General features: G+C 50.7%; 60 protein-coding genes and 1 pseudogene. 28 read left to right on the top strand and 33 right to left on the bottom strand.

Annotated elements, in window-relative coordinates; genetic code table 11:
* Positions 1 to 502 precede the first annotated feature (502 nt).
* From OOJ59_RS04630 to OOJ59_RS04665, 8 genes are all read right to left on the bottom strand, one after another.
* Positions 503 to 1,000 (bottom strand): hypothetical protein, encoded by a 498-nt coding sequence (locus OOJ59_RS04630; protein ID WP_000423994.1) that lies wholly within the window; start codon positions 998 to 1,000, stop codon positions 503 to 505.
* A gap of 151 nt (positions 1,001 to 1,151) precedes the next feature.
* Positions 1,152 to 1,838, bottom strand: coding sequence for a Rha family transcriptional regulator (locus OOJ59_RS04635; RefSeq protein ID WP_131341238.1), 687 nt, complete (start codon positions 1,836 to 1,838; stop codon positions 1,152 to 1,154).
* Between the two features lie 290 nt (positions 1,839 to 2,128).
* Entirely contained in the window at positions 2,129 to 2,944 is an 816-nt protein-coding gene (locus tag OOJ59_RS04640) for an antitermination protein (RefSeq protein WP_268063343.1), read from the bottom strand.
* Positions 2,941 to 3,264, bottom strand: coding sequence for a hypothetical protein (locus tag OOJ59_RS04645; protein ID WP_268063344.1), 324 nt, complete (start codon positions 3,262 to 3,264; stop codon positions 2,941 to 2,943). Before OOJ59_RS04645 ends, OOJ59_RS04640 begins: the two co-directional genes overlap by 4 nt.
* Positions 3,265 to 3,266: 2 nt before the next feature.
* The gene (locus OOJ59_RS04650; protein WP_048998244.1) at positions 3,267 to 5,138 is read right to left on the bottom strand and encodes a toprim domain-containing protein; all 1,872 of its coding nucleotides are present in this window, start codon (positions 5,136 to 5,138) and stop codon (positions 3,267 to 3,269) included.
* A 106-nt stretch (positions 5,139 to 5,244) separates the two neighbouring features.
* Complete coding sequence (locus OOJ59_RS04655) at positions 5,245 to 6,168, bottom strand: helix-turn-helix domain-containing protein (protein ID WP_268063345.1); 924 nt, start codon at positions 6,166 to 6,168, stop codon at positions 5,245 to 5,247.
* A complete protein-coding gene (locus tag OOJ59_RS28155; RefSeq protein WP_442781391.1) occupies positions 6,165 to 6,476 on the bottom strand; it encodes a DUF4222 domain-containing protein in 312 nt (103 codons plus the stop codon). The genes OOJ59_RS04655 and OOJ59_RS28155 overlap by 4 nt, the downstream gene beginning before the upstream one ends.
* Positions 6,364 to 6,594, bottom strand: coding sequence for a transcriptional regulator (locus OOJ59_RS04665; protein WP_072051414.1), 231 nt, complete (start codon positions 6,592 to 6,594; stop codon positions 6,364 to 6,366). The genes OOJ59_RS28155 and OOJ59_RS04665 overlap by 113 nt, the downstream gene beginning before the upstream one ends.
* A 49-nt stretch (positions 6,595 to 6,643) precedes the next feature.
* On the opposite strand from OOJ59_RS04665, the gene OOJ59_RS04670 reads away from it, so the two are divergent.
* The 20 genes and pseudogenes from OOJ59_RS04670 to cmoB all read left to right on the top strand — a co-directional run bounded on the left by OOJ59_RS04670 (position 6,644) and on the right by cmoB (position 17,281).
* Positions 6,644 to 7,429 (top strand): S24 family peptidase, encoded by a 786-nt coding sequence (locus OOJ59_RS04670; protein ID WP_006811075.1) that lies wholly within the window; start codon positions 6,644 to 6,646, stop codon positions 7,427 to 7,429.
* 175 nt (positions 7,430 to 7,604) lie between these two features.
* Positions 7,605 to 8,036 carry a helix-turn-helix domain-containing protein gene (locus tag OOJ59_RS04675; protein WP_006811077.1) on the top strand — a complete coding sequence of 144 codons (432 nt, stop codon included), beginning with the start codon at positions 7,605 to 7,607 and terminating at the stop codon, positions 8,034 to 8,036.
* Between the two features lie 66 nt (positions 8,037 to 8,102).
* Positions 8,103 to 8,489, top strand: a complete 387-nt coding sequence (locus OOJ59_RS04680; RefSeq protein ID WP_044596880.1) for a S24 family peptidase — start codon at positions 8,103 to 8,105, stop codon at positions 8,487 to 8,489.
* 106 nt (positions 8,490 to 8,595) lie between these two features.
* On the top strand, positions 8,596 to 8,817 hold the full coding sequence (locus OOJ59_RS04685) for a hypothetical protein (RefSeq protein ID WP_044596881.1): 222 nt from the start codon (positions 8,596 to 8,598) through the stop codon (positions 8,815 to 8,817).
* On the top strand, positions 8,810 to 9,217 hold the full coding sequence (locus OOJ59_RS04690; protein ID WP_268063347.1) for a hypothetical protein: 408 nt from the start codon (positions 8,810 to 8,812) through the stop codon (positions 9,215 to 9,217). Before OOJ59_RS04685 ends, OOJ59_RS04690 begins: the two co-directional genes overlap by 8 nt.
* A complete protein-coding gene (locus tag OOJ59_RS28160; RefSeq protein WP_268063348.1) occupies positions 9,189 to 9,407 on the top strand; it encodes a ParE family toxin-like protein in 219 nt (72 codons plus the stop codon). Before OOJ59_RS04690 ends, OOJ59_RS28160 begins: the two co-directional genes overlap by 29 nt.
* On the top strand, positions 9,404 to 9,910 hold the full coding sequence (locus OOJ59_RS04700; RefSeq protein ID WP_268063349.1) for a hypothetical protein: 507 nt from the start codon (positions 9,404 to 9,406) through the stop codon (positions 9,908 to 9,910). The genes OOJ59_RS28160 and OOJ59_RS04700 overlap by 4 nt, the downstream gene beginning before the upstream one ends.
* Positions 9,911 to 9,915: 5 nt before the next feature.
* Positions 9,916 to 10,200, top strand: a complete 285-nt coding sequence (locus OOJ59_RS04705) for a hypothetical protein (RefSeq protein WP_139762559.1) — start codon at positions 9,916 to 9,918, stop codon at positions 10,198 to 10,200.
* Positions 10,193 to 10,951: a BRO-N domain-containing protein gene (locus OOJ59_RS04710; RefSeq protein ID WP_078310261.1), complete on the top strand. Its 759-nt coding sequence runs from the start codon at positions 10,193 to 10,195 to the stop codon at positions 10,949 to 10,951. Before OOJ59_RS04705 ends, OOJ59_RS04710 begins: the two co-directional genes overlap by 8 nt.
* Positions 10,948 to 11,373, top strand: coding sequence for a hypothetical protein (locus OOJ59_RS04715; RefSeq protein ID WP_233901297.1), 426 nt, complete (start codon positions 10,948 to 10,950; stop codon positions 11,371 to 11,373). Before OOJ59_RS04710 ends, OOJ59_RS04715 begins: the two co-directional genes overlap by 4 nt.
* Entirely contained in the window at positions 11,370 to 11,594 is a 225-nt protein-coding gene (locus OOJ59_RS04720; protein ID WP_097724900.1) for a hypothetical protein, read from the top strand. The genes OOJ59_RS04715 and OOJ59_RS04720 overlap by 4 nt, the downstream gene beginning before the upstream one ends.
* Positions 11,591 to 11,803 carry a hypothetical protein gene (locus OOJ59_RS04725; protein WP_059444897.1) on the top strand — a complete coding sequence of 71 codons (213 nt, stop codon included), beginning with the start codon at positions 11,591 to 11,593 and terminating at the stop codon, positions 11,801 to 11,803. The genes OOJ59_RS04720 and OOJ59_RS04725 overlap by 4 nt, the downstream gene beginning before the upstream one ends.
* Positions 11,804 to 12,090: 287 nt before the next feature.
* A pseudogene (locus OOJ59_RS04730) lies at positions 12,091 to 12,261 on the top strand (ATPase); the annotation flags it as partial.
* The gene (locus OOJ59_RS04735; protein ID WP_213165962.1) at positions 12,261 to 12,572 is read left to right on the top strand and encodes a hypothetical protein; all 312 of its coding nucleotides are present in this window, start codon (positions 12,261 to 12,263) and stop codon (positions 12,570 to 12,572) included. The pseudogene OOJ59_RS04730 and the gene OOJ59_RS04735, both read left to right, overlap by 1 nt.
* A gap of 155 nt (positions 12,573 to 12,727) precedes the next feature.
* Positions 12,728 to 12,964, top strand: coding sequence for an excisionase family protein (locus OOJ59_RS04740; protein WP_047500088.1), 237 nt, complete (start codon positions 12,728 to 12,730; stop codon positions 12,962 to 12,964).
* Positions 12,965 to 13,019: 55 nt separating this feature from the next.
* Positions 13,020 to 14,333 (top strand): tyrosine-type recombinase/integrase, encoded by a 1,314-nt coding sequence (locus OOJ59_RS04745; protein WP_268063350.1) that lies wholly within the window; start codon positions 13,020 to 13,022, stop codon positions 14,331 to 14,333.
* On the top strand, positions 14,312 to 15,085 hold the full coding sequence (locus OOJ59_RS04750; RefSeq protein ID WP_181216672.1) for a DUF72 domain-containing protein: 774 nt from the start codon (positions 14,312 to 14,314) through the stop codon (positions 15,083 to 15,085). Before OOJ59_RS04745 ends, OOJ59_RS04750 begins: the two co-directional genes overlap by 22 nt.
* A gap of 51 nt (positions 15,086 to 15,136) precedes the next feature.
* Positions 15,137 to 15,532: an MAPEG family protein gene (locus tag OOJ59_RS04755; protein WP_038641437.1), complete on the top strand. Its 396-nt coding sequence runs from the start codon at positions 15,137 to 15,139 to the stop codon at positions 15,530 to 15,532.
* Between the two features lie 40 nt (positions 15,533 to 15,572).
* Positions 15,573 to 16,316 (top strand): carboxy-S-adenosyl-L-methionine synthase CmoA, encoded by a 744-nt coding sequence (cmoA, locus tag OOJ59_RS04760; protein ID WP_038641439.1) that lies wholly within the window; start codon positions 15,573 to 15,575, stop codon positions 16,314 to 16,316.
* A complete protein-coding gene (gene cmoB / locus OOJ59_RS04765) occupies positions 16,313 to 17,281 on the top strand; it encodes a tRNA 5-methoxyuridine(34)/uridine 5-oxyacetic acid(34) synthase CmoB (protein WP_160956251.1) in 969 nt (322 codons plus the stop codon). The genes cmoA and cmoB overlap by 4 nt, the downstream gene beginning before the upstream one ends.
* A gap of 164 nt (positions 17,282 to 17,445) precedes the next feature.
* On the opposite strand, the gene cutC is transcribed toward cmoB, so the two are convergent.
* On the bottom strand, positions 17,446 to 18,192 hold the full coding sequence (gene cutC, locus OOJ59_RS04770; RefSeq protein ID WP_085048039.1) for a copper homeostasis protein CutC: 747 nt from the start codon (positions 18,190 to 18,192) through the stop codon (positions 17,446 to 17,448).
* 2 nt (positions 18,193 to 18,194) lie between these two features.
* Positions 18,195 to 18,761: a VOC family protein gene (locus OOJ59_RS04775; RefSeq protein ID WP_085048038.1), complete on the bottom strand. Its 567-nt coding sequence runs from the start codon at positions 18,759 to 18,761 to the stop codon at positions 18,195 to 18,197.
* 238 nt (positions 18,762 to 18,999) lie between these two features.
* On the opposite strand from OOJ59_RS04775, the gene argS reads away from it, so the two are divergent.
* Together argS and mrdA are read left to right on the top strand one after the other, a co-directional pair.
* Complete coding sequence (gene argS, locus OOJ59_RS04780; protein WP_085048037.1) at positions 19,000 to 20,733, top strand: arginine--tRNA ligase; 1,734 nt, start codon at positions 19,000 to 19,002, stop codon at positions 20,731 to 20,733.
* A gap of 182 nt (positions 20,734 to 20,915) precedes the next feature.
* Positions 20,916 to 22,853, top strand: coding sequence for a penicillin-binding protein 2 (mrdA, locus tag OOJ59_RS04785; protein ID WP_038641449.1), 1,938 nt, complete (start codon positions 20,916 to 20,918; stop codon positions 22,851 to 22,853).
* Here the strand turns inward: mrdA and bglB are convergent.
* From bglB to flhB, 5 genes are all read right to left on the bottom strand, one after another.
* On the bottom strand, positions 22,825 to 23,964 hold the full coding sequence (gene bglB, locus OOJ59_RS04790; protein ID WP_160956252.1) for a beta-galactosidase BglB: 1,140 nt from the start codon (positions 23,962 to 23,964) through the stop codon (positions 22,825 to 22,827). The two genes, mrdA and bglB, sit on opposite strands and share 29 nt — an antisense overlap.
* On the bottom strand, positions 23,965 to 25,551 hold the full coding sequence (locus tag OOJ59_RS04795) for an MFS transporter (RefSeq protein WP_160956253.1): 1,587 nt from the start codon (positions 25,549 to 25,551) through the stop codon (positions 23,965 to 23,967).
* A gap of 261 nt (positions 25,552 to 25,812) precedes the next feature.
* A complete protein-coding gene (flhE, locus tag OOJ59_RS04800) occupies positions 25,813 to 26,205 on the bottom strand; it encodes a flagellar protein FlhE (RefSeq protein ID WP_085048033.1) in 393 nt (130 codons plus the stop codon).
* Positions 26,205 to 28,283 carry a flagellar biosynthesis protein FlhA gene (gene flhA / locus OOJ59_RS04805; RefSeq protein WP_006684120.1) on the bottom strand — a complete coding sequence of 693 codons (2,079 nt, stop codon included), beginning with the start codon at positions 28,281 to 28,283 and terminating at the stop codon, positions 26,205 to 26,207. The genes flhE and flhA overlap by 1 nt, the downstream gene beginning before the upstream one ends.
* Positions 28,276 to 29,427, bottom strand: a complete 1,152-nt coding sequence (gene flhB, locus OOJ59_RS04810; RefSeq protein WP_038641457.1) for a flagellar biosynthesis protein FlhB — start codon at positions 29,425 to 29,427, stop codon at positions 28,276 to 28,278. Before flhB ends, flhA begins: the two co-directional genes overlap by 8 nt.
* 491 nt (positions 29,428 to 29,918) lie before the next feature.
* Between flhB and OOJ59_RS04815 the strand changes: the two genes are divergently transcribed.
* The 4 genes from OOJ59_RS04815 to OOJ59_RS04830 all read left to right on the top strand — a co-directional run bounded on the left by OOJ59_RS04815 (position 29,919) and on the right by OOJ59_RS04830 (position 34,943).
* Positions 29,919 to 30,494 (top strand): fimbrial protein, encoded by a 576-nt coding sequence (locus OOJ59_RS04815; protein ID WP_038641461.1) that lies wholly within the window; start codon positions 29,919 to 29,921, stop codon positions 30,492 to 30,494.
* Positions 30,495 to 30,573: 79 nt separating this feature from the next.
* Positions 30,574 to 31,269: a fimbrial biogenesis chaperone gene (locus OOJ59_RS04820; protein WP_160956317.1), complete on the top strand. Its 696-nt coding sequence runs from the start codon at positions 30,574 to 30,576 to the stop codon at positions 31,267 to 31,269.
* The gene (locus tag OOJ59_RS04825) at positions 31,269 to 33,797 is read left to right on the top strand and encodes a fimbria/pilus outer membrane usher protein (protein ID WP_160956316.1); all 2,529 of its coding nucleotides are present in this window, start codon (positions 31,269 to 31,271) and stop codon (positions 33,795 to 33,797) included. Before OOJ59_RS04820 ends, OOJ59_RS04825 begins: the two co-directional genes overlap by 1 nt.
* 186 nt (positions 33,798 to 33,983) lie before the next feature.
* Complete coding sequence (locus OOJ59_RS04830) at positions 33,984 to 34,943, top strand: fimbrial protein (RefSeq protein ID WP_223229514.1); 960 nt, start codon at positions 33,984 to 33,986, stop codon at positions 34,941 to 34,943.
* Positions 34,944 to 34,993: 50 nt separating this feature from the next.
* Here OOJ59_RS04830 and cheZ read toward each other — a convergent pair whose 3' ends face one another.
* The 6 genes from cheZ to tar are packed head-to-tail and all read right to left on the bottom strand — an operon-like array spanning position 34,994 to position 41,304.
* Positions 34,994 to 35,638, bottom strand: a complete 645-nt coding sequence (gene cheZ / locus OOJ59_RS04835) for a protein phosphatase CheZ (protein ID WP_038643245.1) — start codon at positions 35,636 to 35,638, stop codon at positions 34,994 to 34,996.
* Between the two features lie 13 nt (positions 35,639 to 35,651).
* Positions 35,652 to 36,041, bottom strand: a complete 390-nt coding sequence (gene cheY, locus OOJ59_RS04840) for a chemotaxis response regulator CheY (protein WP_038641468.1) — start codon at positions 36,039 to 36,041, stop codon at positions 35,652 to 35,654.
* Positions 36,042 to 36,059: 18 nt separating this feature from the next.
* Positions 36,060 to 37,109: a protein-glutamate methylesterase/protein-glutamine glutaminase gene (locus OOJ59_RS04845; RefSeq protein WP_038641470.1), complete on the bottom strand. Its 1,050-nt coding sequence runs from the start codon at positions 37,107 to 37,109 to the stop codon at positions 36,060 to 36,062.
* Positions 37,106 to 37,978, bottom strand: coding sequence for a protein-glutamate O-methyltransferase CheR (gene cheR / locus OOJ59_RS04850; protein ID WP_038641472.1), 873 nt, complete (start codon positions 37,976 to 37,978; stop codon positions 37,106 to 37,108). Before cheR ends, OOJ59_RS04845 begins: the two co-directional genes overlap by 4 nt.
* Before the next feature lie 19 nt (positions 37,979 to 37,997).
* Positions 37,998 to 39,599 (bottom strand): methyl-accepting chemotaxis protein IV, encoded by a 1,602-nt coding sequence (tap, locus tag OOJ59_RS04855; protein ID WP_137350761.1) that lies wholly within the window; start codon positions 39,597 to 39,599, stop codon positions 37,998 to 38,000.
* Between the two features lie 43 nt (positions 39,600 to 39,642).
* Complete coding sequence (gene tar / locus OOJ59_RS04860; protein WP_160956315.1) at positions 39,643 to 41,304, bottom strand: methyl-accepting chemotaxis protein II; 1,662 nt, start codon at positions 41,302 to 41,304, stop codon at positions 39,643 to 39,645.
* 406 nt (positions 41,305 to 41,710) lie between these two features.
* Here tar and OOJ59_RS04865 point away from each other — a divergent pair, with 406 nt between their 5' ends.
* Positions 41,711 to 42,970 carry a dicarboxylate/amino acid:cation symporter gene (locus OOJ59_RS04865; RefSeq protein ID WP_085048027.1) on the top strand — a complete coding sequence of 420 codons (1,260 nt, stop codon included), beginning with the start codon at positions 41,711 to 41,713 and terminating at the stop codon, positions 42,968 to 42,970.
* Between the two features lie 79 nt (positions 42,971 to 43,049).
* Here OOJ59_RS04865 and cheW read toward each other — a convergent pair whose 3' ends face one another.
* The 6 genes from cheW to flhD form a co-directional block, all read right to left on the bottom strand.
* Positions 43,050 to 43,553 carry a chemotaxis protein CheW gene (gene cheW / locus OOJ59_RS04870; RefSeq protein WP_038641481.1) on the bottom strand — a complete coding sequence of 168 codons (504 nt, stop codon included), beginning with the start codon at positions 43,551 to 43,553 and terminating at the stop codon, positions 43,050 to 43,052.
* Positions 43,554 to 43,574: 21 nt separating this feature from the next.
* Positions 43,575 to 45,623 carry a chemotaxis protein CheA gene (cheA, locus tag OOJ59_RS04875; RefSeq protein WP_121529173.1) on the bottom strand — a complete coding sequence of 683 codons (2,049 nt, stop codon included), beginning with the start codon at positions 45,621 to 45,623 and terminating at the stop codon, positions 43,575 to 43,577.
* Between the two features lie 4 nt (positions 45,624 to 45,627).
* Positions 45,628 to 46,557 (bottom strand): flagellar motor protein MotB, encoded by a 930-nt coding sequence (gene motB / locus OOJ59_RS04880; protein ID WP_038641486.1) that lies wholly within the window; start codon positions 46,555 to 46,557, stop codon positions 45,628 to 45,630.
* On the bottom strand, positions 46,554 to 47,441 hold the full coding sequence (motA, locus tag OOJ59_RS04885) for a flagellar motor stator protein MotA (RefSeq protein WP_032939611.1): 888 nt from the start codon (positions 47,439 to 47,441) through the stop codon (positions 46,554 to 46,556). Before motA ends, motB begins: the two co-directional genes overlap by 4 nt.
* A 124-nt stretch (positions 47,442 to 47,565) precedes the next feature.
* The gene (gene flhC / locus OOJ59_RS04890) at positions 47,566 to 48,150 is read right to left on the bottom strand and encodes a flagellar transcriptional regulator FlhC (protein WP_170973258.1); all 585 of its coding nucleotides are present in this window, start codon (positions 48,148 to 48,150) and stop codon (positions 47,566 to 47,568) included.
* The gene (gene flhD, locus OOJ59_RS04895) at positions 48,147 to 48,488 is read right to left on the bottom strand and encodes a flagellar transcriptional regulator FlhD (protein ID WP_003034622.1); all 342 of its coding nucleotides are present in this window, start codon (positions 48,486 to 48,488) and stop codon (positions 48,147 to 48,149) included. The genes flhC and flhD overlap by 4 nt, the downstream gene beginning before the upstream one ends.
* Before the next feature lie 793 nt (positions 48,489 to 49,281).
* Between flhD and uspC the strand changes: the two genes are divergently transcribed.
* Entirely contained in the window at positions 49,282 to 49,710 is a 429-nt protein-coding gene (gene uspC, locus OOJ59_RS04900; RefSeq protein WP_038641488.1) for a universal stress protein UspC, read from the top strand.
* Between the two features lie 16 nt (positions 49,711 to 49,726).
* Here uspC and otsA read toward each other — a convergent pair whose 3' ends face one another.
* The 6 genes from otsA to OOJ59_RS04930 form a co-directional block, all read right to left on the bottom strand.
* Positions 49,727 to 51,148 (bottom strand): alpha,alpha-trehalose-phosphate synthase, encoded by a 1,422-nt coding sequence (otsA, locus tag OOJ59_RS04905; RefSeq protein WP_069323586.1) that lies wholly within the window; start codon positions 51,146 to 51,148, stop codon positions 49,727 to 49,729.
* Positions 51,123 to 51,926, bottom strand: coding sequence for a trehalose-phosphatase (gene otsB / locus OOJ59_RS04910; RefSeq protein WP_087856039.1), 804 nt, complete (start codon positions 51,924 to 51,926; stop codon positions 51,123 to 51,125). Before otsB ends, otsA begins: the two co-directional genes overlap by 26 nt.
* Positions 51,927 to 52,101: 175 nt before the next feature.
* On the bottom strand, positions 52,102 to 53,088 hold the full coding sequence (gene araH / locus OOJ59_RS04915; RefSeq protein WP_042307755.1) for an L-arabinose ABC transporter permease AraH: 987 nt from the start codon (positions 53,086 to 53,088) through the stop codon (positions 52,102 to 52,104).
* 14 nt (positions 53,089 to 53,102) lie between these two features.
* Positions 53,103 to 54,617: an arabinose ABC transporter ATP-binding protein AraG gene (gene araG / locus OOJ59_RS04920; RefSeq protein ID WP_268063352.1), complete on the bottom strand. Its 1,515-nt coding sequence runs from the start codon at positions 54,615 to 54,617 to the stop codon at positions 53,103 to 53,105.
* Between the two features lie 115 nt (positions 54,618 to 54,732).
* Positions 54,733 to 55,722, bottom strand: coding sequence for an arabinose ABC transporter substrate-binding protein (locus OOJ59_RS04925; protein ID WP_038641497.1), 990 nt, complete (start codon positions 55,720 to 55,722; stop codon positions 54,733 to 54,735).
* Positions 55,723 to 56,040: 318 nt separating this feature from the next.
* On the bottom strand, positions 56,041 to 56,598 hold the full coding sequence (locus OOJ59_RS04930; RefSeq protein ID WP_160956345.1) for a DJ-1/PfpI family protein: 558 nt from the start codon (positions 56,596 to 56,598) through the stop codon (positions 56,041 to 56,043).
* Positions 56,599 to 57,148 lie beyond the last annotated feature (550 nt).

The raw sequence follows: 57,148 nt of genomic DNA on the forward strand, positions 1-57,148 counted from the left end.
TCAGCGTGGTACCTGTTCCATATGAAAGTCTGCTGTAAATGGTGCTCATTCTGGTCATAGCCTCACCTCCGATACTTCGGATGGCGCTGTGTGTGATGAAAGGGTCAGGCTTCACGGGCTGGATTTAACAACGAAGCATGTCGATGATGATTCCCGTGAGCCTGAAATAGAAAAGGCCACGCAAATGCGCAGCCTGTAACCAGAAATCAATATTGTCTTTACATCAATTTTTCTTAAGGTTAAATTCTTCTGACAAGTTGATGAAAGACAACTTGAATATTAGCTATTTGTTCTCTGTTATGCCCGCAACCCAATGCGGGCTTTTTTTCGCCCTGCTAAAAGTTCCACCGTTGTGAGCCTTTTTGCTATGCAATAATGGATGCGTGGTGCCGGGTGTCTCCCGGTGATCCTTTGGCTGACAACCCATGCCTCACGAACATTTCACAACGGGATATAGAAAAGGCCGTGCATTTGCATAGCCCTGAAAGATGTTTATGCTTTATTAATTCGCTGGAATATCTGGCATGGCGCGATCCATAGAAGAGCTAATTAACGCCTTAATAGCGTTGCATACCTGATAAAATCCACCCAGCTGAGATGAGACAGAAAAACGGGAGACGTCGTCTCCTGAGCCTACTTCAGCATAAAATGATGAGTTCTCATACCAGAGTGAGATGCTTACGCCCTGCCTGTAGCCACCTGTTAGCGGAGAATCATCAAGAGTGGTTGCAATCACGAAATTCAAGTGGTAACGGCTGTCCATATTGAGTTGGGGGATTAAGACAGGAAAGAACTTCCCCTCCTCCTCCCAAATACCAATGTCCACATAAGGCCATCTTGTTCCGTCAGAACCAGTCCACTCACGAGATGTAAGATCAAGAGAACCTGAATACTCTCGTAGTAGTTCGCTCGCCTTCTCCTGAAGTTTATCCTGTAACTTCCATTGCGCCTCGACCAGTTTAGTGCGTTTTTCTTTCAGATCCTTAAATGTTAATTCCATGCCACTCTCCAGACAACTTTTGAAAGGAATCTGCATAGTAACTCACCCTGAAAGCACATGGTTATATTTCACTTACACTGAGTGCGAAAAGCAAAAACCCCGCCGACTGGCAGGGTTCCGATGATTAGGCTGTGTGTCGAAGTGACGCTCATTACGCTGCTAAACTGTGCTGTTCTTCAATCAGCGGCTGGCGATGATTGCGATCAAATACACCCTTTAGCGCCTCTTTGCGCTGCTCAAAGTCCCAGCCCATGCCAATGAAAACTGTATTGGCCCGCTGCAACTCAGTTACGCAGTGGATCTGCTCCGGCGTCAGGTAGTCACGGATGTTCTCTTTTTTGTCGAGGTCGTGGTAAACACGAAATTTTGCTGCCGTCATACCGAGCGCGATGCGGTTAATCAAATCGGCTTCGTTGCTGAAGTGGTAAGGCTTGATTTCTTTACCCTGCACTTCACGCTCATGCTTAATGGCATCGCTCATCGGGCGATATTCAAGACGGGCGGTGTTGCGATCCATTTTTTTGCCCGCCAGAGCGCCACGCATGCGGAAGAACTCAGCAACCAGTTTCTTTTTGAACTTGCGGACAATATCGTTATTACGCATGTAGGTGATCAGTAGAGTGGTTTGCTGTTCGTTCAGTAGCGCCACTCGACGCTTTTGAAGACCACCGTCAGTTTGAATGGTTCGGATTTCAAATCCGACCCTTCCAAATTCTTCAAGATCAGCCTTGTTACGGTCCACTAACTTAATGACGGTGTCATGATCACGCCCAACCCCGTCAGCAATAGCGACAGTGCTGGTTACAAGGTCGAGTTTTTTAATTTCAACTAATTGCATGGCGTTTACCTTACTTTGAGATGAACCTTTGCCGCACAGGAAATCAGCCCGTCGAGGCTCGCCAGCGCTAACCGACTTCCTCAAAGGCTCATTTCAAATGGATTGGTTCGACGTGATGGATGCGCGGGCGGTGCGCAGGAAATGCGGATACAAAAAAACCCGCAACGTGGCGGGCTTTTCGAGGTTAATTATCTACAGGCGTTATATTCCATAATCAGAAGCATACAGGACAATTTTATGCAAAGTAAACACTAACGTGCAAAAAAGTGTCGCTATTTGCTCCGATCATATTAATAAGTTGTTGCCTTCTCGAATTCTACAGCTGCGTGACGCTCCCCCTGCCGCAGTGTATCCACCAGCATTTCATAGAAGGGTTTCCAGTTGCGTGACCATGAGGATTGATGGAGGTCCGGCAGACGCTTCAGAATGGCACGGTGTACCGTCGCAGAGGAGATAGCAGAGAATCCATTACCAGAGCAACGTTCACACGTTTTGAAAACCGGTGCGCCCCGCTCTTTTGTCGCTTTACGGTCCAGCACCTCACCTTTGCCACCGCAACGACACCTGGCACTTATCGTTCCTTTCCCTTCACAAGTTTCACAGACAGCAGGCACAATCTCTGTAACTTCTGTCCACAGCTCCCAGTCTGACGGACGAACGGCTCGCGAACGGCTCGCCCAGTATGGCGCTTTTCCCCACGGGTACGAAACCTTACGTGTGACCTGTTCGCGGGTTGTTCTTCCGCTACCGCGGCAACAGTGACATATCACACTGGTCGCCGCCGAACGGGAATATTCAGCAAAGGCAAATTGTGCCAACATCTGCATGCACCATCCGAACTGTCCACCAGCTGCTTTGCGAACATTCTTTGGTGCGGCGTCCATCGCATATCGCGCCAGTGCCTGAACTGCGAGCTGTTCATCCGTTTTGCTGATTCCCGCTTTACCGAAGAACGCCGCCAGGCCGAACCGCGCACGGCTGCTGGTGGTACCAATAGCAGCCATTACATCTGTACCGGTGAGACGATCCGGCGAAGTTCCTTTCACGTCGTCGCTGATGTGCATTCCCTGAGGACTGAAATGTTTAAGAGCTGCTTCCAGTTTCATGCTTTCCCCTCAACGTCCACATTACCCAAAAAATCAGTATTGCCGCCTAACCTGGCGACCTCATTTTTAAGAATGATATTTTCTAGTATCAGCGCCCCGATCTCGCTGTTAAGGTGCGACACCTTATCCTTCATCGCAAAATAATCATCGGGGTTAATCAGCTCCTGAAGCTGACTTTTGGCAAACATGAACCGTTCAAATAAATCCGTATCAACCCCACCGAAAGACTCAATACCATCGTCTTCTTCTTCCTGCTGGCGAACCAGTGATTTCAGGTGCTGATAGTTTTCAATAGCTTCTTTTAAAATTTCGTTTGTCATGCTCAGTACCTCGTAACATTGCTTGCTTCCCATTCCAGATCCACCTCGCTCTGAGGCTTACCGACCAGGTAATTAAATGGCTGCTTTTCACCCTCAAGAAACTGGTGTGAACGGGTATCAAAATTTGCGCCTATATCACCAACCCAACCTTCACCTTCGCGTTGTTTGAGCAGGCGAATCATCGAAGCCGGCATCTGGATTGCAGCCTGCTCATCCTTGTCCAGGCTTTCGTATCCCATTTTTTCAGCCTTACGTTGTGCCAGTTCGCGGGGGATGTTGCGCCAGACGGACATAACGTTGTCAGGCATATCGGTTAATGCACCAGTGCCTTTGACGTCCATTTTCCCGGTCGGTGCCGCTTCGTTGGTTTTGCGGGCGTGCGTCACCAGAAGGACGTGACAGTTATGTTCGTTTTTGAAGTCACACAGGGTGTCGATAAATTCTTTCTGTCCGCCGTAGTCCTCCTCATCGAGCCCGCATTTCGCCAGGTTGTCGATAACGAACAGATCGATTCCATACCGACGCCGGGCATAGGCGAAGATTTCCAGCAGACGGCCAGCTTTCGCGGTGCCGGTGAGTTTGAACACCCACAGACGATCGGAGAACCATTCGTTCGTCATAACGATTTCTTCGCGTTTCGGTGATGCGGTACAGATAGTCTGCCGCGTCAGGCGGGCCAACATTTTCCCTGGCTTCAGTTCCAGAGAGGCGATGCACGTCCGAATCCCCTGATTCATAGCAGCAACTGCGATATGGCCAACCAGTTCGGTCTTGCCGTGACCATTCACGCCATTTACCAGCGTCAGTTCTCCGGCGCGAAATTTGAAATTGTAATTCAGCGAGGTCCATGGGCTGGTGAACAAGCCAACATCGCGATGCTCAAACGCTTCAATGGTTTCCTGAAGTAAATCACCTGCCGAGCACAGTTCATCTGGATCGAAAAATTTAGCGCGTTCCATGTGCTCCAGGATGGACTCACTGTCCATGCCGCTCATCAGGCAATCGTTGATATCCTTGTGCGGGAGTTCAACCAGGCGGCAGCGATGCTCGCCAAGTCGTCTGGCAATTTCCTTTGCAGCTTCACGGCCGACATCGTCGTTATCCAGGCAAAGCCAGATCTCCTGAAAGCGATCCAGATTGTGGTACTCATATTCAATCCACTGCTGTTTGGCACCCTTGCCGCCGCCAAAGGGAACAGAAAGCGCGTCGTAACCAAGCTGCGTGAAAGTCATACAGTCAATCTCGCCTTCGCACAGAACAACCAGACGCGTGGATTTGTCCAGGGCCTGCCAACCAAAGAGACATGGCTCGCAATCCGCCTCAGCCATAATTATCTTTTTGCCGTTTGGTCTTTCAGTACCTATGCGTTTTACTTGCAGCAGTTCGCCATTCCGGATGTACGGGAATGCCACGGCGGGTACTTCTCGATTTTCTTCGTGATACCAGACCACCGCATCAGACACACGGAACAGATCCGCCGTCTCGCGGGTGATTCCTCGCGTAGCCAGGTAGTCGTAACAATTGCTCGCTTTTTTGACGCCCTTCTTCGTCGGCCTGGAGAATGTTTTTTTCTTTGCCTCGAAATGGTGATCGTCGTCTTTCAGACCGAGAAATTCTTTTGCCTCACGCATCGCATCATGCAGCTGGCAGTTGCGTACCAACACCCACAAATCAAGCAGATCACCACTGTCGCCGCTGGCGAAGTCTGCCCACGTTTTTTTGCCACCGATGTTAATTTTAAGACTCTTTCCGGCGTCACCGTTGGTATTCCCAACACACCATTCTTTGCCTTCCAGGTGACCTTTTGGCAGCAGGTACTTTGCAACCCTTTCGGCGTTGTCCCATAATTTTTCTGAAAGTTCGGCGGGCGTCATGCTCACTCACTCCGTAAATCAAATTTAACAAAACACCATGTCACGAATCCCTCGCTCAGAACGCCGTGGTTATATCCAGCCACCAGCACGCGTTTGAGGAATGGTTTCATTGGCGATACCCACCGCGCTTCATGCGCTCAATAGCGGCCTGGTTGATAAACACCTCTGCCGAACCATTTCCGGATGGCGTGTACCATGAGCTGGATCCGGACTCGCTGGAAACTGTTGCTCCGGATGTTTCTGGCTCGGTTGCTGGTTTGTTTGGCACACGATCGGGAAATAGCCCCTGCCACCCACCGGCAATTGAACGGCGGATCACTTCATCGGCGTTCTGGTGACCAGCAAGCTGCTTAGCCTGGTAGGTGCATGTTGTTTCCGTCAGAGGTTGACGCTTCTCCCGGCGAAATTTAATCCAGTCAAGCCAGATTTCACTACTGACGTTTTCAGGTTTTAGCCATGCAGGGTCGAACGAGTTTTTTTTCTGGCGCTTTGCGCGCGCTTCTTGTGGTTCATGATCTTTTACTTGTGGATCAGGTTTTAAACCTTGTGGATCATGTCCCCCAGAATCTGACGGGTCAAAACGGTTGTTTTTGCCAGAATCTGACGGGTCAAGTGCACTTGAGGCGCTCATTTCTGACGCGTCAAAATCTGACTTGTCAAAATCCGATGAGTCAGAATCTGACGGGTCAAAACGGTTGTTTTTACATCGTTCCAGACGGATAGATGCTCTCTCTCGAAGTGCGATCTCCTCCAGTTTTTCGACATTCAGAAAGTACATGTTGGACGTGTTTCGGTTGCCGTTTCTGCGATTTTCACGGCGAAGCCATTTCTCTGATTCAAGTTCAGCAATGGCTGTTCGTATGGTGCTCTCACCCGCGCCAAGTTGGCGAGCAATGGTTTTGATGCCAGGATAGCTTTTCCCATCATCACTGGAATAATCAGCCAGGCGTACCATAACCATTAGCCGCGTCCCCTTGACACCAGAAACAGCGCAGGCATCCCAGACATAGCCCTGTAGTTTGCTGCTCATGATGTTAACCTCTTGAAATACTGTTGAAACTTCCAGACCGGTTGCATGCACTCATGCGGGTATCCGGGCCGAGTGAAATAAACCTGCTGCTTTTCCCGGTTCCATCCGGTGACATGCACAACAACACCTCGCGGATCGCGATAATCGATATCCAATGGCTTAACTTGGTTTTCGGTAGTGATTGGATGTGACATGTCACACCTCATTGCCCGGATGTGGGAAAACAAGCATTTCTCGCTTGATGGGTTTTTTACCCACAAAAGTTCTACTTGCTGCTTCAATAGAAGTTGCAAGTTTTGGTGACGCATTTCTGTATCCGTAGGCAATAAGATTCAAATATCCTATTGATGTACCGCTCTTAACTGCCAAAGCGTGCCATTCTTCTTTAGTGGAAGCACGACGCCAGGAAAGAAGTTCGTTTTCCATACCCACACCTCAATTTATCATTTTGGTAAAGTTTATCTTTACGATAACTATGAGGCAAGATAAATTTATCAAATTGGGTATTTATCATATTGCTAAAAAGTGGGAGTATTTGGTCATGGACATAAAAAACATTCGACGTCAGAACCTAAACAGGTTGATTGGTGAGTACATCGTGGAAGGTTATACCAAGGCACAAATTGCTGAAAAAATTGGTATACCCCCTTCTCAACTGAGTCAGTTATCTGGCTCTAACGCCTCTCGTAACATTGGTGACATAATAGCTAGGAGAATTGAGTCAAGTATGGGCCTGCCCCATGGCTGGATGGATTCAAAGAGAGCAGATGTTGATGCATCTGGTACCAAGCCTAACTTTTTCATAAATCCACTGACAAAAAATCAGCAACAATACCGAATTGAGGTGCTGGACACTGAGTTCAGTTGCGGAAGTGGCAGGATGAACATGGACTATCCTGAAATAGTTAAATCGATTGAACTTGATCCAGAGGAGGCTAAAAGGATGTTTGGTGGGCGTAGCCCTACCTCCCTGAAAATCTGCACGGTTGTCGGCGATAGCATGCTCGGGACTATTTTCCCTGGGGATCTTGTCGTTATAGACGTTACGGTAAACCGGTTGATAGGTGATGGGATTTATGCGTTCGTTTATGGTGACAACTTTCATATCAAACGCTTACAGCTGCTTAAGGACAAGCTGGTAGTCATCAGCGATAATTCAACTTACGAAAAATGGTTTGTATCTGAAACTGATCAAAGCGAGTTTCACATTCAGGGCTTAGTTGTCGGTAGATGGCAAATGTCATACAACCGTTTGGGGTGAGACTCATACATATAAAAAACCAGCTTCGGCTGGTTTTTTTATGCCCTGCACAAAATAATTTACTATATATATCAATATCATAACCATTAATTTATCATAATTTATCAAAAAGATATTTACCAAAATTTATCTTTGAGATAAAGTTCATTCATCGGCAAACAACGGAGCCAATGAAATGAATACTCAAATCACCGTAGCCAAAACCATCGGCAAAAGAATATTAAATCAAAGATCTTCGCTTCGACTCTCTCAGGATTTTTTGGCTGATCATCTTGGTTTAACAACCGAAACCATTAACAACTGGGAAACGGAAAAAACTGTTCCGTTTGCTGACCAGTTAATCCAATTGGCTAACATTCTTCATTCTGATGTTCTGTGGCTCATTTCAGGAAACGAGCAGTGCGGTGAATTTACAGAACCAACAAGTATTATAACGTCCAATCAACTTAACTCATGGTCTGCTGATATTGGCAATTGCAGAATGGCTTTATCTAACGCTATGGATTGCATGCCTCCGGAATTGTCGGCTATCGGTACACTAACTATCGTTTATGAAAAATTAGACGACTTGCAAGAAACCATCTGCAAGCAAGCCGACAAAATTTAAAATTAATTAACATTATTTAATTAACACCTTTCTTGGTGGGGAAAAACTCACCCTGAGGAAATGAAAATGCAAAACGCTATCGCGATTAATCAGCCAATAAAAACTCCTCAAATGCTGTTCGGTTCAGACAATATTAATGACTTTGGTAACCGCGTTCAGAGCTGCAGGATGGAAGGTGACTCAATGCAGCCAACCATCGAACCTTGTGAGGTAGTCGCTTTCGTTGATTGCGGTGGCCGTGCGCTTACCCCTGGCATTTATGTTTATACGATGGACGTATTTGGTCGTCCTTGCCTTTTTATTAAGAGAGTAGAGCCATTGGTTTGTGGTTCATTGAAAATTATTTCTGACAACCATCATTACGAAACCTTCACCCTGAACACCGATGAACAGAAAGAAATCAAAATTCACGGTCGGGTGGTCGCTTCTTTGACTGTGAGGCGCTTCGTATGACTTTCATCATTGATAAATCGGCATATAGAACAGCATGCCTTTATGCGGCCTGCGGTTACGAGGTAATCGCTCGTCTTTATCTTAAAAAAGCATATGGACGTTAATTATGGGCGTATTTAAAAGACAGGATATTCAGGAAGTGAATATCAAAGCGGAGAAGTTGTCTGGCTTGTCGCAAACATTATTTGAATATCACGACAAGCTAGACAGATTTCAACTCAAAACGATATGCGCTCTGGTTTATGACCTCGCCGCTGAGATTCATGGATGGACCGAAAAAGAAGAAGAAATAGTAATGAGTTTGGAGGAGGAACAGCGCAATGGATAAATTAATCGAGACATATCGCCGCCGAATTTTAAAAGCTGCGTTATTACGCCACCAGCGTAAAACGGGCAGTAACTGCCTTGTTATTAAGCTCAATAAAGGCGGTATTAACACGGTCGAGTTAACAGAGATTCTTCTCGATGGATTATTACGAAAATTCGAAAGGCTCGCGTTCAGTGAGTACGGGAATGTCGAAGGCGTAAAAGCTATCAAGGGAATTTACAGCAGCGCTGTTGATGTTAATGGCAGCGGTGAATTCCTCACAGATAGCGGAAAGGAATTAATCGACGAGCTCATTTCTGAGCTGGTTGAGTTCGTCAAAAAACAAAAAGTGGAGGCTCCGAAAACGGAGGGTCATGAAATGGGGGGATCTGATGGCTCTTACAGCGATACGAATTCCTGAGTGGGTTCACCTCAAAGCAGCACACGTTTTAAGCCAGTTCAGGGCAAGGCGCATACATCCCTGCCGTATGCACGGCTCCGGGAATTTGAGCCTCAAGGTTAATCCGCGCTGGCGGATGCTATCGAAAGACAATGGCCGCAACTGGGAAGTAATGAGTCATGAAACGTATAACGGAGAATTAAAACGATGAGTACCAACAAAAACGACAACGTAAAGCAGCTAGTTGCCCGACTGAAAGAAATGCAGGAGCAGTCCGGTACGCACATCCCCGCGTGGATGCTCGATGAAAATCGTTACGGCAAAGGTACGCTGACAACTGAAGAACAGCATGAATGGGCTGAAACCGTTTGTCACTCCATGCGCGGAACTGTTGCCCTGCTTTACCTGATTGAATGTGAAAAACGCTGGGGCCTCCGAGACGGTGAGTATCAGTTTAAAACCGGTGAGTGTGTTTTTTGCTTAACGCGGGGGCTTATCGAGAACCTGCTTATTGAACACGTAGAAGGAGCTCTAATCGAGCAAAGACCACAGGAACGATATCTGGCGGTGTTTCAGTTCTACTGCGCCAACGATCAGCGCCTGAAAGAAGACGGTCATTCGTGGTTCAGCGGTTTTCTCGACGAGATGTTTATGGATCTTGCTGTTCGGTTACGTGTCGGCGAAGCAATACCCGTTCAACACATTTTGCACTGAGGTAAATGATGATGAAAAACGAACTTATCACTGCGTGGTACTGCGTCACATTCATGGTGACTGAAAATGCCGAGCGCCGCGAATATTCAATCTTTGTCGGCAGTAGTAGCGAAATGGAGGCGGTGGTTTCTGCGACTGCTGGGCTCTGTAAGGGGCATGCTGAATTCAGCGAACCAGCATTCAAATCTATCCGCATCGCGACCTATGGCGAGGCCGAATCGCTTGATGCAGAACTCGATGCAATTGCCGAACGAGAAGCAAAGGAACTGGAGGAAGAAGACAATGAGTAATCAACTGATGAAATTTAACTCGTCGGATCTCGGCATTTCTCTGAGCGGGATGCTTTACCAGGGAAAACCAGTATTTGATGCCGTTGAGCTGGCAAAATCCCTGGGTTACGCAAATCCGGCTGACGCGCTAAAAACTCACTGCAAGTCATTGATTAAACTTAATTATAGCGAATCGCGAGAATTGGGTTTTAACGACAAAATTCGTGGCATGCAACTTGCGTCTGAATCTGATGCTTACCGGCTCATTCTCCGTAGCCAGCTTGCTTCCGCTGAACGTGTACAAGACTGGGTATGCGAAGATGTTCTGCCATCTATCCGCGAAACTGGCAGCTATAGATACCAACGCCCTAAATCTCAGGCGGAGATCATTGCCGAAATGGCCCTGCTGAATGTTGAGCAGGAGCGTCGCCTTAACCACGTTGAGGACAAGGTCGTTGAGGTTACCGAGCTAGTAGATCATATCGCTCGTGGTGCAACGCCTCCTGGTTGGGCTGGATACTCGGAATTGAAAGCACTGTGCGGACTTTCAGATGCAAAGTGTCGCCAGTTAGTCTCCGCTTATGACATCGACCATAAGCCTATCCCATTTATTGCGCCTGGAGGAACCAAATCCACCATGACCATTGTGCGTGAGCAGCCATTTATGACGGCATTCACCAAAATGATGTTTGAAGCTGAACCTCGAGGCACCCGGTGGTATCACCCTAAGATGGGGCTGTTCCAGGTGATTGGATGGGAGGGTCAACAGTGAACAATAATGAAATTTGGGTACCGGTTGGCTCTGTTGAGCTGGCCCACCAGCAAGCGCTGATATGGGTGTCTGATGCCTACCTGTTCCACTTAGTCAGCATGCACCGTCGCCCGGTGTACCGCCATCAGTACGGGGATATTTCACTAGACCAACCAGCCATTAAGAGCTTTATCGATTCGTATTTGGAAGATAAGGGATGGGATATGGAAAAACGCCGTGCCCATTACATCAACATTCTGGACCTCATTAAATATATGCACCGCAGTAATTCTGACTTCATCGACTGGGGGACTGTACCAACACTAACCCCAAGGGGCATCCGATGGATGAATGCTTGCTTCTCGCGGCTGGGCGAAATGGTTAACAGCTATGGTGGATGGGAAAACTACACAAAAGAAACTGCCGGAGATTCAATTTCATGAAAATCCAATACCAGGACTATGGCGCCGTAGCGAACATCGTGATCACCAGTACTGTGTTTGAGTTCCGTAAACATAACCGCGTGGTAGACGCCACACTGCTCTGCACACCAGGAATAGTTGCAAACCGTAGTGGAATGTTCTTCATGAAGACGGTTTTGTCCGGAAAATCTCGCGATATGTTGCGAGCCTACAAGACAATTCAACGAGAGGCGACACGATGAGCAAAGGCCAGCATTCAGCTTACCCATGCCCGCGCATTGATACTCCCCGTGGCATGACTTACCGCCAGCACCTCGTTGTGCAGATAGCGCCGGTAATGCTCACGAATTTTTTTAGCAATGATGCATGGCAGGATTACGACGACCTAGCCAGAACTCTGGTGATGGCTGTAGATGCCATCATCGAAGCTGAGCGGGAGACGGCGAAATGAACAAAATCACTAACCCTGTCGTGCTTATCTATAAGCGCGAAAACAGTGATACCTACGCTGTCGCGATCACCAATGGCAGCCAGGACTATCACGACGCCGTTCTGATGGCGACGATGGAACCGGATATGGCCGGTGATGATGTAGATACCTGGAGCAAAACCGGTTACTACATGGCGGCGGAGATTCAGCGCTTACGCCAGCAGTTGATCGCCCCTTTAAGTATTGGGGAGTTAATTCAGCGTCTTGAATCGCAGACTGGCGACCACTGGGAGAGAGTGGTTAGCGATGTTACTTCTGGTAAACCGTTGACCATCACCCTGCCAGATATTACGTCAAAAGCGTTCTGGAGCGATACCGGGAAAAGCGAAGTATTCCATCCGGAAACCTATAAGCGCTGGGTGAAAGAAGCTATAGAGCGAGCTTGTGTCATTGCCGGGATCGGCGTGGAGGTGAAGTGATGACCACCACTACACCAATAATGACCGCCTCAGGAAGTGTGCAGTTTCGCCACTACATGGTGACTGTTCACGCTATTGAACGCTATATCGAACGCATTGGTGGCGATGTGGGAAATTTGATCCTCGACCTCAAAAACGCCTGGGTATTTGATGCCAGCAAGAAAGGTATTCCCCGCTCTTTGTGTGCTTCTGTCGCGCGCTGTGAACGTGAAGGTGGATACGGTCTGAGGCATGAAAAGGCTGTTTTCCTGATAAAACCCAATGCGCGCCAGCATGTAATTGTAACGACGTTATCTGCGGAGGTGAAGTAATGCACAAGGCATTCGAAATATGGGTGCGCCAACGGTACGGGAGCCGTTACGACCTTACGCGGGATTGCGACGGTTTCTACTGTCGGGAAGTAGTAAAGCGGATGTTTGATGTGTGGCGCCACTGCCGTGGCCTTGACGTGGTGTGAGGCGGGTATATGAGCAATGTTATTCAGTTAGCTCCTAACGAGTGGGTTTGTGAAAGTGTTCTGATCGCGGTTACTGGGCTCAAGCCCGGCACCATCCTTCGGGCCAGAAAAGAGTGCTGGATGGTTGGTCGGGAATATATCCACGTTTCACCTGACGGTAACCCGAAGCCATCCAGTGAATGCATGTACAACCGGAAGGCGGTCGATGCATGGGTGGCTTCAATGAAAAACAAACAGCCAGGGTGATTTGATGCCATGAAAAAGGTAAGCTCATATCGCTCTTGGGCGTCTGGAGGTATCAATGGATAAAGTCACATATCCAACAGGCGTCGAAAACCACGGTGGCACTTTACGCATCTGGTTTAATTTTAAAGGTAAGCGTGTCAGGGAAAGCCTCGGTGTCCCTGACACCGCTAAGAACAGAAAGATAGCGGGAGAACTGCGGACATCGGTATGTTTTGCCATCCGCACAGGAACATTTGATTATGCAGCACAGTTTCCTGACTCCCCTAACCTCAAGGCTTTTGGTGTAAGTAAAAAAGACATTACAGTGAAAGAACTTGAAGAAAAATGGCTGGATCTGAAACGGATGGAAATCTGCGCGAACGCATTCAATCGCTATGAGTCTGTCGCAAGGAATATGGTGCCGAGGATCGGAGGTAATCGCCTGGTGTCAGCAGTAACCAAAGAGGAATTGCTGTATCTCAGGAAAGATTTGCTAACTGGTTACCAGAATCCGACGAAAAACAAAGCTCCGGCAAAAGGGCGAAGCGTTGTTACTGTGAACTATTATATGACGACAATGGCCGGAATGTTTCAGTTTGCTGCAGATCACGGTTACTTAGAGGTGAACCCATTCGAGGGAATTAAGCCTCTGAAAAAAGCCAGGGCAGAACCAGATCCTCTGTCTCGTGATGAATTTATTCGCCTGATAGATGCATGCCGGCATCAGCAGACGAAAAACCTGTGGTCATTAGCAGTGTACACAGGAATGCGTCACGGGGAACTGGTCTCCCTGGCCTGGGAAGATATCGACCTGAAGGCGGGAACAATTACCGTCAGGCGTAATTATACGAAACTTGGTGAGTTCACTCTACCGAAAACCGAGGCAAGCACAGATCGAGTGGTGCATCTTATCCAGCCCGCAATCAGCATCCTGAAAAATCAGGCTGAGATGACAAGGCTGGGCAGGCAACATCACATTGAAGTTCAGTTACGTGAGTACGGCCGTTCGGTGAACCATGAGTGTACATTCGTCTTTAACCCGCATGTGGTCAGACGCAGTAAGCAGGTCGGATTTATCTACCGGGTCGATTCAGTAGGCGACTCATGGGAAGCGGCACTTAAGCGCGCGGGGATCAGACACAGAAAGGCGTACCAGTCACGACATACCTATGCGTGCTGGTCATTATCTGCTGGTGCAAACCCGAGTTTTATTGCCAGTCAGATGGGACATGCGAGCGCGCAGATGGTGTTCAATGTTTACGGTGCATGGATGGCTGACAGCAGCGCAGAGCAGATCGCAATGCTGAATCAGAAGCTGACAGATTTTGCCCCATTGATGCCCCATAGCCACGAGAACAGTACGGGAGGATTATTAAAATCAGTAAGTTAACCCCTAACGCCCGTCATGTTAACTGCGTGGAAGGCAACACCACGCTGTATGCGTTGCCAAAAGCCGAGATTGTCGCCCGCTGGCATGCTCAAACCACCGATGCGTTTCGATTTTGTTTTAAGTTTCCGGCCACCATTTCACATCAGGCCGCGTTGCGTAACTGTGATGATTTGGTACAGGAATTTTTCACGCGCATGTCACCACTGGAAGCGCGCATCGGGCAATACTGGTTACAATTACCCGCCACCTTCGCCCCACGCGATCTGTCCGCTCTGTGGCCGTTTCTCGACGCGCTCCCCAAATCCTTTACCTACGGTGTCGAAGTTCGACATCCGGACTTCTTTGCCAAAGGCGAAGCCGAGCAGCAACTGAATCGCGGCCTGCATGAGCGAGGTGTAAACCGGGTGATTTTAGACAGTCGCCCGGTGCATGCCGCCATCCCGCATACTGAAGCGGTACGCGAAGCTCAGCGTAAGAAACCAAAGGTTCCGGTTCATGCAGTGGTAACAGCCAATCATCCGATGGTGCGTTTTATCGGTAGCGATGATATGGCACAAAACCGGCAGTTATTTGCAGTTTGGTTAACCAAGCTGTCGCAGTGGCAACAATCCACGACGCCGTATCTTTTTTTACATACGCCGGATATCGCGCAGGCCCCGGAGCTGGTAGACACGTTATGGGCGGATTTACGTAGCGCCCTGCCAGAGATCGGATCAGCACCGTCTATTCCACAGCAATCTTCTCTTTTCTGAAATTGCCACCTATCATAGACAATGCCATCAGCCATTTTAAAGGGAGTTTGTATGGTAAGCGCGCTTTATGCCGTATTGGGTGCGTTATTGTTAATAAAGTTCTCATTTGACGTCGTGCGCCTGCGTATGCTGTACCGCGTTGCCTATGGTGACGGTGGTTTTAGCGAACTGCAAAGCGCTATCCGTATTCATGGTAATGCGGTGGAATATATTCCTGTCGCGTTAGTGCTGCTGTTATTTATGGAAATGAACGGCGCAGAAACGTGGATGGTGCATATTTGCGGACTGATGTTGATTGCCGGACGACTGATGCATTATTACGGATTCCACCACCGGCTTTTCCGCTGGCGGCGTTCAGGCATGAGCGCGACCTGGTGTTCGCTGTTGCTAATGGTGCTGGCGAATCTTTGGTATATGCCCTGGGAGTTGGTTTTCTCCCTGCATTAGCGCACAATACGCCACTTTATTTTTCCCGGATTTTTACGTTATGTCTCACCGCGACACGCTTTTTTCTGCGCCTATCGCCAGTCTGGGTGACTGGACCTTTGATGAACGGGTAGCTGAAGTCTTCCCGGATATGATCCAGCGTTCCGTTCCCGGCTACTCCAATATCATTTCGATGATTGGCATGCTGGCCGAACGTTTCGTACAACCCAACACACAGGTCTACGATCTCGGCTGCTCTTTGGGCGCGGCGACGCTCTCGGTGCGTCGCAATATTCATCACGAGAATTGCAAAATTATTGCCATTGATAATTCCCCGGCGATGGTTGAGCGCTGCCGTCGTCATATTGACGCTTATAAGGCCCCAACCCCGGTTGACGTCATCGAAGGCGATATTCGCGACATTACTATCGAAAACGCCTCGATGGTGGTGCTGAATTTTACCCTGCAGTTCCTTGAGCCACCTGAGCGCCAGGCATTGTTGGATAAGATTTATCAGGGACTGAATCCCGGCGGTGCGCTGGTGCTGTCGGAGAAATTCAGTTTCGAAGACGCTCAAGTTGGCGAGCTGCTGTTCAACATGCACCATGACTTCAAACGCGCAAATGGCTATAGCGAACTGGAAATTAGCCAGAAGCGCAGCATGCTGGAGAACGTGATGCTGACCGACTCCGTAGAAACACACAAAGCGCGACTGCATCAGGCAGGCTTTGAGCACAGCGAATTGTGGTTCCAGTGCTTCAACTTTGGTTCCCTGGTGGCGTTGAAAGCTGAGGTTTGCGCATGATCGATTTTGGTAACTTTTATCAGTTGATTGCCAAAAATCACCTTTCCCACTGGCTGGAAACACTCCCGGCGCAAATCGCTGCCTGGCAGCGCGATCAGCATGGCTTATTTAAGCAGTGGTCGAATGCGGTGGAGTTTTTGCCAGAGTTATCGCCGTATCGTCTGGACTTACTGCATAGCGTCACCGCAGAAAGCGAGCAACCACTTAGCGACGGTCAGCTCAAACGCATCGACACCCTGATGCGGAACCTGATGCCATGGCGTAAAGGGCCATACTCGCTCTACGGCGTCAATATTGATACCGAATGGCACTCAGACTGGAAATGGGATCGCGTCCTGCCGCATTTATCGGATCTTACCGGCCGTACCATTCTCGATGTCGGCTGCGGCAGCGGATATCACATGTGGCGTATGATTGGCGCGGGGGCGCACCTGGCGGTGGGCATCGATCCTACGCAATTGTTCCTGTGCCAGTTTGAAGCGGTGCGTAAACTGCTGGGCAACGATCAGCGCGCGCATCTGCTGCCGCTGGGTATTGAACAGCTTCCGGCGCTCAATGCCTTTGATACCGTATTTTCCATGGGTGTGCTGTATCATCGACGTTCCCCGCTGGAACACCTGTGGCAGTTGAAAGATCAGTTGGTTAAAGAGGGTGAACTGGTACTGGAAACGTTGGTAGTCGAGGGTGATGAAAATACCGTACTGGTGCCGGGTGACCGCTACGCGCAGATGCGTAACGTCTATTTTATCCCCTCTGCGTTGGCGCTAAAAAACTGGCTGGAAAAATGCGGATTTGTTGATGTGCGCATCGCCGATGTCTGCGTCACCACCATCGAAGAGCAGCGCCGCACCGAGTGGATGATAACCGAATCGCTGGCCGATTTTCTCGACCCGAACGACCACAGTAAAACGGTGGAAGGCTACCCCGCCCCATTACGCGCAGTATTGATTGCGCGTAAGCCGTAATAGATTGCCCGGTGGCGCTACGCTTACCGGGCCTACAACTCCCATAGGCCTGATAAGGCATTGCCGCCATCAGGCATAAAAGGATAAAAAAAGGCCCCTGTTGAAATTGCAGGGGCCTGGTACGAGCAAGCATCATATTGGGCGACATGATGCAACGGTAAAAATCAGCTGGCCTGATGGCGTGCCATGATTGCTTTCATTTCAGCAACCGCCGCTCCGTCTACCGCATAGCGAGAATACTCATCCGCCTGCGTATCCGAAGACATCGACAACCCCGAATGGCGATAACGCATTGGGGAAGCCAGCCATACTCCGGCAGAACTATGGACTTCCTGCACTCCAGCATCCAGGAACAGGGACAAATTCGAGGCGCGAACCCCCGCTCCGGCCATAATGATTGGAGCACCCGCCTGCGCAATAAGTTCCATTATTTTTGTTAAACCTTGCACTGCATCTGATTTTTGCCCGGAAGTCAGTACTCTGGCGATGCCCAATTGAGAGAGTTTTTGTAGCGCATTGAGTGGGTTAGCGCACATATCAAACGCCCGATGAAAAGTGACATTCAGCGGACCGGCAGCCGCCATTATTTTTTCCATGCGCGGCATATCGACATTGCCATCCACATCTAAAATACCGGTCACCAGCCCTGGAAATCCCAGTTCTCTGACCATCGCAATATCATCCAGCATTGCCGCGAATTCACCGTCGGTATAACAAAAATCCCCTCCACGCGGGCGGATAATCGGGTTGACGGGAATAGCAACATGCTGACGAACCGAACGCAATACGCCCAGTGACGGCGTTAAGCCCCCTTCTTTGGGCGCCGAGCAAAGCTCAATGCGATCCGCGCCGTTTTGCTGCGCCGTAAGCGCGCATTCCATGCTGTAACAGCAAACTTCCAGTAAGGCCATGTTTACTCCTGTCGCTCACTTGCCACAATGGTTTCAATCGACCACGGGTGAAACTTTATCGTCACACTGCCATCGCTGACCGCCAGCGTAGGATTGGGTAATCGCTCACGCTCTCCTTTCGGTGAGCTGGTTTTCACGAAAATGCCCGGCTGACTCAAGCCTTGATCGGAAAGCAGCGCCAACGCTCGCGCATTCAGCGTTTGTGCATCACCCGGCAGGACAATCTCAATATGCTCCCAACCTTCATGTGGATAACGCTTTTCTCCCGGCCACGGCAGCTCTACGATGGAAAATGTCCAGTGCAGTACGCAAACCGGCTCATGAAGTTTGAACAGGCAAATGGGTCTGCCATTGATGACATTCTCTGACAATAGTTCACCGCACTGCTCAAACCCACGACGCCAGCGCTCTGCGGTAGTATTTTGATGGCAACGCAAAGAAATGTGATCGGCTTCAAGCGGTGTGACATCCAGACCAAGACGGGTGGAAAGTTCTGTTAACGCCTGCGTGAAATGCGGTAAATCTGCGGAAATATCATGCAGTTCTGCAACTGTTTGCCAGTTCGCCATAATAAAAGCTCATATCCATGTTCAAAGCCGCTAATTTACTCTGTTGCACTGCGCCATCCAACCGCTGTTTTTTTCAAACGCGATATGCATAATTATACGTTATTGCGTTGCTTTCATTTCCGACAGCGCACTGTACTCGCAATGCTGACGGCAACGGGCATTTGCAGTATACTCCCGCCCTAAATTCTTAAACTGGCGCGGTGAATTTTATCCCGCTTCATAAATGTAAGGTATTCCGGTGAATATTCAGGCTCTTCTCTCAGAAAAAGTCAGTCAGGCCATGATTGCTGCAGGCGCGCCTGCAGATTGCGAACCGCAGGTTCGTCAGTCAGCAAAAATACAGTTCGGTGACTATCAGGCCAACGGCATGATGGCTGTCGCTAAAAAACTGGGTATGGCGCCGCGACAACTGGCTGAGCAGGTGCTGACTCATCTGGATCTCAACGGGATTGCCAGCAAGGTTGAAATTGCTGGCCCGGGCTTTATCAATATTTTTCTCGATCCGGCATTTCTGGCGCAGCATGTTCAGCAGGCGCTGGCCTCCGATCGTCTGGGCGTAACCCAACCGGCTAAACAAACCGTTGTTGTCGACTACTCCGCGCCTAACGTAGCGAAAGAGATGCACGTGGGTCACCTGCGTTCCACCATCATCGGTGACGCTGCGGTGCGTACGCTGGAGTTCCTCGGCCACAATGTTATTCGTGCTAACCACGTTGGCGACTGGGGTACTCAGTTCGGTATGCTGATCGCATGGCTGGAAAAACAGCAGCAAGAAAACGCCGGAGAGATGGCGCTGGCTGACCTGGAAGGTTTCTACCGTGACGCGAAAAAGCATTACGACGAAGATGAAGCCTTCGCAGAACGCGCCCGTAGCTATGTTGTTAAACTGCAAGGCGGCGACGAATATTTCCGTGAGATGTGGCGCAAACTTGTCGACATTACCATGTCGCAGAACCAGTTAACTTACGACCGCCTGAACGTCACGCTGACCCGTGACGACGTAATGGGGGAAAGCCTGTACAACCCGATGCTGCCAGGTATCGTGGCCGATCTGAAGGCGAAAGGTCTGGCTGTTGAGAGCGAAGGCGCTACCGTCGTATTCCTTGATGAGTATAAGAACAAGGAAGGCGAACCGATGGGCGTTATCATTCAGAAGAAAGATGGCGGCTATCTCTACACCACCACCGACATCGCCTGCGCCAAGTATCGTTACGAAACGCTGCATGCCGACCGCGTTCTCTATTACATCGATTCCCGTCAGCATCAGCACTTGATGCAGGCCTGGACCATCGTCCGTAAAGCTGGCTATGTGCCGGATTCCGTGCCGCTGGAACACCACATGTTCGGTATGATGCTGGGCAAAGACGGTAAACCGTTCAAAACCCGTGCGGGCGGTACGGTTAAACTGGCCGATCTGCTGGATGAAGCGCTGGAACGCGCGCGTCGTCTGGTGGCTGAGAAGAACCCGGATATGCCTACCGATGAGCTGGAAAAGCTGGCGAATGCGGTCGGTATCGGCGCAGTGAAATATGCGGATTTGTCCAAAAACCGTACCACTGACTACATCTTCGACTGGGACAATATGCTGGCGTTCGAAGGCAACACCGCGCCGTACATGCAGTATGCCTACACCCGCGTACTGTCCGTGTTCCGTAAAGCGGAAATCGACGAGAGCACGCTGGCAAATGCGCAGGTCATTATCAATGAAGATCGCGAGGCCCAGTTGGCTGCGCGTCTGCTGCAGTTTGAAGAAACGCTCACCGTCGTGGCCCGTGAAGGTACGCCGCACGTGATGTGTGCCTACCTGTACGACGTAGCGGGTCTGTTCTCCGGCTTCTACGAGCATTGCCCTATCCTCAGCGCGGAGAACGAAGAGATTCGTAACAGCCGTCTGAAGCTGGCGCAACTGACGGCGAAAACCCTGAAGCTGGGTCTGGATACGCTGGGTATCGAAACCGTAGAACGTATGTAAGTACGCAATGATTGAGGCCTGAGTCTGTAACGCGGACTCAGGCCTTTTTTATTTCCGTAACAGGCTATCTGTAACAACTCACAAGGAATGACACATTTCCGTAGAGATATGGAACATTTTTTGCCTGTCATCCCGTTTGAGCCTCCGTATCATTAGGCGGCGAATTAATCGGGTACGGGTCAATGACATTCAGAGATTTTGAGGCGGAAGAAAAACTCTTCCAGCGGCGTGTGATAGTGGCCTTTGGCCTTGTGGTTATCTGTTTTGGCATCCTGATTTACAATCTCTACAATTTACAAATCTGTCAGCACCAGTATTACACCACCCGCTCGAATGCAAACGACATCAAAATGCTGCCCGTCGCTCCAACGCGAGGCATGATTTACGATCGTAACGGCATCCCGCTGGTGCGCAACGTAACCTGGTACGACATTTCCGTTACGCCTTATAAAATCAGCGATATGGATACCCTAATCAGGCAGCTAACGCCGATCGTTGACCTCACCCCGGATGACATTGACCAGTTCCGCCATGAGCTAAAATCCAGCAGCCGTTATCGCCCGGTAGTGCTAAAAAATGCGCTGACCGATGTAGAAATCGCTCGCTTCTCGGTTAACCAGTTTCGTTTCAGTGGCGTCAATATCAATAGCTATGAAGACCGCCAGTACCCCTATGGGGCCGCACTGGCGCATGTACTTGGCTATGTTTCAAAAATCAACGACAACGATCTGAAAGCACTGGATAAAAAAGGTCTGGCAGAAAACTACGCCGCCGATCACAACATCGGCAAGCAGGGTATTGAGCACTATTACGAAAACGAACTGCATGGAAAAACCGGTTATCAGGAGGTGGAAGTCGATAACCACGGACGCATCGTCCGCTTGATCAAGGATGTGCCGCCTGTTGCCGGGAAAGATATCCATCTGACACTGGACTTACATTTACAGCAATACATTGAGAGTCTGTTGGCGGGCCAGCGTGCGGCAGTACTGGTGGAAGATCCGCACGACGGTTCCGTGCTGGCGATGGTCTCCAATCCCAGCTATGACCCCAATCCGTTTGTCAAAGGCATCAGCTATCAGGACTATAACAAGCTGTTGCAGGATAAAGACCTGCCTTTAATCAACCGCGTCACGCAGGGGTTATACCCTCCTGCCTCCACGGTCAAACCCTACATGGCGATGTCAGCGTTACTGAACGGCGTCATCACCCCGCAGACCAGTTTCTTCGGCGCGCCCACCTGGACGCTACCCGGCACCGAGCGACATTATCGTGACTGGAAAAAAACCGGTCACGGTATGCTGGACGTCACCAAAGCGATTGAAGAATCCGCCGATACCTTCTTTTATCAGGTGGCGTATATGATGGGGATCGACCGGATTAACAGCATGCTCAGCCAGTTTGGTTACGGTAAACCGACCGGTATCGATCTTGATGAGGAGTATAACGGCCTGCTCCCGAGTCGCGAATGGAAACAGAAAGTACATAAAAAAGCATGGTATCAAGGGGATACCATTTCTGTTGGTATCGGCCAGGGCTACTGGATTGCCACGCCGATCCAGATGGTAAAGGCTATGGTAGCGCTGATTAACAACGGCAAAGTCATCGCTCCTCACCTGCTACTCGATGAAGAAAGCGGCAAAACCCTCACGCCATACCAGGCTCCTGAACCGCCGTCGCAAATCGCCTCTGCGTCGTCACCCTACTGGGGGCTGGTGCGTCAGGCGATGTTCGGCATGGCAAATGAACCAAACGGTACCGGGTATAAGTTCTTTCACACCGCACCTTACGGCATTGCGGCGAAAAGTGGCACATCGCAGGTCTTCAGCCTGAAAGAAAATCAGACCTACAATGCGAAAATGATTCCTGTCCGTTTGCGCGACCATGTGTTTTATACCGCTTTTGCGCCCTATAAGAACCCGAAAGTCGCCGTGGCGTTAATCCTCGAAAACGGCGGCAGCGACGGTGTTACCGCCGCACCGGTCATGCGGCAAATCATGGATCATCTGTTTGCGCCGCAGGATAATGCCGCGCAAACAGAGGTGAATCAACAATCAGGTCCGTTAGCGGCAGCCCCCTCTGCCAACGAGATCAAAAATACTTACGCAAGTATTCGGTAAGGCACAGTATCGCCATGGCCTGTCCATATGGCATGGAGGTCCGCGGGATATTGCGGTAAAAATCGAGACTGTGCCCCATTCCGGTGCCAAACGAGGTGTGCATCAATTCACCTTCTGGTGAGATATGTTGCACAATGCCTCTGATGGCTTTTTCGGCCACCGCGGCATAATCTTGACCGACATAGCGTTTACGTACCGCTTTGAGGATCCCATACGCAAATCCGGCGGTAGCTGACGCTTCCAGATACGACTGCGGATCGTCCAGCAGCGTGTGCCACAATCCACTTTCATCCTGGCACCTTGCCAGCGCCGCGATTTGCGCGTGCAGGACCTGCACCAGATAGCGGCGAACAGCGCTGTTTTCTGGTAAATCGAGCAGTTCGAGGAAGTCCGGGATCACGATAGTTAACCAGCTGTTACCACGTGCCCAGCGGGCGTTGGCAAAATTATGCCGCCCTTCATAGCTCCAGCCGTGGAACCACAGCCCCGTTTCTTTATCCATCAGGTTCTGCACATGCAGCAGGAACTGATAGGTTGCCTCTTCAATATATTCTGGACGGTTGAGCAACTTGCCGATTTTCGCCAGTGGCAAAACCGTCATCATCAAGGTGTCATCCCACATTTGCTGATGATTCTCTTCCGCCAGCGTAATGTGCTGCATACCACCGAATTCAGTACGCGACATATCATGCATGGCCCACTCAGCCCAGCTGTCGAGCCACGGCAGATACGCGGGGTTACGCGTCTCTTCATAGCGATACGCCAGCGTTAAAAACGGCGCCATAGTGTTGACGTTTTTGGTGGTCGCACCTTCAGCAAAGCGATCGGCAAACCAGCTATCGATGATATCGCGCATCGTTTCATCGCCGGTTTGCTGATAATACTGATACATCCCGTACAGGCCGACGCCGTGCGTCCACTCCCATCCCGCCCAGCCTTTGGTATCAATAACGCGGCCGTCGTCCAGACGCAGCAGGAATTCGCCTGTCTCATCATGAATATTGACCAGGTTATGCGTCACCTTTTTGATCAACGTTTTTAATTCATCCCTGGCAATAAAATGGTCTGGTTGACGCAATAACGGGCTGTGTTTAACCGGGTAAACAATCATTTACTTCACCTCTGTCAATGTCGAATTCAATGCGGCACCCTTTTCCAGTTTCGGTGCTGCTGGCTTATTACGATTCAGGTAACCAATATTGTTGTTGCCCCAAAGTGATTCATATGGCATGCCCGACAGCATCTCTACGGTCGCGCGGCCTTTGGCGGAGAGCCCTTCCGGCACGGGGCGTCCCGATGCCCGCATTTTTGCGGTCTCTTCACGTAGGGTACTGTGGGTTTGCAGGTTCAGTTTGAAGCGCAAGGAAACCAGGAAACCCAGCGCCAGAACAATTAGCGTACCGCAGCTCAGAATTAACAAAATGGTATGGCTGACTGCCGCGGGTTGTACGCTGTGACCGGAGACAAAACCGGACATCTGCATGACAATCCCAACCAGCATCACCGCTCCCGCCTGTGACGCCTTACGCGTTAACGTCATAATGCCGGCGAAGATCCCTTCCCGGCGCTGGCCGGTAATCACTTCGTCAACGTCAGCAATATAGGTGTAGGTATTCCAGGGAACATAATTGATACCGCCGCGTCCCAGACCCGCAATGGCAGAGACCAGCAGCAACAGAGAATAAACATCGCTTAACCCGGCATAGTAAAGCAGCGCATAAGAGAGAGAGCTCGCGCCAAACAGGACAACCACCATCCGGTATGATGGCGCGGGTCCAAAGCGGATACACAATGGGATCATGGCGATAACGGCAATGAACTGGAAGATAGCCATCGTTCCCAGCAGGTTTGACGCCATCGAGGCTTCCTGCATCAGCACAAACACCACATAGTAAGTAAAGACGGCGTTAAAAACGTCCTGCGCTATATAGCCGCCGAGATACATTCCTAAATGCTGGCGGAAGATTCGGATGCGCAGTGTTGAACTCAATTCAACAAACAGACGGGTCATGCTTTGGCTAAAGGTTAGCTTTTTCTTCTCTTCTTCGGCTCGCAGCGCGGCTTCAGTCCACTCAGCACGTGGGCGCTCCCAGGTAAAGAACCAGACGAAAGTCAGCATCAGCGCGCACAGCACAGAGAACACCAGGCTGGCGTAGAAAAAAGACACCGGGTTATCTTTGCCAAACAGCGTCAGCAGAACGCCGGGTAAGAACGAGGCCAGAATAGCTGACATTTGCGCCATCGAAATACGCGCGCCGGAAAACTTGGTTTTCTGTTTGAAGTCATCGGTCATTTCGGGCACCAGCGTTTCATAAGGCACCAGAATCATGGTGTAGACCACGTCAAAAATCAGATAGGTCAGCAGGTAGTACCAGAAACCCATGTCACCCACCCACATCAGCGAGTAGCTAAAGACGCAGGGGATCCCCAGCAGAATAAAAAACTTACGTCGCCCGAAGCGTTTACCGAGCCAGGTGGAACCAAAGTTATCGGTTAAAAAACCCATTAACGGGCTAACCGCGGCATCCAACACCCTGGCGGTGGCAAAAATGAAGGTCGCCTCGATAGGCGTCAGGCCACAAAACGTAGTGTAAAAATAGAGCAGCCAGGCGGCGGTTAATGCCGTGGTGCCTGCGCCCAAAAAATCCCCCGAACCGTAGGCAAAATAGTTAACCAGTCCGATTTTACGTGTCTTCATTGCCGTTACCCCTGCACATTATTGGGAGGCCCCGCAATCCTCGCGTTGATATTGGGCGTCCTTACAGGGTCACAGTAAAAGCTAACAGGAAGTGAAACCTTTCTGTTTCTGCCAGGGATGTTCGCGAAATGGCAACAGCACAAAGAGTCCGGCAACGTATGTCACCAATTTTATAAAACAGTGTTTCTTTTTAATCAAAGCGGCGGGCTAAAATTGCGAAGCAGCCAGCAGCAGAAACTGCTGGCCTAATGAAGGAAGGCGTTAACGATAGTTTACTATTACCTGATTGCTCTGTACTTGTAAGGCGGGGATCAGACGACCGCCGCCGGGAACTTCCCAGACAAAATGCATCGGTTCGATGGCGGGAACATTATTAAACCCGTTGGTGGTGCCACTTTGTCCGTCCAGCTCGACACAGCGGGACTGAGAACATAAACGCACACGTAACCCCGCAGGGGTTGGGCCATTAAGCGCATAGCGCCACGCCACCAGGGTCATCAAACCCGAGACGGGCTGACTGGGAACCAGAGGTGCGGACGAGGCTGACTGACCACGGTGGTTTAAGGTGATGCCCATTCCGCTCGCCTGCCATGCCCCTTCTCCGGCCGCCTGCGCCACCAAAGGAAAAAGCAACAGCCACAGTAAGTTACGCATTATTTACCTCCAATGGTCGCCGTCATACGAATATGGCGGTTATCGGAAAGCTCCATGTTCGATAACACCACCAGTTGCGGTATGCTGCGGCGTAAAAAGCGTGCCAGTAACGGGCGTAACGCGTGATTAACCAGCAATACCGGCGGCGCACCCAACATTTCCTGGCGGGAGAGCGCTTCCTGGGTTTGAGCCAGCAGCCGGTCTGCCAGACCAGGCTCCAGACCGCCGCCGCCCTGTAATGCTTGCAGCAGCAGACGTTCAAGCGGGGTATCCAGACCAATAACCTGAACCTCTTCATTACCCGGGAACCATTGCTGGGTGATGGCGCGCCCCAGCGCAACGCGGACTACCGCAGTAAGCTCATGCGGATCGTTTTGCAGCGGCGCATGTTCAGCCAGCGTTTCAAGAATGGTGCGCATATCGCGAATCGGTACTTTTTCGTCCAGTAAGTTCTGCAGCACTTTGTGCAGTGTGGTCAGCGTCACAACCCCAGGGACCAGATCTTCGGTTAGCTTTGGCATCTCCTGTGAGACGCGGTCCAGTAGCTGTTGCGCTTCCTGACGCCCGAACAGCTCAGCGGCAAACTGACCAATCAGGTGATTCAGATGCGTAGCGACAACGGTACTGGCTTCAACTACCGTAAAGCCCTGAATCTGCGCCTGTTCCTTCAATGCGCTCTCAATCCAGATAGCGTCCAGACCGAAAGCCGGATCGACCGTTTTCTCTCCCGGCAACGAACCTGCCGCCGTCCCCGGGTTAATAGCCAGCCAACGTCCGGGATAGGCGTCCCCGCTGCCGATTTCCACCCCTTTCATCAGAATGCGATAGCGGGCGGGTTGCAGATCCATATTGTCGCGAATGTGGACCACCGGCGGCAGGAAGCCCATATCCTGGGCAAATTTCTTACGAATACTGCGAATTCGCCCCAGTAGCTCGCCATCCTGCTGAAAATCCACCATTGGGATCAGGCGATAACCCACCTCCATTCCCAGTGAATCCTCCAGTTGCACATCGTTCCAGGTGGCTTCCACCACAGAATTATTTTCCGGCATTTTTACCGGCTGAGGTTCAGCAGGCGCTTTGAGTTCGCGACCACGCATCCACCAGGCCAGGCCGAGTAATGCGGCGGTAAACATCAAAAATACCAGGTTTGGCATACCAGGTACCAGGCCCAGCAAACCCAGCACCGCTGCACTAAGCAGCATAACGCTTGGATTACTGAACAGTTGGGTCACCATCTGTTCGCCTACATCCTGATCGGTACTCACGCGGGTCACGATAACACCCGCCGCCGTTGAGATAACCAGCGCGGGGATCTGCGCGACCAGGCCGTCACCGATAGTCAGCAGGGTATAACTTTCCGCGGCGCTGCCCATGCTCATACCATGCTGTAGCACCCCGACCAACAGGCCGCCAACCACGTTGATCACCATGATCAAAATACCGGCGATGGCATCTCCGCGTACGAATTTACTCGCACCATCCATCGAACCGTAGAAGTCCGCTTCCTGCGTCACTTCCGAACGGCGTTTTTTGGCTTCATCTTCGCCAATCAGTCCGGCATTTAAGTCGGCATCAATCGCCATCTGCTTGCCGGGCATACCATCCAGCACGAAGCGTGCGCCAACTTCAGCGATACGACCGGCGCCTTTGGTAATAACCATAAAGTTAATGATGACGAGAATAACGAAAACCACGATACCGATGGCAAAGTTACCGCCCACCAGGAAGTGGCCAAAGGCTTCAACCACCTTCCCCGCCGCGGCCGCACCGGTATGTCCTTCCATCAAAATGATACGCGTCGACGCGACGTTCAGGGCCAGGCGCAATAATGTGGTAAACAGCAAAATCGTCGGGAATGCAGCAAACTCAAGCGTGCGCTGTGTAAACATCGCCACCAACAGCACCATGATCGACAGCGCAATATTAAACGTGAACAGCAGATCGAGGATGAAAGCCGGCAGCGGCAGCACCATCATCGACAGGATCAGCAGAATGAGGATCGGCCCGGCAAGGATTTGCCATTGCGTGGATTTGAGGTTGCCGGGCAGGCGCAGCATCGCGACCAGATTAGCCATCAGTATTCTTCTCGTTCAGGAAATCCAGTGCGTCAGGCACCGGAAGGTTTTCAGGTTGTGGTGGCGGATTGCCGCCTGCCAGACGCCAGCGTTTTAACTGCCATACCCATGCCAACACTTCGGCAACGGCGGCATATAATTGCCCCGGTATTTGCTGACCAATCTCTGCATGACGATATAACGCACGTGCCAGTGGTGGTGCTTCTAGCGTGGGGACACGATGCTCGGCGCCAATCTCACGAATACGTAACGCCACCAGCCCCGCGCCTTTGGCAACAACTTTCGGCGCGCTCATTTTGTTCTCGTCATACTGTAACGCCACCGAGTAGTGCGTGGGGTTGGTCACAATGACGTCCGCTTTCGGTACATCCGCCATCATGCGACGCTGTGCCGCCGCGCGCTGCATTTGGCGTATTTTGCCCTTAACGTGCGGGTCACCTTCGCTTTGCTTAAATTCGTCACGGATATCCTGACGCGACATGCGCAGCTTTTTCAGATGGCTATAAATCTGGAAAAAAACGTCGAACCCGACCATGGGAATGACGCCCAGCACCACCAACAGCGCGCACATACCGACTAAATCCAGGGCATTGCCCATCGCCGTAATCGGTGATTCCGCCATCAGCCGCATCATCGCCGGCCAGTTATGCCAGAGATAAAATCCGGCCACGCTTCCCACTAACGTGGACTTCAATATCGCTTTGAGTAGTTCGGCACCGGTTTGCGCGGAAAACATGCGTTTAATGCCTGGCAGCGGATTCAACTTAGAGAACTTGGGTTGCAGAGATTTACCACTGAATATCAAGCCACCAAGCATCACGGGTGAGATCAATGCCACCAGAACGACGCCAGTAATCAACGGCAACAGCGCAATCATCGCGTCTTTAATCAGCAGGATGATTTGGCTGAGGATCAGATTGGGGTCATTGACCATACTGTGATCAAACCGTAGCCCAGCCGACAGCATGCCAGCCAGTCTGCGGGCCAGCGACTCCCCACCAATCCAGATAATGCACACTCCCACCAGCAAAATAAGCAGTGAAGTCAGCTCCTTGGATCGGGGGATCTGCCCTTCCTCCCGTGCTTTTTCAAGTCGGTGGGGTGTGGGGGCTTCTGTTTTGTCGTCGTCGCTTTCTTCTGCCACTGTACGTGCTCGTTACCCATTACGTCTGACTTATCATGCCAGCATGGTCCGTAAGCAATGGCGAGAAAAAACCGCGCAATCATGCTCTTTTCGGGGTTTACCCAGCGGATAGATCCTGCGCAATACCGTCTCATCGTCGGCTAAAATCGCTATCACAGCATAATATTTATTAATTTCTGAATTAAGAAACATTAAAAAAAGACGAACATAACTCTGTTAACAGAACAAAATCGAATAAAAAAATAGCAATTTCGCCTAAGTTTTAGAAGAAAGCAATATAAGAAATGCTTAACATAATCACATTATATATCATTCCCTTCAGACTCAATAATAAAATAAAAAATCATAAGCTTTAATTATAACCCACTTAACCCCACCCTACTCCACAACGATTAAACCTCATGTATACTGGCGGCCGAATAATATTACCGTTGAGCTACACCCATATTTTTATGGAATAAAATATTAACACTTACAGGGATTATCAAATCATGAAGATGAAGAAAAGCGCTGTATTTTTTGCTCTGCTGTCAGCATATTCATTTAATGTATTAGCCGCAGAAATGAATGCAGGGACGATTCATTTTACCGGAGAAATTATTGAACCAAGTTGTGTCATTGATGGAGATGATGGTACGGACAGCACTATACCGCTGGGTACGTGGCCGACATCATTATTTACTACTGTAGGTACAGAAACAGATCTGGTTGATGTCGATATAAAACTGACTGACTGTCCGGTGACGACTGAAGGTCTGACTTCCGTGCAGTTAACCTTTAATGGCCCTACCGCATTAACCAAGTCCAATACGCTTCTTGACGTCAGTCAGATCACGACCGCAGGAGAGACGGCAGCTACCGGAGTGGGTATTGCACTTAGCCCAATCAACTCACCAACAACATTGTTGGCCTTCGATGGTTCAGAGGGGCAAGTTTATATTCCGCTATCAACAGAGTCCACCGATACCATTCAGGCTCACCTTCAGGCTCGCTATAAATCGTTCGCAAAAGAAGTCACCGCTGGCCCGGCTGATGCGGACATGACAATTAATATTTTATATCGCTAACACTTTCTATTTTTACGCCTGGAATACTTCCAGGCGCTTAATACCATCGATAATATTTAACCTATTACGGGTCCATTTTATGCGCATCCTTATTATGGTGGCATTATTCTCTCCTCTCTTTTACTCGTGTTTTTGTCCGGCGAGTGGAATTCAGGTTGGCCGCACACGGATTATTTTTGACGCTAACAAAAAAGAGGTCGCGCTGGCGCTGACTAATACTGACACGCAACTGCCATGGTTAATTCAGTCGTGGACCGATACGGGGGATGAGAAGACGCGCGGACCTTTTATCGTTACCCCGCCGCTTTTTCGCCTCAACGCGCAAAAAGAGCAGAGCCTGCGTATCACCTGGAACGGCACGCCACTGCCAGAGAATAAAGAATCGCTGTTTTATATGAACGTGCGCACTATTCCGGCTACCGCCAAAGAAAATGAAAGTAAAAATATTCTTCGGCTAATCTATAAAACCCGTCTCAAACTGCTCTGGCGCCCTAAAAATATTACGGGTTCACCGGCACAAAGCTGCGAGAAGTTACAGTTTGTGCGTTCAGGTAACCAGTTACAGGTAACGAATAATAACGCCTTCTATACGGTTTTCGATAGCTTACACTTGGGCGCAGTTTCACTTCCGAAGGCGGATATGGTGGCACCTTTCAGCACCGCCACTTTCCCGCTGCCCGTGCAAGCTAAGGGTGATCAGGTTACCTGGCACTGCATTACCGACTACGGAAATGCCTCGCAACAATACTCGGCCCCGTTGAGCAAGGGGGGCTAATGTTGCGACGTTCTACGTTTGCTCCTTCGAGGCTGTCGCTGCTAATCCGCGGTCTTCTCAGCATTGCATTTGTCGTTTCAGGCCATGCTTTCGCACGGGAATATTCCTTTTCCTCTTCATCACTGGAGGGCAACGAACTCTCGCAACAGGATATCGATTTGTCGCTTTTCTCCCGCGAAAATGCGCAACTTCCCGGTACCTGGCCTTCGCGGCTACAGCTCAATAAGACGTTGCTGGGTGAAGAACCGGTTACCTATACAAGTGCCACGGATGGTACACTTCAGGCACAGTTCACGCCAGAAATGCTGCGCCACTGGGGCGTTAAAATTGAGAACTATCCAGCACTTGCGGATGCGCTAGCGAATGTACCTCTCCCACACCCTCTGGGGTATTACATCCCGCAAGCCTCATCATCGCTCGACTTTTCCACGATGACGCTCAATATCAGCATGCCGCAGGCCGCCATTGCGAATCCGGCCAGGGATGGTATTGACCCATCACTGTGGGATGACGGCGTACCGGTTCTGTTTACGGATTACAGTTATTCAGGTTCACAGACCCGTGACGGTAACCATAATAACTCTGACAGCCAGTACCTCAATCTGCGTAGTGGTCTTAACCTGGGCGGGTGGCGGGTACGCAACTATTCTACCTGGAGCAAATCTGAAAGCATCAATGCCTGGGATGCCATTAATACCTATCTGCAGCATGATATTGATGTGCTACGCAGCCAGTTTACCGCGGGTGAAAACAGCACCCGTGGCGATGTCTTCGACAGTATTCAGTACACAGGTGTAAATCTGGCCTCCGATGACGAAATGTTACCGTTCAGCCAGCGCGGCTACGCGCCTGTTGTACGCGGGATCGCCAGTTCAAATGCGGAAGTCTCCATCCGGCAAAATGGCTATTTGATCTACCAGCAAAACGTTGCCCCGGGGGCTTTTGAGATTTCCGATCTCTACTCGACAACCAACAGCGGCGATCTGGATATCACGGTAAAAGAAGCAGACGGAACGGAGCATCATTTTACCCAACCTTACTCCAGCACCGCCGTGATGTTACGTCCCGGCAGAATAAAATACGAAGTCACCGCGGCCCGTTACCGGGCGGCCAGCAGCAGCGACGAGAAAGAACCCGAATTCGCCCAGGCCAGTTTTATCTACGGTTTGAACAATGCCGCAACGCTGTTCGGCGGAGTCACCTCTTCTGGTGATTATCAGGCTGCGAACGCCGGGATCGGTATAGCACTGGGCGAGTTGGGCGCCCTTTCGGCTGACGTCACGGCAGCCAGAGCCACGCTGGATAATGACCAAACAAGTTCCGGGCAGTCGTATCGCCTGCTTTACTCGGGCAAGATCGAGCGTACCGCCACCAACTTCACGCTCGCCAGCTATCGCTATTCTACGCAGGGCTATTACAGCTTCAGTGATGCCAATAAGAAATACAGCGGTAATGAAGATGACCTGATGTTCAGCTATAACAAACGCAACCGAATTCAGGCCAGCATCAGCCAAACATTGCTGGGCAGCAGCATCTACCTGAACGGTTATCAGCAGGACTACTGGGGAACCTCAGAAACTGAACGCAGCCTGTCTGCCGGAGTAAATACGACAATAAATGGGATTAGCTATCATCTGACTTATACCTACAGTAAAACCAGCGATCGACAAGACGATCAGATGATCGCCTTTGGACTCAGCGTGCCTCTCAGCCGCTGGTTGCCCAACGCATGGTCGACCTATAACGTCAGCAGCAGCAAACATGGCTATACCCGCCATAATATCGGGTTGAACGGCACGCTACTTGACGATCAGCGTCTGAGCTATTCCCTGCAGCAAAGCCGCAGCAATCACGACGGCGAAGATACCAGCAGTCTGTACAGCAGCTACCGCTCGCAATACGCCAGTTTGAACGCCGGCTATTACACTTCATCGGACCGCTCGCAACAGTTGAATCTGGGTGCCAGCGGCGCGATTGTCGCCCATCCTCACGGCATCACCTTTTCTCAACCATTGGGCGATCAGTTTGCCATAGTCTCTGCTCAAGGGGCAAAAGGCATCCGCTTTCAGAATCAGCGCGGTGTCCGCACCGACTGGCAGGGTAATGCTGTCATCCCCTCCCTGACGCCGTATCAGAAAAACAGCATCCGAATTGATACCACCAGCCTGCCGGATGATGTTGATACCGATGCAACTGCCACCACCGTCATTCCAAGCCGTAGCGCAGCGGTGGCGGCAAACTTTGTCGCGCACATCGGTTATCGGGCGCTTCTCCATCTCACCAATGCCAGGGGACAAGTAATTCCTTTCGGTGCAATGGTCTCCGTCGATAATGCCTCAATTCTCGGCATCGTTGATGATACCGGCACCGTCTACCTCGCAGGGGTTCCGGCGACCTTTCCGATAACCATTCAATGGGGTAAGGCTCGTGAACAACAATGCCATGCCAGCGTGGTCCTCCCTGAGCCCGAACACGCTGCGAATCTCGCAGGGATTCTCTCTACTCAGGCCATTTGCAAACAGGAATAACATATGCGCCACATTTTTGCGGTCGTATTGACCTCGGTTCTCTTTATATTGCCAGCCTCAGTCCAGGCTGCGATAACGCTGTTAACAAATTGCTTTGGAGCATCTGCTGACTATTCAGTGTCATATGAGCATGAACTCAGCAGCACAGAAAACAACACAAATTATTCATACTTAACGGGGAGCTACATGCCAGGTACCGGGCCTGAGATCGAAGCCAATTGCACATGTCCCGCCAATACCACATCAGCATCGATGATTTATGAATACAACTTCGCCGGTAGTCCGCTGACGGCAGGCGTCAGTGGATACGGAGTCTTAACAGAGAACCTGGATATCAAGGTTTCGGGATTTAACGACGCTATCGACAATCCCGATGGCATGGGGTTAAGTGAGATCAAAATCACCGAGTACCCGACCCCAATCGGCAATATGGGCAGTCAAAAGGCAGACCAAAAACTGTCGGAAGGGACGGCAGATGTCTGTAACAACGAAACGCGACCGACCGGTGGCGCAACGGTCAAACGAAAGTTCAAGCTCAGCGTGATTCGCTTTTATCTGTACATTAAAAAACCGATATTGGGTGAAGAGATCATCGACCCCACGCTGGTTGTGCAAAGCTATGCCTGTCTGTATACAGGAAATGGTTCATGCCGCAACACCGATGCTCAACTGGTGTCCAATATCTGGCTGAGCGGTAAGCTTACCGCCCCTCTCAGTTGTACGATTAATGCTGGAAGCACCATTGAGGTTGATATGGGGAGTATTATCAGCAGTCAGTTTGTTAACCAGGGTCAACCGCCAAAAGGCTATACGCTGAAAGATGTCGATATCGCCTACCATTGTGACGGCCCCGCCATCAGCAACAGCGACAAGATTAAGCTGACGTTGACCGCCGATCAGGGCGTGGTAGAGGGTAGTCAGTCCTACATCGCCAAACTGATTGGCAGAAACGATCTCGGTATCAGAATGTTTGATGCAAATAATCAGAACGTAGTACTGGATGGTTCTGTGGACTTTCCGGTTACGCTGGATGAACAGGGAAATGGCATAATTAACATGACGGCCGCGCCGGTCTCTACCACCGCCAGCCGCCCGGAACCAGGAAGCTTTGAAGGCAACATGACCGTTAAAATGGATTTACGCTGAGAACTTTCCCCTCAGACCTACTCTGCGGCCTGAGGGGACTCGCGCAACAATCAGAACCCGAGACTATCCAGCAGGTCGTCAACCTGATCCTGACTTGCCACCACGCCGGCTTTTGAGGTGTCAACCTGCGGGCCGTTCAGCAAGCTTTCGTTTTCACGTTTTGGACGAGCGCCCTGCTCCGGAATGTTTTCCAGCAGAACCATCAGCAGCTGACGTTCAATCTCCTGGATAACATCCATCATACGCTTGATGACCTGACCGGTGAGGTCCTGGAAATCCTGCGCCATCATGATGTCCAGCAACTGGGCATTGGTGAAGCTGGTATGTCCGGGCACGTCACCAAGAAACTGACGGGTGTCGGTGACCAGCTCCCGGGCGTCAGACAGCTCGATCGGATTTTCGAACCATTCATCCCAGCGTTTTGTCAGCTCTTTGGCCCCTTTTTCCATCGCGTCCTGGTGCGGTTGCGAAGCTTCCACGCTGTTCAGCGCGCGCTCTGCCGCCTGTGCAGTCATTTGCACAACGTAATCGAGACGATCGCGGGCATCGGGAATCGCTTCCGCCGCTTCGGCAATAGCCTGATCCAGCCCCAGTTCGCGCAGGCTGTCGCGCAGCATTCGGGTCAAACTGCCGATGCGCGCGATGATGTCCCCTGCTGAGTGTTCGTCAGCAGGTTTAATTTGTGGTTGCATCATCATTATCACACCCTCACATGCCCAGTTTCTCAAAGATCTTATTGAGTTTTTCTTCCAGCGTCGCCGCCGTAAACGGTTTAACGACATAACCACTGGCGCCTGCCTGTGCTGCCGCAATAATGTTTTCTTTCTTCGCTTCTGCCGTGACCATCAGCACTGGCAGGGAAGACATTCCGCCATCTGCACGAATGGTTTTCAGCAGTTCCAGGCCGTCCATATTCGGCATGTTCCAGTCGGAAATGACAAAACCGAATCCCCCAGTCTGCAGCTTATTCAGCGCATCCACGCCGTCTTCCGCCTCTTCAACATTGTTGAACCCCAGCTCTTTGAGCAGGTTACGCACGATGCGACGCATGGTGGAAAAGTCATCCACAACCAAAAACTTAAGCTCTTTATCCGCCATAAAAAATAGACTCCTGATTCAAATACGTATTGCCTGTCCGGCACTGATTTTCGCCAGCATTTGCTGGCTTACCTGGCTAAGATCGACCACTTCGCTTACGCCACCCATATTGATGGCCTCGCGCGGCATGCCGAACACCACACAACTTGCTTCATTTTGCGCAATGGTCCAGGCGCCAGCCTGGTTCATCGCTAACATTCCGGCGGCGCCGTCGTTGCCCATGCCGGTCAGGATCACTCCCACCGCATTACGCCCCGCATGTTTTGCCACCGAATGGAACAGCACATCCACTGAAGGCCGGTGCCGGTTAACCGGCGGGCCGTCATGAATTTTGATTTGGTAGTTCGCGCCGCTACGCGCCAGCTCCATATGTTTGTCACCGGGCGCAATATACGCATGCCCCGGGAGAACGCGTTCCCCGTCTTCGGCTTCTTTCACCGTGATCTGACACAGTTTGTTCAGACGTTCGGCGAACGAGCGGGTAAATCCTGGCGGCATATGCTGGGTGATAAGAATACCTGGACTTGAAAGCGGCAATGGCTGGAGTACATGGCGAATTGCCTCTGTTCCTCCGGTTGAGGCGCCAATCACCAGCAATTTTTCCGAACTGAGTAATGGCCCTGCTTTCAAGGTCGTTGGTGCTGCCATGGGTTTATGAGCCGCCAGTTTTGCCCGCGACGCAGTGCGGATCTTCTCCGCGATCATTTCGCTGTAGGCCAGCATCCCTTCACGGATCCCCAACTGCGGTTTAGTGACAAAATCAATCGCCCCCAACTCCAGCGCCCGCAACGTGACCTCTGAACCTTTACCGGTCAGAGAAGAGACCATGACGACCGGCATCGGACGCAGACGCATCAACTTCTCAAGAAAGTCGAGACCGTCCATGCGCGGCATCTCCACATCCAGCGTCAGTACGTCGGGATTGTATTTTTTGATTAAATCCCGGGCGACCAACGGATCTGGTGCCGTCGCCACCATTTCCATATCACTGTGGCTGTTAATAATTTCGGTCATGATTTGACGCATCAATGCAGAATCATCAACCGACAACACCCTGATTTTACTCATGCTTTATCCTTACCTGGCGCATGCGCATACACGGTCTGTCCACGCAGGCTAAACTCGCGCACGAGGTTGCTAAAGTTTTCTGAATGACCTGCGAACAGCAGCCCATCTGGTTTAAGAAGTGGAACAAAACGGTGCAATATGTCCTGTTGCGTCGTTTTATCGAAGTAGATCATTACGTTACGGCAAAATATGGCATCGAAGGGCCCAGGCACGTTGTACTGCTTATCCAGTAAATTCACGCTGGAAAATTCAACATGCCCCGCCAGTTCCTGCCGGACGCGTACCAGCCCTTCATGCGGTCCGGTGCCGCGCATGAAATAACGCTGCAACTGCTGGGGTGACAGCGTCTTTAGCTCATCAAGGCGGTAAATACCGCTTCTCGCCTTTTCCAGCACTTCGGTATCAATGTCGCTGGCAAAAACACGCCAGCGGCCCGGCGCCATACCTAAGGTATCGGCGAGCGTAATGGCGATGCTGTACGGCTCTTCTCCGGTTGACGCCGCCGCGCTCCAGACGCGGTATTCACCGCTACGCCGACGAGCATGATCCGACAGCACCGGAAAATGATGCCCTTCGCGAAAAAACGCGGTCAGGTTGGTGGTCAGAGAATTAATAAAAGCCTGCCACTCAGCACTGTTCTGGTTAGCTTCCAGCATGCTGAGATAGCGACCAAAGTCATCCAGACCCAGGGTTCGCAGACGGCGGACCAGGCGGTTATAAACCATGTCCCGCTTATGGTCGGCCAGTACGATCCCCGCACGCTGGTAGATTAATTGACATATCCGACGAAAATGCGCGTCAGACAGCGCGAGGCGCTGTGTCATCTGTAACAATAATGACGTTTGCCCGGAGGGCAGAGATGATGTCATAGCGCCTTCTCAATCACATTCAGGATACAACGGGCACAACCTGCGGTTGCGCCAACTCTTGTTTTGCTACGTTTTGCTCTTCAAGCTTAAAAAATGCGACACAGGCAGAAAGATGATCGGCCTGCGTGGCGAGTTGTCCGGTGGCGGATGCGGCTTCTTCCACCAGCCCGGCGTTTTGCTGCGTCACGGAGTCCATCTGGCTGACGGCCTGCGCCACCTGTTCAATACCTCTGCGCTGTTCATCAGACGCCGAGGCAATCTCCCCCATGATGTCGTTCACCCGGGTCACAGAGCTGACAATTTCTGTCATCGTGCGCGCGGCCATATCGACCAACTGCGATCCCTGATGAACCCGGGTGACAGATTCCTCAATCAGTCCCTTAATTTCCTTTGCTGCCTGTGCGCTCCGGCTGGCCAGATTGCGCACTTCTCCAGCAACAACGGCAAAACCGCGCCCCTGTTCCCCCGCTCGTGCAGCCTCTACAGCGGCATTCAGCGCCAGGATATTGGTCTGAAAGGCAATGCTGTCAATCACCCCGATAATGTCGCCAATTTTCTGCGAGCTGGCGGAAATCTCATGCATAGTACTGGCGACCCGCGACGTCTGTTCGCCGCCTTTATGGGCTGTGTCTGCCGCACTTTTAGCAATTCCTGAAGCCTGGCGCGCGTTATCCGCATTCTGCCCAACGGTGGCAGTGAGTTGTTCCATACTGGCGGCCGTTTGCGCCAGTGCAGCCGCCTGCTGTTCAGTTCGTGAAGACAAATCGTTATTGCCCATCGCGATCTCTGAAATGCCACTGTGCATGGCTGAGCTACCCTGGCGAACTTCACTCACTGTTTCACGCAGCGCCTGCTGCATCTTCTTCAGACTGGCAAAAATGGCCGAGATCTCATTGCGACCATAAACTGCTACCGGCCGTGCCAGGTTACCTGCGGCAATGCTGTCGAAATGGCTGCCGATAATCGCCAGCGGCTGGACAATCATCTTGCGCGACCAGTACAACGCCGCACTGGTTAACAGCACCGCCAGTACCACCATGACGGCGAAAATCACCCCCGACATATGATAATTTCGCTGGCTGAGATCCCCTGCTGTTTGCAACACGCGGTCAATGCTGCTCTGCCACGCATTAACATTCGCATCAAAAGCAGCTTGCGAAGCCTGCACCGGCGCGGTCAGAAAATCTGACAATTGGTTGTTCTCAAGCCAGGTTGCCTGATGAACCAGATCGCTGTGCCATTGGCTAAAGCTTTTCTCCGTCGCGCCAATCAGCGCCTTCTCTTGTTCTGTGGTATCCGACGTCGCCATAAAGCGTTTAAACATTGACTCTGACTGCGCCAGGCTATCGCGCGCAAGCGTCATCAAGGCTTTGATATCCTCTGGCGGATAGCTCAGTGCAGTCAGCGTTCCTGCCTTATTAAGGGCCGTACTGGCCTGTAATAACACAGCGCGGGTTTGGGCCAGCGCAGCGCGTTGTTGGTTACTCCGTTCGACCTGATTCAGGTTTTGAAAACCGTCCCGAAATGCCCAGAAGGACAAGCCATTACTGCCAATCTGCAAAACACCGCAGAGGATTAAAATCAAAAACAGCGTGGTCGAAATTCGAATACGATTAAACATCAACGCTCCCATCGGGCGGCGCAGGCCGCGGTTCAACTACCAGTCAAAATGTTTCCCAATTCGTATCTTGTTCACTATTCTGGCGCGGAGATGATGCAGTCGCAGTCGCCGACGCAGGTAACCGCGTATCACGGGGTTTAGCCGACGTCGGGCGTGACGCGAGACGGAAAATCGACACCGACTGGGTTAAGCGACTGGCCTGTTCTTCGAGCGCTGCCGCTGCGGCGGCCGATTCCTGAACCAGCGAGGCGTTCTGTTGCGTCACACGATCCATTTCAGATACTGCGAGCGCAACCTGATCTATCCCGCGGCTCTGTTCGTCTGAAGCAGAGGCGATTTCCCCCATAATGTCGGTCACCCGCGTCACCGCATTGACGATGTCATTCATGGTTTCCCCGGCGCTCTCTACCAGGACAGAACCGGTATCCACTCGGGAAACAGAGTCTTCAATCAATGCTTTGATCTCTTTCGCCGCCTGCGCACTACGGCTCGCCAGATTACGCACTTCGCCTGCGACCACGGCAAAACCACGCCCTTGCTCACCGGCACGCGCCGCTTCAACCGCCGCATTCAGTGCGAGAATATTGGTCTGGAAAGCAATGCCATCGATGACGCTGATGATGTCGGCAATTTTCTTCGAGCTATCGGCAATTTCATGCATGGTGTTCACCACGCGATCAACCACTTTGCCGCCATGTTGTGCGGTATCAGAGGCGCTTTTCGCCAATTGAGAAGCCTGACGCGCGTTATCCGCGTTTTGCTTCACGGTTGCGGTCAGTTGTTCCATGCTCGCGGCGGTCTCTTCCAGCGCAGATGCCTGTTGTTCAGTACGGGATGAAAGATCGGTGTTACCACTGGCAATTTCGCTGGTACCGGAATAAATCGCATCAGAACCTTCACGTACCAGGGTGACGGTTTCCGTCAGCGAACGCTGCATATGGTCAACCGTACTGGCCAGCTCACCAATTTCGTTACGTCCGTGGACCGTCAACGTCGCGGTTAAATTACCGCTGGCGATCTCACGGATATGAGCAATAACGCGCGCCAGAGGGTTGAGCAAGGTATGACGGATGCCGTACCACACCACCACCAGAATCAGCACCAGCACCACGGCCAGAATGCCGAGCTGCCATTGGGCGAAGTGGTAATCACGCGCGCTTTGATCGAATGCCTGAACGTAAAGCTTCTCGCTCACGCTGGCATACTTGCCCAACGCCTCGCCGAGCGCGTTTTGCATTCCCTGAGTAGGTTGCGCGAAATAGGCGTCCATATTGCCGTTTTCCAGAAACTGGACCAGTTCTGATAAGGCCGCATGGTACTGCTGATACTTCTCATCGACGTTGCCGCTGGCTTCTGCCATCTCCGGCAACGGCGTGATGTTTTTAAATTTTGCGTAATGCGTTTCTGCCTGCGCCAGCGATGCTTTCGCATTCTTTAGCAGATCGTTTTTCGCGCTGCTTTGCTGATTGGACGCATCCATCATCATACGCGCGGAAGAACGGCTTAAATTAATACGTGTTTGCAGCATCAGATCCCATGTCGAGGTGAGTTCGCTTTGCTGCTGTCGAAGATCGTTAGAAATAACAAAACTTTGCTGATTCTGCTGCAATGAAGAAAACAACAGACCACCGGAAACAAGCTGTAGCAGTGCGAAAACCCCCAGCACCATCATCAGCATTGTGACAACGCGGATACGGTTAAACATAAGGCACCTTCCTGAAAACGAGTTATCAACGTTATCGGCACTCGCTGAGATAACTTTACGTTTGCGAAAGGGAAATACGGGAGGGAAATACAGTCAGGCAGAACCACTGAGCAGCAGTTGAACAGCCACCACAAGTCATTCACATAAAAACATCATAATTATCATGTAAATAACATTCATATTTGCCTGTTCTTAAGGTCAGATGAGAACAATCATGCACTTTTTCGTGATTCAGATCACATATTCTCTTCGTAAATACCACAACAAAATGAATAAAAAATTAAAAAAAGTTGTATCCGATTACGCTTTAATCCAATTTATATGATGAATATTTCGTTACCACTTAATAAGTATAAAAAATGAGTAACCGAACAATAAATGTTAAATCCTTACTGAGGGCTTTTTAGTGGCAAATGCAAACAAACTCACGTTGTTTATTGTGATCTTCATGCTGGCGGGGATCCTGTCGGGTGCAGGGATCCACTCTTATGCCTCGCCCGGCGTTGTTACCGCCTGGGCCGATAATATTACGCTTCTCACCGACATCTTTTTGCGCCTGATTAAGATGGTGATTGCGCCTTTAGTCTTCAGCACCCTGACCGTGGGTATTATGCGCCTGGGCGAAACCTCAACCATCGGGCGCGTGGGTGGCAAAGCGATGATCTGGTTTATCAGCTCTTCTATTCTGTCTATTCTGGTCGGTCTGTTTGTGGTCTCCCTCGAACAACCCGGCAGCGGCCTGAACCTGGCGATCCCGCTGGAAGCCACCGATACCGGCCTGGCCGTAGGCGGTATGAGCCTGAAAGGTTTTCTGACGCATACCATTCCCACCAGCATCGCTGAGGCGATGGCCAACAATGAGATTCTGCAAATCGTCGTGTTCTCGATGTTCTTCGGCATCGGTGGTGCTTCGCTCGGCGAAAAATTTAACGCCCCGCTGGTTGCCGCGCTGGATGTCGTCTCCCACATTATGCTGAAGGTGACCGGTTACGTGATGTATGTTGCGCCGCTGGCTATTTTTGCCGCAATATCTTCCGTTATCTCCACCCAGGGCCTGGGGATCCTGCTCAACTACGCGTCGTTCATTGGCGGTTATTATGTGGCCATTTTGCTGACCTGTCTGGTCCTGCTGGCCGTGGGTTATGTGATGCTGAAAAAAGAGGTGTTCCGTCTGGTCAGCATGCTGAAAGACCCGGTGCTGGTCGCCTTCACCACCAGCAGTTCCGAAGCCGCTTATCCGAAAACGCTGGAGCAATTAACCAAATTTGGCTGCTCGCCTAATATCGTGTCATTTGTACTGCCTATCGGTTATTCGTTTAACCTGGTGGGTTCTATGGTCTACTGCTCATTTGCATCTATGTTTATCGCACAGGCCTACAATATCCATCTCTCCTTTGCAGAAATCACCGTCCTGATGTTGACCCTGATGCTGGCGTCCAAAGGGATTGCCGGTGTACCGCGTTCTGCGCTGGTGGTGCTGGCGGCAACCATCCCAAGCTTTAATATTCCGGTTGCAGGAATTTTGTTACTGATGGGTATCGACCATTTCCTCGATATGGGGCGCTCAGCGATCAACGTATTAGGTAACGGGATTGCAACGGCGATGCTGGCACAGGATGAAGGTTTACTGGAAGAAGAACCGGAACTGGTTGAACGAGAAGCGTAAGAAGGAAAGGTGTCGGATGCGCTACGCTTATCCGGCCTACAATAGCAATTATTGTAGGCTGGATAATATGTTTACTTATTTACGCCATATGAGCAGCGGCAATATCTAACAACGCCATCTCTTCGCTGTTCAGCAGTTTCTCAATATTGACCAGAATCAGCATCCTCTCTCCCAGCGCGCCCAGACCCGTCAGATATTCCGTTGACAGCGTAACCGCGAATTCCGGTGCCGGTCGGATTTGATCGGTTGTCAGCGACAGCACGTCAGATACGCCGTCAACCACAATCCCAACCACCCGTTGCCCCAGATTCAGTACAATCACCACGGTGTTTTCGTTGTAATCCACATCGCTCTGGCTAAACTTCACGCGCAGATCAACAATCGGCACAATCACACCGCGCAGGTTTGTAACGCCTTTGATAAACGCTGGCGTGTTAGCAATGCGGGTTACCTGATCGTAACCACGAATTTCCTGCACTTTCAGGATATCGATACCGTACTCTTCATCCCCCAGCGTAAACACGAGGAATTCCTGACCTGACGGTTCGCCGGCCAGTTTAGTTACATTACTCATACCGGTCATATTATTCCCTTTCTTACTCAATCAGGCGGCTGTGATCGCCACACGTTGTTCGCGGTTTAACCCCTGCAATGCAGACACATCAACAATCAACGCGACGCTACCGTCGCCGAGAATCGTTGCAGCAGAAATACCTGGCACTTTGCGGTAGTTGCTTTCCAGGTTTTTGACCACCACCTGGTGTTGGCCAATTAACTGATCGACAAGCAGCGCATAGCGACGACCTGCGCTTTGTAAAATTACCACGATGCCCTGCGTTGCTTCGGTTTTTGCGCCTTCAACTTCGAAGACTTTCCACAACTCAACCAGCGGCAAATATTCGCCACGCACTTCCAGAACGCGCTCTCCTCCGGCCAGCGGATGGAGATCTTCTTCGCGCGGTTGCAGTGACTCCATCACGGCATTCAGCGGCAGAATAAAGACTTCGTCCGCCACGCGTACGGACATCCCGTCAAGGATCGCCAAGGTCAGCGGCAGCAAAATTCGGATGGTCGTCCCCTGTCCTTGCTTGGATTGGATCTCAACATGGCCGCCCATCTCCTGGATATTTCGCTTCACCACGTCCATCCCCACACCGCGACCAGAGACATCCGTCACCTGTTCAGCCGTCGAGAAGCCCGGGGCGAAAATCAGCATACCGACTTCGTCATCGCTCATATTTTCGTGGATCGGCATCCCCTGGGAGATGGCTTTGGCGAGGATTCGTTCGCGGTTCAGACCAGCGCCATCATCGGTCACTTCAATACAAATATTCCCGCCCTGGTGTTCGGCGGAAAGCGTCAGATTGCCGATGGGGCTTTTCCCGGCTTCGAGACGTTTTTCCGGCAGTTCAATACCGTGGTCCAGACTGTTACGCACCAGGTGCGTCAATGGATCGATGATGCGTTCAATCAGGCTTTTATCGAGTTCTGTTGAACTCCCCACCTGCGTCAGCTCAACCTGTTTACCCAATTTACCCGCCAGGTCGCGGACCAGGCGTGGGAAACGGCTGAACACGTACTCCATCGGCATCATACGAATCGACATCACCGACTCTTGCAAATCACGGGCGTTACGTTGTAACTGCCCCATACTGGTGATGAGATCGCCGTGATTGACCGGATCCAGTTCATTAGAACGCTGGGCCAGCATTGACTGGGTGATAACCAGTTCACCGACCAGGTTAATGAGCTGATCAACCTTCTCAACCGCTACGCGGATGCTGGTTGATTCACTGGCGCGGGCAGGCTTATCACGTTCCGCGCGGGCGTGTGGCGCTTCACTGGCGGCGGTTTTGACCGCAGGCGCGACGGCAACCGGCTGCGGCGTCGCGACTACGGCTACCGCTTCAGTTTCCGCTTTCGCATCAACCGCCACGGGCGCTGCGCTGACGGTTTCGAATTCAATCTGATCCGCTTCAATTACGAAGCAAAGCACCGCAATAATGTCATCTTCCGCAAGGTTGCCATCCAGCGTTGCAGACAGCGTATCGCTTCCTTTCACCACGTCGGTTAAGGTCGCCAGATTCCCCAGCTCCTCTTCCAGCAGATCGACTTCACTGGATTTCAGGCGCGAGAGAATAATCCGTTTCTTGACCTCTTTACTGGCCGGAGCGGGATTGGCAACGGTTTCTTCCTGCATCGCCGCCCCGTCAACAACGCTCAGCTTTGCGGTATTGACGAGCGCGGCTGAGGTTTCACCTTTTGCTTCAAGCGCTAACTGTCGTAACGCATTACAAATGTACTCAAAGCTGGCGGCATCCGGCTCTTCTGAGTTTTTATAGGCGTCGAGCTGTTCCTGCATAATATCTTTCGTTTCCAAAAACAGGTTGATAATGTCGGCATTAAGCTGCATCTCGCCACGCCGTGCTTCATCCAGCAGGTTTTCCATCAGATGGGTCGTTTCCTGCAAAATGGTAAAGCCGAAGGTGCCCGCCCCGCCTTTTATCGAGTGCGCGGCACGAAAAATGGCATTCAGCTGTTCGGAATCCGGGGCTTCAGGAACCAAATCGAGCAGGTGTTGCTCCATGTCGGCCAACAGTTCGTCGGCTTCATCAAAAAAAGTCTGATAAAAATCGCTAATATCCATGCTCACGCTATCACCTCGGATTGGCTGGTGGCGATGTGGGAACGCTTGCCGGCGGAAGTTCCGCTGGCTGTTGTAAGACACTTACCGGCTCATTCTGGCTTTCAGCGTTTTCATGCAAAATGGCCTCTTCTGCCTGCTTATTGAGAACCAGCAGGCTAATACGGCGGTTGATGGCGTCCTCAGGACCGCGATCGCTCAGACGCATCGTGGCGGCCATGCCTACCACCCGTAATACTTTTCCATCATCCAGACCGCCGCTAACCAGCTCGCGGCGCGACGCATTAGCGCGATCGGCAGACAGTTCCCAGTTGCTGTACCCTTTCTCACCGTTGGCGTAAGGGTAATCGTCAGTATGTCCGGAAAGACTGATTCGGTTAGGGATGCCGTTGAGCACTGGCGCAATAGCCCGCAGGATATCGCGCATATACGGCTCAACTTCGGCACTGCCGGTCTTAAACATTGGTCGGTTCTGACTGTCGATAATCTGGATCCGCAGCCCTTCCTGAACTAAATCAATTTTCAAATGCGGGCGCAGCGCACGCAGTTTAGGGTCCGATTCAATCAATTGATCGAGATCGCCGCGAAGTTTGCTTAAACGGCTTTGCTCCATGCGTTTTCTCAAATCATCAATATTCGGCTGCTTGTGCACTTCTCCCTGCTGCTGGGTGTAATCATCCCCTCCACCAGGGATGGGGCTTTGGCTATTCGAAATGCGATTACCACCAGTCACCGCGGTAGCCAGTGGGGTACGGAAATATTCGGCAATCTGGATCAATTCTTTAGGGCTGGAGATGGAAATGAGCCACATCACCAGAAAGAAGGCCATCATCGCGGTCATAAAATCGGCGTAGGCGATTTTCCACGAACCATGCGCCCCACCACCGTGACCTTTATGTTTGCGTCGCTTTACGACGATAATGGGATGGGCCTGATTTTTCATGCGTCCTCGGTCGTCTGCTGCGCAGCTGGATTTCTCACCGCACGAACATGCTCTTCCAGTTCGATAAACGAAGGACGTTCGCTGGAATACAATGTCTTACGACCAAATTCGACGGCAATCGGCGGGGCGTAACCATTCAGGTTGGAGAGCAGCGTTATCTTCACGCACTGCATCATCTTGGTGGTTTCAGCGCTTTTCTGACGCAGGACGCTGGCAAGTGGAGAAATAAAGCCATAGGCCAGTAAAATACCGAGGAATGTCCCCACCATCGCATGCGCAATCAGCGAACCCAGTTCAGCCGCCGGGCGATCGGCGGAAGCCAGCGCATGGACAACGCCCATGACCGCCGCCACAATCCCGAATGCCGGTAGCGAGTCGCCAACCATCGCCAGGCTATTAGCCGGAACTTCGGCTTCGCTCTCATGAGTCTCAATTTCTTCGTCCATCAGCGCTTCAATCTCAAACGTATTCATGTTGCCGCTGATGATCAGTCGCAGATAATCGACAATAAAATCAAGCATCACGGCATCCGCAAGAATGCGTGGATAGCTGGCGAAGATTTCACTCTCTTTAGGGTTTTCGATGTCACGTTCGAGCGAGAACATGCCCTGCTGACGTGACTTGGCCATCAGGCGATATAGCAGCGCCAGCAGATCCATATACATCGCTTTGGTGTATTTCGAACGACGGAAAAGCATCGGGATCGCTTTCATCGTTCCCTTAATGGCTTTTCCGTTATTGCCGACGATGAATGCCCCAATACCTGCGCCACCGATAATCACCAGCTCAGCCGGTTGATAGAGTGCCCCAAGGTGTCCGCCGGTCATCATGTAACCGCCGAAAACTGTACCAATAACAACCAGGTAACCTAATAAGATAAGCACGACATTATCCTTTCGCAATTGACTATGACAGGATGCGCAGTCGGGAAGTTAACTTGAGGTCAGGACAAAAAAAAGCAGCGGTAATCGCTTACCGCTGCTGGAGTGTTTATCCACACCGTATCAGTTAAACAGCCTGTTCGATCTGTTCATCCAGCAGTTGTGGAATAATATCGGCAGCATTCTGGGAAAGTTTACGTCTTTTTACGGCCCGTGATGGCGGCTGGCATAAACTGCAGGCAAAGCTGCCTGCGGGTTGGTGTGCGTGGGTGATAAAGTTCCCGCCGCAACAGTTGCATGTGGACAATTCCAGCAGTCCGCTGTCGACAAAACGTACCAGCGTCCATGCGCGAGTTAACGCCAGCAGTGGACCATCTTCCTGCTGCGGACACTGCTCAAGATATAAACGATACGCTTTAATTACGGCATCCACACCGCTACACAACCCTGTTTTGAGCAGGAATTGCCATGCATTGCAAAACATCGAGGCATGGATATTTTGTTCCCACGTCATAAACCAATCGGTGGAGAAAGGAAGCATCCCTTTTGGCGGAGGACTGCCGCGTAATTCTTTGTACAGCTTGATAAGACGACCACGACTTAATTGCGTTTCGCTTTCCAGCATTTGCAAACGGGCGCCCAATGTGATTAATTCCATTGCCAACTGGATATCACGCGCTTCCTGAACAATGCTTTTTTCGCTCATCATCAAGCCCTTTTCTTGCGCGCGGCATCATCGATGTCGCTTAACAGTCGCGTAGAAAGCATGATGCCGGTATGAATTTGCTGGAGATCGTCAACGCGGGAGTCTTGCGTCAGGCGAGTAACAGTCTGGTGATCGTCGAAACGGAAGTGACACACCAGTTGGTTTGTTTCAGCCAGTTTGACCATTTGAGGAAGAGTTAATGTTGCCAACGTGTCCGCCATCTCTTCGCTGATACCAAGGCGAAACATCGCAGATGCTTTGTCCTGAACGATCAAACGTTGTGCAAGCAATAAATATGACAAATTGATGTCATAAATGTGTTTCAGCAACTCGGATGTATGCATTATTTGCATCCATAATAACCAACATTATTTTCATGCGGTAAAACCGCACCCCGTGATGTCGCCGGGAAGTCCCGGTAAAAAAAAGCAAAAGGTCAAATACATAGCAGCGTGACGACACATACACGTTGTGTAAATCAGCCCTTTTGAAGAATGCGCACTTCTTACAAGCTCACATCAATTCTTACAATTGTCTAAGATTTTTCCTAATTCGACGCAACTCTACCCGCCGCAAGTTACACATACAACGGAACCGTGCTGCGAATTTAAAGAATATGTGACGCAGATCACATAAATCAGCTAAACACTTAACATAAATCCATCAGCGTAGCTTTTACTTTGCTTATTTTTTAAACCAGCATTCATCTTTTCGATTCCTGGGCTACGAATATTCTTGCAATAAAAGCGAATAGTATTTTGTTCACAAACGTTAATATCACGCTGTGAAATAGCGAGCTGGATCACATATTTTATGTAAAACGACTTTTCAATTAAATTGTTTATAAACAACAACTTAAATATTAAGGGTGATTAATTAATACCGCGCAGTGATAACCTGCCAAATGTTAATATTTGTTTATTTTTTATTAACACATTGTTTTCATTGGCGGTGAGTTTTACTTAAGTGACCAGAACCTATTTGCAATTTATATGAAGCGATTATTCTATTTATAAGAATAATTAATGAATAATAATGATGGGATTCACACTATCCTGGGGAGAAACGTTGCAGTATGGAGTAAGCTGAGTAAAGCAGAAAAGTTCTCTCATAATTCTTGAAAAAAAGGAGCGAGTTATGAGCTATGCGCACATTCTGGTGGCGGTTGCCGCCACCCCTGAAAGCCAGCAATTGTTAGCCAAGGCAGTTTCTATCGCTCGCCCTGTCAACGCCCGTATTAGCCTGATCACATTGGTCTCAGACCCTGAAATGTATAACCAGTTTGCCGCCCCCATGCTGGAAGACCTGCGTGAACTCATGCAAGAGGAGACCCAGGATTTTATCGATAAACTCAGCAAAGAAGCCCAGTACCCCATCGAGCATACTTTTATTACCTATGGGGCACTGAATGAACATATTCTCGACGTTTGCCGTAAACACGCAGTCGATCTGGTCATTTACGGCAACCATAACCAGAGCTTCTTTTCGCGCGCTTCGTGCTCAGCAAAAAGCGTGGTCGGCGCCAGCCAGGTGGATGTTCTGCTGGTTCCTCTGGCTGGAGATTAATACCGTCTTCAGGTCGTTACGCCAGTTTCGAACAGGAAGGCACACTGTCTGACAACTGGCGCTTACTCTGACGCGACGTAACTTTTCTTAGATCGCATATAAATCTCGCCTGCCAGTTGTCGATATCGTTTTTAATGATAGTCTCAAGCATTTCAGCATGACGAGAGATACGTTCAGCAAGCGACATTGTCAGCGCCTGGTTAAGTGCGCCAGCCACTTCATCCCGGTCATAAGGATTCACAATAAGCGCAGAAGTTAACTCATTCGCCGCCCCGGCAAATTGCGATAACACCAGAACGCCGGGGTTGGCAGGATCCTGTGCAGCCACATACTCTTTCGCCACCAGGTTCATACCATCGCGCAACGGCGTCACTAATCCTACGTCAGAATAGCGGAATATTTTCATCAGCAATTTGCGGTCAAAATACTGGTTCAGATAGTAAAGCGGCGTCCAGCCCAACTGCCCATATTTACCGTTAATCCGCCCGGCCTCTGTCTCCAGTTGATGGCGAATGTCCTGGTAGGCCTGCACCTCTCCGCGCGAGGTTGGCGCTATCTGCGTATAGCGAATTTTGCCATGGTGCTGCGGGTAATGCTCCAGCAGCGCCTCATAGGCCTGGAAGCGCTCTGGCAAGCCTTTGGAGTAATCCAGACGCTCAACGGAGAATATATTCTTCACATTCTTAAGCTCTGCCTTTAACTGCGCCATTTTTGGCGGCAGAGGACCTGAGGCCTGGCGTGCGATTTCCTCCGGCTCGATGCCGATTGGATACACTTCTGTGCGAAACGCTTTATCCCATGCTTTGTGGCGCTTATCGCTGTGGGTAGTTACCTGAGTCTGGACAGCCAGACAGTCCAGAAAAGCCTGGCGATCGTTTTCGGTCTGGAAACCCAGTAAATCAAAATCACACATCTGCTCAAGCAGAGCCTGGTGTGGAGGGAGCGCGTTAAAAATTTCCGGCGTCGGAAAAGGGATATGCAGGAAAAAACCGATGCGATTATTCACGCCGCGTTTACGCAACTCGTAGGCAAACGGTAACAGGTGGTAATCATGAACCCAAATAATGTCATCTTCGCTCAGCAGCGGCAGCAGTTTATCTACCAGCAAGGCATTAACCCGCTGATACCCCTCCCAGGCCGGGCGCTGAAACTGAACTAAATCCAACCGGTAGTGGAATGCAGGCCATAAAACGGCATTCGAAAACTGACAGTAATACTCTTCATAATCCTGCTCGCTCAAATTAAACGAGGCCCAGGTAATATTGCCACGAGTGACCTTTTTTAACGGTTTATCCTCATTACCGATATCGCCACTCCAGCCAAACCACAATCCACCAGCAGTTTTTAACGCGCCCAACACACCGACCGCGAGCCCACCTGCGCTCCCTTTGTCATCTGGCGAGGCGATACGATTAGATACTACGACTAAACGACCCATAGTCACCTCTTCTGTTGTTTGTTGTATTCGATTGTTGCTGCGAAGAGTTAATTTGCTCCAGCCAACGCCAGACATCGCTGACGCCATCCAGACGCCATGTCGCCAGCGTCGCCCCGCTCCCCACCTTCACTGAAATACCGCCTGCGCGGTTAACTACCTCAAAGCCAGTTTCATCCGTTAGATCATCACCGAAAAATACGGGGATCCGTCCGGCAAAAGGCGCTTCCTGCATAAATGCAGCAATTGCATCGCCTTTATTCGTACCTTTCGGTTTTATTTCAACGACACATTTTCCATGCTGCAATGCAAGCTGCGGCCATGTATGCGTGATGCATTCCGCCAGCGTTACCAGCGCTGCTTCATGCTCTGGCGCCTGACGATAGTGCAGCGCGAAAGCCATACCTTTTGCTTCCAGCGTCGTGCCAGGCAGTTTCGACAACGCCGTCTGTAACAGCGCGCCGGCTTCACGTTCAATACCCGCGGGCAGGCGCACTATATGGGTTTGACCATTGATGTCACGGCGTTCTGCCCCATGCACTCCGGCAAGCGGAAAACGAAAGGGAGTGGTGAGGCCGTCAAGCTCAGCCATCGAGCGCCCTGAAATCAATGCCAGCGCACCCGCGTTATGCGTCGCCAACTGATGTAATAATTGCAGGATTGTCTTAGGGACAACGACCTGGTCAGGATAGGGCTTGATCTCAGCCAGTGTCCCATCGAGATCAAAAAAATAAGCACAGTTTGCAGATTGTTCAGGGGGTAATGTCAGTGATGCTGTCACCCGGTTATCCTCCTCATCATGGTTTGTACGCCGCGCGGATCGCGCCGTATAGATGATGTATGACGGATATAAGTATAGACAGTGTGACCATGCTCGCCATTTGGAAAAACAATCGCCAGCCGGGTAGCGGCTGGCGATTAGCTGAGGCTAGACTAAAAAGTTAGGGCTTAAATCATTAAATGGTACGCTTCGCTTTTTGCTTGTAACGGTCGAAGATTACCGCCGCCAGCAGGATGAGACCACGTACGACGTACTGTGCAAAAGGAGAGATATTCAGCAGGTTCATCGCGTTCTCAACCGTCCCCAGAATTAATACCCCGGCGACCACATATGAGATTTTTCCGATGCCGCCTTTCAGCGAAACGCCCCCTAATACACATGCAGAAATCACGATCAGCTCATAACCGATTGAGGTCATTGGCTGACCGCTGGTCATGCGCGATGCGAGGATAATGCCGGCAATTGCGGATACCAGACCGGAAAGAATAAAGATAATAATCTTGGTGCGAACAACCGGAACCCCGGCCAGGCGCGCAGCCTCTTCATTCCCTCCAATAGCCAGCGTGTTACGACCAAACGTGGTTTTATTCAACAGTAAGCCAAATACGATGAAACAAACGATCGTTATCCAGATAGGTGCCGGCAGCCCGAACCAGTTAGCATAGCCAAGGGTGAAGAAACGCTCGTCTTCAATCCCGACCGCCTTACCGTCAGAGATAATGTAGGCCAGACCGCGGACAATCTGCATCGTCGCCAGAGTGGTGATCAGGGCATTGATTTTTAACCGTGCAATCACAAACCCATTCACCAGACCGCATAAAATCCCCAGCAACAGCCCGGCAGCGACGCCAATCCACAGGCTCTCGGTCATGTTGATGACCACGGCAGTAGTGACCCCCGCACAGGCAATGACGGATGCAACGGACAGGTCGAAGTCGCCGGATGCCAGGCAAAAGAGCATCCCACATGCGACCATACCCGACATCGATACCGCCAGTCCCAGCCCCTTCATGTTGATGAAGGTGGCAAAGTTTGGCACGAAGATGGCACAAACCAGGAACAATGCCGCGAACACCACCAGCATCCCGTATTGATCCCAAATGCGGCCAAGATTTAGCGCCGATTTCGCAGCACCTGAACCCGATGTAGAAACGGAAGACATCATACTCTCCTTATTCAGGCCACAGCCTGGCTGACTTTAGGCATTGCAAGGCTCAACGCCTGGCGTTCATCCGCCTGTTCATGAAGTAACTCCCCGGCAATCTCGCCTTCTCTCATCACCACGATACGATCGGCGACACCGAGAACTTCTGGCAGGTCACTGGATGCAAACAGCACGGCCACGCCGCGCGCCGCAAGGGCATAAATCACGTTATAAATTTCATGCTTGGCGCCCACATCAATGCCGCGGGTAGGTTCATCCAGCAAAATCACTTTCATCTCTTCCGATAACCACCTGCCAAGAATAGCCTTCTGTTGATTACCGCCAGAGAGGTTCATGATCAGTTGCTCCGCCCCCGGTGTTTTGATGTTGAGCGAACGAATATGGTGATCGGCATTGGTTTCTTCCCAGCCGTTATTGATCACGCATCCTCCCAATACATGTTTACGACGCGCGCTAATGTTGATGTTGTTACGCACCGAATGAACCGGAATAATCCCTTCAGCTTTGCGATCCTCCGGGCACAGCATCATCCCCGCTTCAATGGCGTGGCTCGGTTTGCGAATATCAATTGGCTGTTCATCAATAAACACCTGGCCTGCGGTGATACGCGTGCCGCCAAACAATCCTTTCATTAATTCGCTACGTCCAGCGCCCACCAGCCCAAACAGTCCGACGATTTCACCGCTACGCACCGATAAACTGATCGGCGTGCGCACGCCAGGGGCTTTGACCTCATGCAAACGCAGGCGCTCTGCGCCATAAGGCCTGGATTTCCAGCCATAAATATCACCCAGGTCACGCCCCACCATCGCCTGCACCAGCGCGTCGTGATCGACCTGCTGCATATCCGTAAACGTTTTAACGTAGTGCCCATCTTTAAATACGGTAATGGCATCGCTAAGGGCAAAAATCTCCTCCATACGGTGCGAGACATACAGAATGATGCGCCCTTCGTTGCGCAGCTCACGGATAACGCGAAACAAATTCTCAATCTCGCGTGCCGACAGGGAACTGGTCGGTTCATCAAAGGCGATAATTTTGGCGTTACGCGCCAACGCTTTTGCAATCTCTACCATCTGCCATTGACCAATGGAGAGGTATTTCAGTGGCGTGTCGGGATCGATATCCATGCCAAGATGCTTAAGCTGTAGCCCCGCTTCATAGTTCAGCAGCGACCGATTCACAATGCCGCCTTTATGCGGCAGTTGCCCTAAATAGATATTTTCGGCAACGGTCATTTCCGGGACGAGATGCAGTTCCTGGTAAATAATGGCGACACCGGCGTTCAACGCGGCTGTGGTATCCGCAAACGAAACTTCTTGTCCGCGGATCGCCAGGGATCCCGTCGTTGGCGCATAGTTACTACTGAGAATTTTTAATAGTGTTGATTTTCCGGCGCCATTTTCGCCCATCAGCGCATGCACCTGACCGGCATAGCAATCGAAACTGATATCCGTAAGCGCTTTAACGCCAGGGAACGTTTTGCCAATGCCGCGAAATGAGAGATACGGGGTAGACTGTTGCATAACGTCTCCGTGATTCAGATCTTTATACCGGATGGCGGCTTTGCCTTATCCGGCCTACTGAGTACGTAATTCGTAGGCCGGATCAGACGCTTTGGCGACGCATCCGGAATTTATGTTACTTACCGCCTAAACCTTTCTTCGCCAGTTCTTCTTTGAAGTTATCGCGGGTAATCAGCACCACATCCGTCACTTCAGTAAACATCGGTGGCTCTGCACCTTTCGTTACCCAGTTGTAGAGCATTTGGCTTGATTTATAGCCGTGAACGTCCGGGCTTGGCAGTAATGAACCGTAGAACCCGGTCGCTTCGCCTTTAGAGAGTTCACTCACCGCGTCAACGCCGTTAATACCGATACCGATCACGTTCGGCGCTTTAAAGCCTTGCCCTTCGGTCGCACGTACGCCGCCCAGCACGGTGTTGTCGTTCATACCCACGATCAGCCAATGTTTGACTTCAGGATGCTGAACAAGCATGGAGTTAGCGGCGTCGAATGCGCCAGGGATATCATTCGATTTGGTTGGAACCTGGTAGATCTGTTTTTCCGGGAAGCCCGCAGCTTTTAGCGCTTCCATTGAGCCTGAAGTGCGGCGGCGCGCGGTATCCAGTTCGTTCGCGGTAATCGCCATTACCGCGGTGGATTTCACATCCCACCCGCGCTTTTGCATCTCCTTGTACAGCTCCTGACCCTGGCGTTCACCAATTTTTGTTGCCGCCATCATGACCAGCGGCACGGTGTCCATCGGTTTCCCTTTCGCGTTGGCAAACTGGTCATCGACAGCAATGACTTTCATATCGTAGCCGCGCGCCTTCGCCATAATGGCAGGCCCGAGTTTGGGATCCGGCGTACAAATCACAAACCCTTTCGCACCGCTTGCAGCCAGGCTGTCAATCGCGTTAAGGGTTTTCTCACCATCCGGGACGGCGATTTTTATCACCTCAAAACCAAGGTCTTTACCGGCTTTATCGGCAAATTTCCATTCAGTCTGGAACCACGGTTCTTCCGGTTGTTTGACCAGGAAACCGAGCTTCATGGACTCAGCGATAGCGGATTGTGACATAATGGCAGCCAGGCCGATGGCCGCCAGCGCTTTAGTGAATTTGTGCATGGTCAACTCCAGCTTTAACGTTCTTTTATGTAGGGTAAAATCAGACGATTTTTTGTAATTCGGACGTAAAACAAGGCATTACCTTTTATTGATAAGATCAATGCCAGTGCTGAGAGTATTTTTAGCGGGAAATTGATTCTCCATAAGAGAGCGGCATCACACCACAGAATTACAGTAATTGCGTACATAAATTCAGCGAGAAATGACATAAAAAAACGCGATTTTGACGACGAAGAAAAAGAGGAATAGCAGATTAGTCCATAACATCAGTCAGCAAATCCTTGTCCCCGAATGCTGAAGCATTCGGGAAAACAATGTTTACCATGGGTAGTAAATGTGGTCGGCGTGATCGCGAACCGGAATATCATCTCCCAACAGACGCGCCGAAAGCGTAAACGCAAAATCAAAAATATGCCCTAATCCTTTGCCGCTAATAAGATTGCCATCCTCAACAACGGGCACATCGATATATTCGCCATCCGTGACGTTTTGCCATAAATCTCCCGAGCACACGTAGCGACGCCCCTTTAGCAGACCGTTGCCGCCCAGTACGCGCGCGGCCGCAGAGCACACAGGACAAATCAGTTTTCCCGCCTCATCATGGCAGGTGACAAACTGGATGACTGCCTCGCTGGCGGCAAGATTAACGCTACCTTGCGGCCCCCCAGGCAACACGACGGCATCGTAGAGATGGGCCTGACGCGCAGCCAACGTACTGTCGGTCACCATCGGTACGTCATGATAGCTCACCACCGCACGCGACTCCGCGCAGGCCAGCGTTTCGACTTCGATATTCAGGCGACGCAGAATATCAATGGTAACAATCGCTTCCGCCTCTTCAAAACCAGGCGCCAGCAGCACCGCAACCTTTTTCATAGGTAACTCCTCGATTTCCCCACATTCACCAAACAATAAATGCCGAATCGTACAGGTCGTTAAATTTATTAATTTCAGCAAAAATGATCTGGCGCAAAATATTAACTACCAGATAGTTTTCATTTACCTTACCCAATCGTGAAATCGCTACCAGCCGGGACTTCATAATCAGCGAGGTCAAGACAATAGCGTATTGTTAAATTTAATTTTGTGATATGAAACAACATTTCATTGTCAGAATATTGATTTAAATACTTAAATATCAATCAATTACATTCACGCATCTTATATGACGAAATGCAGGTATTAAGAATATTGCTATGACAATATGTAAAAAAACATAAATATGCAGATTTAAGGATTTTCTTATGTCAGATCACGCGCTATGCTGAATCTCGATCGGAAGCGGATATAATCCGTGATCACTAAAGGACCGGCGGAACGGATTTATTCTGCTAACAGTTTTAATTGTACGTAGATGTGAAGTGCGGCGACAGCCCGTTGCACTGACGTTAGTAACGTACATTCTCCTTTCTGGAAATAAGGATAT

Source organism: Citrobacter sp. W9 (assembly GCF_026719375.1).
Lineage (GTDB): Bacteria > Pseudomonadota > Gammaproteobacteria > Enterobacterales > Enterobacteriaceae > Citrobacter > Citrobacter werkmanii.

Excerpts from the sequence above, each read along its gene's own strand:
- OOJ59_RS04700 (WP_268063349.1), top strand. The coding sequence starts at position 9,404 with ATGAGTACCAACAAAAACGACAACGTAAAGCAGCTAGTTGCCCGACTG.
- uspC (WP_038641488.1), top strand. The coding sequence starts at position 49,282 with ATGAGCTATGCGCACATTCTGGTGGCGGTTGCCGCCACCCCTGAAAGC.
- OOJ59_RS04630 (WP_000423994.1), bottom strand. The coding sequence starts at position 1,000 with ATGGAATTAACATTTAAGGATCTGAAAGAAAAACGCACTAAACTGGTC.
- araH (WP_042307755.1), bottom strand. The coding sequence starts at position 53,088 with ATGTCTTCCGTTTCTACATCGGGTTCAGGTGCTGCGAAATCGGCGCTA.
- bglB (WP_160956252.1), bottom strand. The coding sequence starts at position 23,964 with ATGATTGTTTACCCGGTTAAACACAGCCCGTTATTGCGTCAACCAGAC.
- OOJ59_RS04825 (WP_160956316.1), top strand. The coding sequence starts at position 31,269 with ATGTTGCGACGTTCTACGTTTGCTCCTTCGAGGCTGTCGCTGCTAATC.
- flhE (WP_085048033.1), bottom strand. The coding sequence starts at position 26,205 with ATGCGTAACTTACTGTGGCTGTTGCTTTTTCCTTTGGTGGCGCAGGCG.
- OOJ59_RS04725 (WP_059444897.1), top strand. The coding sequence starts at position 11,591 with ATGAGCAAAGGCCAGCATTCAGCTTACCCATGCCCGCGCATTGATACT.
- OOJ59_RS04830 (WP_223229514.1), top strand. The coding sequence starts at position 33,984 with ATGCCAGGTACCGGGCCTGAGATCGAAGCCAATTGCACATGTCCCGCC.
- OOJ59_RS04720 (WP_097724900.1), top strand. The coding sequence starts at position 11,370 with ATGAAAATCCAATACCAGGACTATGGCGCCGTAGCGAACATCGTGATC.
- motB (WP_038641486.1), bottom strand. The coding sequence starts at position 46,557 with ATGAAAAATCAGGCCCATCCCATTATCGTCGTAAAGCGACGCAAACAT.
- tar (WP_160956315.1), bottom strand. The coding sequence starts at position 41,304 with ATGTTTAACCGTATCCGCGTTGTCACAATGCTGATGATGGTGCTGGGG.
- OOJ59_RS04655 (WP_268063345.1), bottom strand. The coding sequence starts at position 6,168 with ATGAGCAGCAAACTACAGGGCTATGTCTGGGATGCCTGCGCTGTTTCT.
- OOJ59_RS04795 (WP_160956253.1), bottom strand. The coding sequence starts at position 25,551 with ATGAAGACACGTAAAATCGGACTGGTTAACTATTTTGCCTACGGTTCG.
- OOJ59_RS04705 (WP_139762559.1), top strand. The coding sequence starts at position 9,916 with ATGATGATGAAAAACGAACTTATCACTGCGTGGTACTGCGTCACATTC.
- OOJ59_RS28160 (WP_268063348.1), top strand. The coding sequence starts at position 9,189 with ATGGCTCTTACAGCGATACGAATTCCTGAGTGGGTTCACCTCAAAGCA.
- OOJ59_RS04690 (WP_268063347.1), top strand. The coding sequence starts at position 8,810 with ATGGATAAATTAATCGAGACATATCGCCGCCGAATTTTAAAAGCTGCG.
- otsA (WP_069323586.1), bottom strand. The coding sequence starts at position 51,148 with ATGGGTCGTTTAGTCGTAGTATCTAATCGTATCGCCTCGCCAGATGAC.
- cmoB (WP_160956251.1), top strand. The coding sequence starts at position 16,313 with ATGATCGATTTTGGTAACTTTTATCAGTTGATTGCCAAAAATCACCTT.
- OOJ59_RS04670 (WP_006811075.1), top strand. The coding sequence starts at position 6,644 with ATGAGGCAAGATAAATTTATCAAATTGGGTATTTATCATATTGCTAAA.
- flhD (WP_003034622.1), bottom strand. The coding sequence starts at position 48,488 with ATGCATACATCCGAGTTGCTGAAACACATTTATGACATCAATTTGTCA.
- cheW (WP_038641481.1), bottom strand. The coding sequence starts at position 43,553 with ATGACCGGTATGAGTAATGTAACTAAACTGGCCGGCGAACCGTCAGGT.
- mrdA (WP_038641449.1), top strand. The coding sequence starts at position 20,916 with ATGACATTCAGAGATTTTGAGGCGGAAGAAAAACTCTTCCAGCGGCGT.
- OOJ59_RS04680 (WP_044596880.1), top strand. The coding sequence starts at position 8,103 with ATGCAAAACGCTATCGCGATTAATCAGCCAATAAAAACTCCTCAAATG.
- OOJ59_RS04645 (WP_268063344.1), bottom strand. The coding sequence starts at position 3,264 with ATGACAAACGAAATTTTAAAAGAAGCTATTGAAAACTATCAGCACCTG.
- OOJ59_RS04815 (WP_038641461.1), top strand. The coding sequence starts at position 29,919 with ATGAAGATGAAGAAAAGCGCTGTATTTTTTGCTCTGCTGTCAGCATAT.
- OOJ59_RS04665 (WP_072051414.1), bottom strand. The coding sequence starts at position 6,594 with ATGGAAAACGAACTTCTTTCCTGGCGTCGTGCTTCCACTAAAGAAGAA.
- cheR (WP_038641472.1), bottom strand. The coding sequence starts at position 37,978 with ATGACATCATCTCTGCCCTCCGGGCAAACGTCATTATTGTTACAGATG.
- OOJ59_RS04775 (WP_085048038.1), bottom strand. The coding sequence starts at position 18,761 with ATGGCGAACTGGCAAACAGTTGCAGAACTGCATGATATTTCCGCAGAT.
- OOJ59_RS04930 (WP_160956345.1), bottom strand. The coding sequence starts at position 56,598 with ATGAAAAAGGTTGCGGTGCTGCTGGCGCCTGGTTTTGAAGAGGCGGAA.
- OOJ59_RS04820 (WP_160956317.1), top strand. The coding sequence starts at position 30,574 with ATGCGCATCCTTATTATGGTGGCATTATTCTCTCCTCTCTTTTACTCG.
- cheY (WP_038641468.1), bottom strand. The coding sequence starts at position 36,041 with ATGGCGGATAAAGAGCTTAAGTTTTTGGTTGTGGATGACTTTTCCACC.
- OOJ59_RS28155 (WP_442781391.1), bottom strand. The coding sequence starts at position 6,476 with ATGCGTCACCAAAACTTGCAACTTCTATTGAAGCAGCAAGTAGAACTT.
- OOJ59_RS04650 (WP_048998244.1), bottom strand. The coding sequence starts at position 5,138 with ATGACGCCCGCCGAACTTTCAGAAAAATTATGGGACAACGCCGAAAGG.
- OOJ59_RS04845 (WP_038641470.1), bottom strand. The coding sequence starts at position 37,109 with ATGAGTAAAATCAGGGTGTTGTCGGTTGATGATTCTGCATTGATGCGT.
- OOJ59_RS04710 (WP_078310261.1), top strand. The coding sequence starts at position 10,193 with ATGAGTAATCAACTGATGAAATTTAACTCGTCGGATCTCGGCATTTCT.
- OOJ59_RS04685 (WP_044596881.1), top strand. The coding sequence starts at position 8,596 with ATGGGCGTATTTAAAAGACAGGATATTCAGGAAGTGAATATCAAAGCG.
- OOJ59_RS04675 (WP_006811077.1), top strand. The coding sequence starts at position 7,605 with ATGAATACTCAAATCACCGTAGCCAAAACCATCGGCAAAAGAATATTA.
- cmoA (WP_038641439.1), top strand. The coding sequence starts at position 15,573 with ATGTCTCACCGCGACACGCTTTTTTCTGCGCCTATCGCCAGTCTGGGT.
- cutC (WP_085048039.1), bottom strand. The coding sequence starts at position 18,192 with ATGGCCTTACTGGAAGTTTGCTGTTACAGCATGGAATGCGCGCTTACG.
- OOJ59_RS04925 (WP_038641497.1), bottom strand. The coding sequence starts at position 55,722 with ATGCACAAATTCACTAAAGCGCTGGCGGCCATCGGCCTGGCTGCCATT.
- OOJ59_RS04635 (WP_131341238.1), bottom strand. The coding sequence starts at position 1,838 with ATGCAATTAGTTGAAATTAAAAAACTCGACCTTGTAACCAGCACTGTC.
- tap (WP_137350761.1), bottom strand. The coding sequence starts at position 39,599 with ATGTTTAATCGTATTCGAATTTCGACCACGCTGTTTTTGATTTTAATC.
- araG (WP_268063352.1), bottom strand. The coding sequence starts at position 54,617 with ATGCAACAGTCTACCCCGTATCTCTCATTTCGCGGCATTGGCAAAACG.
- OOJ59_RS04640 (WP_268063343.1), bottom strand. The coding sequence starts at position 2,944 with ATGAAACTGGAAGCAGCTCTTAAACATTTCAGTCCTCAGGGAATGCAC.
- OOJ59_RS04745 (WP_268063350.1), top strand. The coding sequence starts at position 13,020 with ATGGATAAAGTCACATATCCAACAGGCGTCGAAAACCACGGTGGCACT.
- cheZ (WP_038643245.1), bottom strand. The coding sequence starts at position 35,638 with ATGATGCAACCACAAATTAAACCTGCTGACGAACACTCAGCAGGGGAC.
- OOJ59_RS04755 (WP_038641437.1), top strand. The coding sequence starts at position 15,137 with ATGGTAAGCGCGCTTTATGCCGTATTGGGTGCGTTATTGTTAATAAAG.
- OOJ59_RS04740 (WP_047500088.1), top strand. The coding sequence starts at position 12,728 with ATGAGCAATGTTATTCAGTTAGCTCCTAACGAGTGGGTTTGTGAAAGT.
- OOJ59_RS04735 (WP_213165962.1), top strand. The coding sequence starts at position 12,261 with ATGACCACCACTACACCAATAATGACCGCCTCAGGAAGTGTGCAGTTT.
- flhA (WP_006684120.1), bottom strand. The coding sequence starts at position 28,283 with ATGGCTAATCTGGTCGCGATGCTGCGCCTGCCCGGCAACCTCAAATCC.